We start from the raw sequence: 57,671 nt of genomic DNA on the forward strand, positions 1-57,671 counted from the left end.
AATAGGTGCGCATATGATAAATGTTTTAATGATAGAAGACGATACCGAATTTGCTGAAATTTTGAGTGAATATTTAGCAAAATATAATATCAAAATAACCAATTATGAAGATCCTTATCTAGGATTGAGTGCGGGTATTAAAAAGTATGACCTTTTGATACTAGATCTCACACTTCCAGGGATTGATGGATTGGAAGTGTGTAAAGAAGTGGTTGAAAAATATGATATTCCTATCATCATCTCTTCAGCACGCAGTGATATTAGTGATAAAGTCATCGGTTTGCAAATTGGGGCTGATGATTACTTGCCTAAACCTTATGACCCAAAAGAGATGTATGCACGAATCCAAAGTTTGATTCGCCGGTACAAAAAATCAACCAATACGACTGAATCTGCCACAGCCAATCCCGATAGTGATTTTAGAGTCGATGAAAAACGCCATCAAATCTTCTTAAAAGAGGCGCCATTGAATCTGACTCCGGCAGAATATGAAATCCTCTCTTATATGATTAAACAAAATGGATTTTCAATTTCAAGAGAACAACTTGTGTACAATTGTAGCTCTCTTAAAGACAAAGGGAGTAAGAGTCTGGATGTGATTATGGGACGACTGAGAAGCAAGATAGGAGACAGCTCCAAAAATCCGACATACATACATTCTGTCAGAGGGATTGGATATAAGTTAGTCGGATGAGAGAACAATCACTGAGTTCAAAGATTACGATTATTTTCGTATTTTCTCTCATACTGCTGGGGATGTTTTTTGTTTTGTTGCTAAAATACCAAGAAGAGAAAAATATCGAACATATGAAACAACGACAGTTTCAATCGATTAACTATCTTTTTACGCTCTATCGCAACAATTACACACCTCGCAATATCGAAGAGTATTTTCACACGTTTGATCTCAAAAAGGTTGAAAATCCCTCTTTAAAGCAAGCGGTATTGGATCAAGGTACGATTATTTATAGAAAATCTATCAACCTCAATCGTTTTACCTCAATCGAATATAATGATAAATATTATCTATTTATTGAAAGTATCATGACCAATGTTTTATTGGAGAGTAACAGTACGGTTAAAAACAGTGACAAACAGCTCTGGATAGGCTTTGCGATTGCCTTGATTATTTTTATTTCCATGTATATTTCGATTATCAGGAGCATCTCTCCTTTGAAAGAGTTGAGTTTAAAAATCCGTGAATTTGCCAGTGGTAATATGAATATTGACTGTAAAAGTGATCAAGACGATGAGATTGCTGAGGTGGCCAATGAGTTTGATCGTGCCGTCAAAAAAATATCTGCTTTGATGGCGTCACGCCAGTTGTTTTTGCGTACGATTATGCATGAGCTGAAAACCCCGATTGGCAAAGGTCGAATCGTCTCTGAGATGCTTGAGGATGACAAAGCTAAAAACCGTTTGATTACGATTTTTGAGCGATTGGATATTTTGATTAGTGAATTTGCTAAGATAGAGCAACTGGTCTCACAAAGCTATACTCCAAATTTCAAAAATTATAACTTAATCTACGTCCTTGATCATGCGACGGATCTTTTGATGTTGGAGAATGACACCCAAGCGGAGCATGTTAAAGTGGATATTGTAGAAGAACTCATCTTGCGTGCGGATTTTGAGTTGCTCGCTTTAGCGATGAAAAATCTCATGGATAATGCTATCAAACATAGCGTTGACCATGTTGTTCATGTACGCAGTGACCATGGTGCCATCATCTTTGAAAACAGTGGAGAGAAATTGCCTTTGGGAATTGAAGAGTATCTTAAACCCTTTATTTCAGGCAATATCAAACAAGGTTTGGGCTTAGGACTTTATATTGTGAAAAATATAGTAGAATTACATGATTTTTCTTTGGAGTATTACTATTTTGAAGAGAAAAAAATACATCAATTTAAGATAATAACATGAAACAATTAGAAAAATTTAATGACCTCGTTGAGGCTTTTCAAGCTATCCCGACTGTTGGTAAAAAATCAGCGCTTCGATTTGCTTATCATTTGGTGCTAAATGATACATTTTTGGCGATGAAATTGGCAAATTCAATCGAAACAGCGGTCAAATCGATCAAAAAATGTCAAAATTGTGGGGCGCTTAGTGAAAATGAAATCTGTGAGATTTGTTTGGATGAACAGCGAGACCAGAGCAAAATCTGCCTAGTAGAAAATGCCAAAGATATTTTGATTTTAGAAGAAAACCATATTTACAATGGGAAATATTTTGTACTTGAAAATATAGAACCTGACAATATAGAAAAACTAAAAGATTTGGTTAAGACGGAGGTAAAAGAGGTGATTTTTGCACTCACGCCCTCTCTCTCCAATGATGTTGTGATTATGTTCATAGAGGATTCTCTCAAAGAGTACTCCTTATCCTTTACAAAAATTGCACAAGGAGTTCCTACTGGAGTGCATTTGGAAAATGTCGATATATTGTCTTTATCCAAAGCGATGGATTTACGAGTGAAGATTTAGATTAAATCTTAGGATGAATCTCTATCTTTTTTGGATCAAATAATTCCTGCGCCTTTTGCATAAAGGGATTGCTGAGGATCTCTTTGGCATCGATTTCTTCCTTGCCTCTCATCATCTCTCCCGCAACACAACTACCCGAATTTTGATCATATTGCTCTTTTTTCTCTACTGAGGGTATCTCCTCTTGAGGTGTGGGTGTATTTTGCAAAGGGGCATCTTGTGGCGGAATGGCAGCAGGCTCAGATGGCGTATCCTTTTGTGCTGGTTTAGTCTGAAGCATTTTAATAACGGTGTTGATACCGTAAACTTCTTGAACAAAATGTTTGATGATACTCGTGGCATGTCGGAGTTTTTTACGACATGAATCGGGTGCATTAGAACTGAGGGTTAGGGCTTGTCCATCAAAAGATATAAAAGAGACCGATTGTTCAAAACAGGTTCCTGTCTCAAGATTGCGATCTTTTAACAAAGCGATTAGTTTTGCAAAATCATCTTGTGCTTTTTGAGCCGGTTGTGCGGGTGGCTCAGGTTGAGGCGGTGTTGATGGTATTGATGGAGTATCATGATGGCGTTGTACGCTAGGGGCAGACTCCTGCATCCCTGGATGTCTGAATTTTTCACTCTCTAATTCATCAATCATATCATCAACCGTTTTGATATTCATCGCTTCAATCATTTTGAAAAAGACTAATGACAAAACAAAAGTGTTATCAGCATTAAGATAAAGCAAATTTTTTGCTTCTGATAAAATTCTAAAAAATCGTTCATTTAAAAGAAGGGTAAAGCGACTATCCTGCTCAAAGAATGCGCGTTTGAGATAGGCAATGAGCTCATCTAAGACGACTTCACATTCATAAGTCTCTAACTCTTTTAAAATGACTAAGATTTTTTCTTTATCCTTAGACAAAATAGCCGCAAAGATGCTTTCCAATTGTTTTGGATCTAACAATCCGAGCATGGAAGCGAGATTTTGTGCAGTGATATTTGATTGTGAAAAGATGATGGCTTGATCCAGTAGGGTGAGGGTATCTCTAAGAGAGCCATTACCCGCGCGACTGAGCATATGCAGAGCCTCGATTTCATACGTGACATTTTCTAGATTGAGTATGTGTGCGAGATGATTGACCACATCTTGCTCTGAAATTTGTTTAAATCGAAAGTGTTGCGTTCGTGATAAAATCGTCGGTGGCAATTTCATCGGATCAGTGGTGGCAAGTATAAATTTGATATAAGGCGGTGGCTCTTCAAGTGTCTTTAGCAGCGCATTAAACGCCTCTTTGGTGAGCATGTGCACTTCATCGATGATAAAAATTTTATATCGTGCGATACTGGGTTTATATTTGGTATGTTCGATGAGTTCGCGAATATCATCAATCTTTCTGCTACTTGCAGCATCCATCTCTACGATATCGATGTGGCGATTTTCATTGGCCATTTTACAATTTTCACACGTTTCACATGGTGTGGCATTGGGACCTTGATCGCAAATCAATGCTTTGGCGAAAATTCTCGCTGTCGAAGTTTTTCCGCTTCCCCTCAAGCCTGAAAAAAGGTAGGCATGAGAGAGACGGTCTTGATTGAGTGCCAAAGAGAGTGTTTGTGTGACAGAGCGCTGGCCTATGAGTTGATCAAATGACTTAGGACGATATTTTAGTGCGAGTACTTGTGACAATTTCAAACCCCTCTTTAATAGATATCCATAGTATAGCTGAAAAAAATTATAACAAAATAATACTAGCCATCATTGATGGTTGAGAGCAACTCTTCATTATCTTGTGTTTTGAGCATTTTAGAGTATAAAAATTTGAGTGCTTCGATATCTTCCATTTGAGAAATGGCAGATCGAATCGCCCAGATTTTTTGTAAGGTTTCAGGTTCCACGAGAATTTCTTCTTTTCGAGTGGCTGATTTCATGATATTGATAGCCGGATAAATTCTACGATCAGAGATGTTACGATCCAAGACAATCTCACTGTTACCGGTTCCTTTAAACTCTTCAAAAATAACTTCATCCATACGACTACCGGTCTCAATCAGTGCGGTTGAGATGATGGTTAAACTGCCGCCAAATTCAATATTTCTGGCCGCTCCGAAAAATCGTTTTGGTTTGTGTAGTGCATTGGCATCCACACCACCGCTCAGGATTTTCCCACTTGATGGGGTGACTGTATTATAAGCGCGTGCAAGTCGTGTGATGGAGTCTAATAAAATCACAACGTCTTTGCCCATTTCGACGCGTCTTTTTGCTTTTTCGATGACAAGATTAGCCACTCTGACATGATTAGACGCTGGCATATCAAAGGTAGAGCTATAAACTTCACCATTGACGCTACGTTGCATATCGGTTACTTCCTCAGGGCGCTCATCGACAAGAAGTACAATGAGTTCAATCTCAGGATGATTAAAAGAGATGCCATTGGCGAGCTCTTTCATCAATTCGGTTTTACCGCTTCTTGGAGGAGCAACAATCAAACCCCGTTGTCCTTTTCCGATTGGAGTGAAAAGGTCCAACACTCTACCGGTGATTTTCATGCTGTTGTATTCCATTTTGATGCGTTCTGTTGGATAGACGGGCGTTAAATTTTCAAACAGTGGTCTTTTTCTGCTATCTTGCATCGGTAGATAATTAATCGCTTCTATTTTTAAAAGTGCATAATAGCGTTCTTGATCTTTAGGTTGTCTCACTTGTCCGGTCACGATGTCACCATTACGCAGGGCGAATTTTTTGACTTGTGTAGCACTCACATAGGCATCATTGGCACTGTCGCTAAAATTTGTATCGGTGGTTCGTAAAAAGCCATATCCTTCATGAGTGATTTCTAAGATTCCTGTAAAAAGGATAAAGCCCCCTTGGTTGACTTGAGATTTCAAAATCTCAAACATTAAATCTTGTCGTTTGAGTTCATTGGGGTTTTCAACCTTGAGTTCGGTTGCAATTTCTACGAGCTTATCCAGTTGCATACTTCTTAAATTTTCTATCTTATATCCCTCTACTGGTACATGAGTTCTTGATTTGCGATAATTGCCTTTTGGTTTCTGGTTATCTGAGGAAGAATTCGTATTCATTTTGCCTTCTTTTTGTAGTTTAGTGGTTTTTTGAAGCAGCATTATCCCGATAGTAAGTGTACTAGTATTGAGAAAATATCGTTGCTTTTTTGTAGTTGGTTTATTTGCAAGGATTAAAGTGTCCCTGCGAATTCAATCGTAATTTTATAATAAAGAAGATTTTTTGTCAAGAAGCCTTTAGATTTAGAAAGTCACGATATAATTACATTTAAAGTTTCTGCTAAGAGGGTGTCATTTTATGCAAAAAAGACGTTGTGATCATTGTCATCTTGAATTTGATGAACGGGTGTTGTTTCAAGATAAAAGTTTTGAAGAAGGTACAAAATATTTTTGTTGTAAAGGATGCCAGGGTGTTTACCATCTTTTGCGAAGCGAAGGCTTAGATGATTTTTACCAAAAAATGGGCGATACTGAGTTAGAACCACCAAAGGATGATTTAGGAGATATTAGTCGCTTTGATTTGGAGGGCTTTAACAAAAAATATATCAAAAGCAAAGATGGATTTGATGAGATTTATCTGATTATCGAAGGCATTCACTGCTCGGCTTGCGTGTGGCTGAATGAAAAAGTACTGCATCAAAAAGAGGGCATCGTCGAAGCGAGTATCAATCAAACCAATAATAAAGCAAAAATTGTTTGGGACCCTGATACCATTAAACTCTCAGAAATCATACTCACCATTAGAAGTATCGGGTACAATGCGTATCCTTATGACCCTAGCATGCAAGAAGTGCAAGCCAATAGTATCAGACGCGATTATTACGCGCGATTGTTGGTGGGCGTCTTTACGACGATGAATATCATGTGGATTGCCATCGCCCAATATGCAGGTTATTTTACGGGTATGAAAACAGAAGTGAAAAATATCTTAAATTTTGCAGAATTCGTACTGGCAACGCCGACACTTTTTTATACCGGATGGGTCTATTTCAAAGGGGCGTATTATGGCATCAAAAATCACTATGTTAATATGGATATTTTGGTGGCTACAGGGGCAAGTTCTGCTTACATTTACTCTCTCTATGCGATGTTTACACAAAAAGGAGAGGTCTATTTTGATTCGGTGACGATGATTGTCACCTTTGTGTTTGCTGGTAAATATCTGGAAGTACTCTCTAAGAAAAAAGCAGTTGATCGTTTGGATGGTTTTAATAGTAGCGTGCCGACTGAAGTGCTTATTATTAAAAATGATGAAAAAATTCTTTTGGGTGTAGAAGAGGTCAAAAGTGGCGATATTATCGAAGTAAAAGCCGGAGAAAAGATTGTCATCGATGGTATCATGATGCAAGGGGGAAGCTCGTTTGATACGTCTAGTTTAACAGGGGAATCAACACCGGTGTATCTTAAAGAAGGGGATAAAATTTTAAGTGGTTATATCGCTTTGGATACCGTATTTCGCTATCAGGCTATCTGTGATGTTAATTCTAGCGTATTGAGCAAAATCACCTCTTTGCTTGAAGATTCGATGAATAAAAAACCAAAAATTGAAAAACTTGCCAATTTAGTGTCAGGATATTTTTCAACCATTATTTTACTGTTCTCAGTGGGGACTTTGCTGTTTTGGTATTTTGGAGGGGCTTCGTTTGAGCACTCTTTGATTGTTGCCATTTCCGTGATTGTTATCGCCTGTCCATGCGCACTTGGATTGGCGACTCCTGTATCAACATTGGTCGGACTTGGTTTAGCGGCAAAAAAGGGTATTTTATTCAAAGAATCCTCCTTTTTGGAAACGATGGCAAAGTGTGATGTGTTGATGTTAGATAAAACCGGTACGATTACATCAGGGCAGCCCAAAATTGTCAAAAAAATCTATCTGAAAGAATTTGATGCATCGCTTCTTTATGCGCTCAGCAGTCACTCAACACATCCTATCAGTAAAGCAATCGCTGAATATTTTGAAGAAGAAAAAGTCAATACCAAAACCTTAGAAGAGATTAAAAGTATCGAAGCAAAAGGGATTAAAGCGCGTCATGATACGCACATGCTCTATGGTGGAAGCCGAAGTTTACTTGAAGAAAATGGAATTACTTGTCAACAAGAATTTCACAATTATAGTGAATATTATTTTGCGATTGATGATGAGGTCGTGGCAATTTTCGCACTTGAAGATGTCCCAAGAATTGATGCTAAAGAGAGTATCGAAGGGATTAAAAAATTGGGCATTGATGTCGTGATGCTAACAGGTGACAATAAAGAAGTCGCTCAAAAGGTATCAAACCTTGTCGGAATTGACACATTTCATGCTTCACTTTTACCTCAAGATAAAGCTAAAATAGTGGAAGAAGCCAGAAATGAAGGCAAACGTGTGGTGATGACCGGAGATGGGATTAATGATGCATTGGCTCTTTCAAAAAGTGAGATTGCTATTACATTAGGAAGTGGTGCGGATATTGCTTTGAATGTGAGTGATGTGGTATTGATTAATAATTCGTTTGATTCACTCTATAGTGCTTTTTTGATTTCTAAAAAAACTTATCGAACGATTCAAGAAAATCTATTGTTATCCTTTTTATATAATTCCATTACGATTCCCCTCGCGATGGCCGGTCATGTTATCCCGCTGTTTGCTGCACTTTCGATGTCGCTTAGCTCTTTGATTGTGGTAGGAAATTCGATGCGGATTAATTTGCTCAAATGGCCAAAGAAAAAATAAGCCATTGATTGAGAGGAACACATAGTGGAAAAAAGGATACAATGGATGGAAAAGTTTTCTCGAAAACTACAAATTACAAGGAGATATAACTATGAGTAGTTGGGTGATTGCGATGATGCTAGGTGCTTCTATTACGTTGGGTGCATTTGGACTCTGGGCTCTCATCTGGGGCTTGAGAACGGGACAATTTGAAGATCAAAACAAATTTTTAGATGGGGCTTTGTATGATAATGAAGAGTCGTTGCAAGATGCTGTGATGTTAGAAGAGCGAAAGAAAAATATCAAAAAACAAAAAGAGAAAAAGAGAGCGAAAGAGAAGGGATATCGTCCTCCGGATTAATAGAATATTATTTTAGCGTGGAAATGTATTCGGCGACGGCTTTGATATCTGCATCACTGAGTTTTTCTACTTGTTTACTCATGACTTTGGCAAATTTGTCGACGTTTGACATATGTTTGAAGATTTGCAATATAGCAATCGTCTGTTTGGCTTTTGCCCCTGCGATTCGTGAAGATTTTCCAAAGGCTTTGTGCTTCCCGTGAATACCATGACATTTTGCACATTTTTGGTATATGAGTGCCCCATTTGCAGCCATCAAACTGGAAGTCGCACAAATCAATAGCAACCCTATAATTTTTTTCATGACCACATCCTTATGAGTAATATAAAAATAAGTTGACGGGTTAGTCGGCAGGATTTCCTGCCGTTTGACAAATTATTTACCGATAGTTTTTGAAAATGCTTCAAGTTCCGCGTCAGTATATTTTGCTACTTGACCTTTCATGATACCTTTCATCGCACCACCGAAAGTACCAGCTTTATAGCCTTTAAGTCCTTCTGCAATTTGTGCATGTGTTAAATCTTTAACAATGACAGATTTACCAAGAGCGTGTTTTTCCCAGTTTTGTCCGTGACATGCTTTACATGCTGCGGCATTAACACCTGCCATTAATGCAGTGCTTGCGCCAAGAGCGACAACGGAAGCTAAAATAACTTTTTTCATACTTTTCTTTCCTTATTTTGAATTTGGATACTAATTCTATCACATGTAGCTTTAAATTTTCTTGTAAAACTTTGTTTTTTCTTAGAAGTGTTTCCAGATGGGTAATTATTTGTAATTTTTAATTTTATTTAAGATAACATCATGATTATATTTCAAAAGGCAGGAACATATTGTGTTAAAGGGCTATGTTGTCGGGTTATTACTCCCTATATTATTATATGCTAATCAATATACTATCTGTACTATCAAACGATTTGATGCTGCTATTGCAACAAAGCAAATAGAAAAAATATTGGATAAAGAGCCCGAAAATGTTACCTGTTTGATACAATTAGCAAATATATACCTCAAAAAAGGGAAACTTGCCAAAGGATTTCAAATTTTGACAGATGCTTATGGGATTGATTCTAGTATCGTCAAAAATAGTGAAATTGCCAAAATCATACCTTTTGCATTGCAAGTCACAAAGCTCAGAGATGCTGCTATGAAGACCAATAATTTTCTGTACTGGAACCAACTCGCTGATGGATACAATGAATTGAGTATTTTGGATGAGGCGATTATCGGGTATGAAAAAAGTCTAAAAATTAATCCAATTCAAAATACAATAAGATTAAAATTAGCATTTGCTTATAGAAAAAACGGACGTATTTATAGTTGTATTCATGAACTCAAAACAGTGCTCTCTCATGATAAAAATAATTTTTATGCTACCTATTATTTAGGGAGGATATTGAAAGAAGATTTGAAAAATTCTCAAGAAGCTTTAAAATATTTTAAAAGAGCCGATGCACTGCTTGATGCATATAAAAAAGATATGAAACCAGACAATTATCTACGTTTTAAGCATAATATTTCAAAGGAATTGCAATGAATAAAGCGATTTTTTTAGACCGTGATGGCATTATCAACATTGATAAAGCTTATGTCGTAAAAATTGAAGATTTTGAATTTTCTCCACATATTTTTGAGGTATTAGCCTATTTACAACATTTAGATTATAAGCTCATTATCGTGACCAATCAATCGGGTATAGGCAGAGGATATTATAGTGAAAAAGACTTTGAAACACTGACAAAGTGGATGGTGAAACAATGTGCCCAAAACGGTATCATGATAGAGGCAGTTTATCATTGCCCCCATACGCCAGAAGATCACTGTGACTGTCGCAAACCCAGACCAAAAATGCTCGAAGATGCGATGAAGGATTATGATATTGACCCCCAAAATTCGTGGATGATTGGGGATAAAGCCAGTGATATTGAAGCGGGTATGAATGCCGGTATTTCTCAGACGATTTTTGTCAATAACACCCGATGTGACAAGGCTAAATATAATGCTAAAACAATTTTTGATATAATCTCTATCATTAAAGAATAAGGACAATTGTGATTTATAGTAACAGTGATTTTAATAATAAAACCATTCTCATAACAGGAGGAGCCGGGTTTATTGGCAGTAATTTGGCTTTTTATTTTCAAAAACATTACCCCAATGCTACGATTGTGGTGTTTGATAAATTTCGGAATGAAGAAACCTTTGCCAATGGCAATCTCAAGAGTTTTGGGCATTTTAAAAACCTACTTGGCTTTAAGGGGTTGGTTATTAGTGGCGATTTGAACGACCCAGAAGATCTCAAAAAATTAGAAGATTTCAACTTTGATTATATCTTTCATGAAGCCGCCATCAGTGACACCACGGTCAGCGATCAAAAGATCATGATGGATACGAATGTTTATGCTTTTAAAAAGCTCCTTGATATGGCAGAGCGTATGAACGCTTCGATGATTTATGCCTCAAGTGCCGCAACGTATGGCGATAGTGCGCGTTTTAGTATCGGTTATGAAAGCCCCAATAATGTCTATGGCTTTAGTAAGCTCATGATGGACAATCTCGCGGCTACTTATATGAAAAAAGAGAAGATATCCATCGTCGGATTGCGCTATTTTAATGTCTATGGTGAGCGAGAGTTTCACAAGAATAAAACCGCATCGATGGTCTTGCAGTTTGGCTTGCAATTGTTGCGAGGAGATAATGCAAAGCTCTTTGTAAAAAGTGATATTATCAAAAGAGATTTTATCTATATAGAAGATGTAATCCAAGCCAATATAAAAGCATGCAACCCTCTAAAGAGTGGTGTGTATAATGTAGGGACGGGCATGGCTCGCAGTTTTCAAGATATCGTAGATGGATTAAAAGGTGCTTTGAATATTCAAAGAGAAGATATTTATATCCCAAATCCTTATGAAAAACAGTACCAATTTTTCACAGAAGCTGATATCCATTTGAGTCGTGAATTTTTAAATTATGAGCCTAAGTATTCACTGGAAAAAGGAATCGAAGCCTATCTTCCTGAAATTCAACGCATTTATGATCATGAAATAGCCCATGGATAATTTACGAGAACACAAGCCCCATATCTTGGTGGTGGGCGATTTGATGTTGGATCATTATTTGTGGGGGAAATGCGAGCGAATTTCGCCTGAAGCTCCCGTGCAAGTGGTTGATATCAATAAGGAGACGACGGTTTTAGGTGGCGCGGGTAATGTGATTAATAACTTACTCACCTTAGGGGCCAATGTGAGTGTCATGAGTGTTTTAGGACGCGATAGTGCCGGAGATGAAATCTTGGAAATGTTAGAGCAATCCGGTGCGAATTTTGATAATGTCATACGACAAAATGGTCGAAAAACGAGCAAAAAAAGTCGCGTGATTGCCTCCCATCAACAAATCATTCGTTATGATCTTGAATCTAAAGATGATATTAACGTGAGCAGTGAAGCAGAACTTTACAAGCGTTTTCAACTTCAAATCAATCAGTACGAAGCCATCTTGTTGTCTGATTATGGCAAAGGGGTATTAAGTGAGACTTTGACGCGCAAAATCATCGCTTGTGCTAAGGCTGCCAATAAAATGGTGTTGGTGGATCCAAAAGGGAGTGATTATAGCAAATATACCGGTGCGACGCTCATCACCCCAAACAAAAAAGAGGCCTCCATCGCTACTAAGATTGCTATTGCAGATGATGAGAACTTGCAACAAGCAGGGCAATGGCTCAAAGAGAGACTGGATTTAAAATATGCCATCATCACACTCTCAGAAGATGGTATGGCAATCTTTGGAGATACTATCACGAAGATTCCAACCGTGGCAAGAGAAGTCTATGATGTCACCGGTGCGGGCGATACGGTCTTGGCTTCGCTTGGTTTTGCACTCACCGCAGGATTTAATATCAAAAAATCAGCCAATTTTGCCACCAGTGCCGCAGCAGTCGTGGTAGGCAAACTCGGAAGTGCAACGGTGAGTTTGGATGAGATTGATTTGTATGAACAAAGCCTCAGAAGCGCAAAAGCTGGCAGTAAAATCAAAACCAAAGAGGATTTGGTGGCGCTATTGGAAAATTTTAGAGATAAAAAGATTGTCTTTACTAATGGCTGTTTTGATATTTTGCATGTGGGGCATGTCAAATATCTCGAAATAGCAAAAAGTTTCGGTGACATGCTCATCGTAGGGCTCAATTCCGATGCATCCGTGACACGGCTTAAAGGTCCTGCGCGTCCGATTAATAATCAGCTAGACCGCGCTTATGTTTTGAGTGCACTAGAATCGGTGAGTTTTGTCGTAGAATTTGCAGAAGATACACCCTATGAACTCATCCGTGCTATTAAGCCAGATGTGTTGGTAAAAGGTGGCGATTATAAAGATAAAGTTGTCGTGGGAAGTGATTTGGTAGAAGAAGTAAAACTAGTGGATTTTGTAGATGGAAAAAGTACGACGAAGATAATAGAAAAGGCACGATTATGATGGAAATGATACAGCGCGAATTACAAGCGCATAAAGAGACGATTGAAAAGACAATTGAAGAGTTACAAACACATATCTATACCGCTTGCATTATCGCCAGTGAGACGATTAATAATGGTGGTAAAATCTTGTTGTTCGGAAACGGTGGTAGTGCGGCAGATGCACAGCACATCGCAGCGGAACTCAGTGGCCGCTATAAAAAAGAGCGCAGAGGTTTGCCGGGACTCGCTTTGACGACCGATACTTCAGTTTTGACCGCAGTCGGCAATGATTATGGCTATGATAGAGTGTTTGATAGACAGGTGGAAGCCTTGGCACAAGAGGGAGATTTGTTGATTGGTATCTCGACCAGCGGTAATAGCAAAAATGTCCTCAGGGCTTTAAGCTTAGGACGAAATATGGGCTGTAAAACCATCGGACTGAGCGGAAGAGACGGTGGTGCGATGGATGAATTTTGTGATATCAATATCGTCGTTCCTAGTGAGGATACTCCCAGAATCCAAGAGATGCATATCCTCATCGGCCATACGATTTGTCAAGCAATCGATGATTTTTTAAAAGAGGAAAAGGCATAAAGATCATGATAAAAGAACCAGTAGAAAAAACCTATAAAATTGCCATTGCAGGGACGGGTTATGTCGGACTTTCCAATGGCATTTTGCTTTCACTTCATCATGAAGTCATTGCGCTTGATATTGTTCCTGAGAAAGTCGCGATGATTAACAATGGAGTGTCTCCTATTGAAGATAAAGAAATCAGTGAATATTTACCTCAGGTTACGAAAAAAACAAAGCCACATTTTCTTAAAGCTACTTTGGATAAAGTAGAAGCCTATACGGATGCAGACTACGTCATCATCGCAACACCAACGGATTATGATCCTGAAACGAATTATTTTAATACCTCACTAGTGGAGATGATTATCAAAGATGTTTTAGATATCAATCCTAATGCCACGATGATTATTAAATCAACCGTTCCCGTTGGCTACACTGCTAGTATTCGTGAACAGTTCCAGACACAAAATATCATCTTTTCACCTGAATTTTTGAGAGAGGGTAAGGCCCTTTATGACAATCTTTATCCGAGTAGGATTATCGTAGGTGAAAAAAGTGAACGGGCACAAGTCTTTGCCAATCTTTTAGCGCAAGGAGCCAAAAAAGAAGATATAGAAATATTACTAACCGATTCAACCGAAGCAGAAGCTGTGAAGCTCTTCTCAAATACCTACTTAGCACTTCGTGTCTCTTACTTCAATGAGCTCGATTCGTATGCGCAAGTTCATAATCTCAATACCAAAGACATCATCACAGGGGTAGGATTAGACCCAAGAATTGGGATGCATTATAACAATCCAAGCTTTGGCTATGGTGGCTATTGTTTGCCCAAAGATACCAAACAATTGTTAGCAAATTATAAAAATGTACCGAGTAATATTATTCGTGCTATTGTTGATGCAAATTCAACACGGAAAGATTTTGTAGCCGATACGATTATTGCAAAACAGCCAAAAATCGTTGGTGTTTATAGACTCATCATGAAAAGTGGCAGTGATAATTTTAGAGCCTCATCAATTCAAGGGGTCATGAAACGTATCAAGGCAAAAGGGATTGAGGTGGTGGTTTATGAACCGGTCATCGAGGAAGACGAATTTTTTCGCTCACGAGTGATTAAAGATTTGGATGAATTTAAAAAGATGAGTGATGTCATCGTCGCCAATCGCTTAAGCAAAGATTTATTGGATGTGAAAGATAAAGTCTACACGCGTGATATATTTAACAGTGACAGTTAGGGAAAAATGAAAATATTAATAACAGGAACAGCAGGATTTATCGGGTTTTATTTGGCCAAAAAGCTATTAGAACGGGGTGATGAAGTCATAGGCATTGATAATATCAATGATTATTATGATGTCAATCTAAAATATGCAAGATTAAAAGAGCTTGGCATCGACAAAGAAGCGATAAAAGAGGGCGTACTTACGCAAAGTAGCACCTATGCAAAACATCAATTTATCAAAGCCAATCTTGAAAATACAGAGATTATCAATCAGCTTTTTAAAGAAGAAAAGTTTGATGCTGTATGCAATCTCGCAGCACAAGCGGGTGTGCGCTACTCTTTGGAAAATCCTCATGCCTACATACAAAGTAATGTCGTAGGATTAATGAATATATTAGAAGCGTGTCGTAATTTTGATGTCAATAATCTCGCATATGCGAGTAGTTCCTCTGTTTATGGGCTCAATAAATCACAACCCTTTAAGACTAGTGATCATACCGACCATCCGGTGAGCCTTTATGCCGCTACGAAAAAATCAAGTGAAATGATGGCGCATGCTTACAGTCATCTTTATGGGATTCGTACAACAGGACTTAGGTTTTTTACTGTTTATGGTCCTTGGGGTAGACCCGATATGGCACCGATGCTTTTTGCTGATGCGATATTACATGATAGAGCGATAAACGTATTTAATCACGGCAATATGAGTCGAGATTTTACCTATATTGATGATATCGTGGATGGCGTTGTTAAGGTGATTGATAACCCTGCAAAAATCAATGAAGATTTTGATCCTCTAAATCCAGATCCTTCAATCTCTTCAGCACCTTATAAAATCTATAATATCGGTAATAACGAACCAGTGAGTTTGATGGAGTTTATCGAAACCATCGAATCTTCACTTGGTAAAAAAGCAGAAAAAAACTTCATGGATATGCAAGATGGCGATGTTGTCTCCACTTATGCTGATGTGAGTGGATTGATTGAAGATTTTGGATACAAACCTGATACTAAATTATCAGAAGGTATAGAAAAATTTATCCGTTGGTATCAAGATTTTTATAAAAATTAGATGACTTTTTGAGTCTTTAGGTGGGCATTGATGCGCGTGATCACTTCAGCAGCTTTGATGCCCTTCATGCACTCATGTGTGTGAATTGGGCACACTCTTTTCATACAAGGGGCACACGCTAAATCGTGTGAAATTATAAAACTATTGGGATTTTGCCATGGTGCGGTTTCATCATAACGCGTGGGACCAAAAAGTGCCACCGTTGGGACTTGATATGCCGCTGCGATGTGCATCGGGCCACTGTCGTTGCTCACAAAAAGACTAAGACCTGCAATCTGTTGGATGAGCGATTGTATTGAAGTCTTCCCTGCCAGATTGGTAACGTTTTGTGCTCGTATGTGCTCTGCTACTTCATTGGCGATTTTGATCTCGCCTGGGCCTCCAAAAATCACAATATCAAAATCTTTTGCAAAATAATCAGCTACTTTGGCAAACTCATCAGGATACCATCTCTTGGCACTACCATAAGTAGCTCCGGGATTGATACCAAGTGTAGGACGTGTGAAGTGGTGCGGTTTTTGATAGAGTTTGAGTGCTTTAGGGCTGGATTGGATTTGTAAAGATGTCGCGATAAAGTGTGAATACTTTTCGACTTGATGTCCACGGAAATGGTTCTTTTTGTATTGAAATTTTTGCTTGGCATCAACAAAATACAAAAGGGCTTTTGTGCTAAAAGAACTTCTGAAACTAATGGCAAGATCAAAGGTTCCTAAAGATTTTGCAGTTTTATAAAGCCACAAAAAGCGCGATTTTGATTTTTTGCTTTCATCTAAGATGATATGGGAGCAGTTTGGGTGAGTCTTGAGCGCCTCAGTGGATACATAAGAGCCAAAAAATGAGATTTTAGCATCAGGATAGATTTCTAAAATCTCTTCAATCGCTGGTGTTGTCATGATGGCATCACCCAACCATGTCGGAAGCTCAATGAAGATATTCATAGATAATCCTCATCGTCTCTTTGGCGTTTTTCTCAATCGTGAAGTTTTGGACGATTTGATAATTTTCTTCTTTGACTTTTGCTAGTTTTATGGGGTCAGCTAAAAGCGCATCGATTTTATCCACGATGGAGTTATCTTGAGGTGTTTTCATGATGTAATTTTGATCGAGTATTTCGCCTCCACCGCAAAATTTTGTTGTGATGACAGCATTGGAAAAACTCATGGCCTCTAAAATGACATTGCCAAAAGGTTCATATTTTGTGGGAAACAAAAAAATGTCACTTATTGTATAAAAATCATTCACATCACTTCGTGGACCTGTAAAAATCACCTGTTTGGATAAGTTGAGCTGTTTTGCTATATCTTTGTAGTGCTGTATTTTATTCTCTTTTCCCACTATGAATGCCTTAAAATTCCGATATTTTAAGCGTGATAATATCTCTAAAAATTCTTGTACACCTTTTCTCTTGTATCCGCTACCCACATATAAAAAAATTTTTTCATCAGATGAAATCTGAAACTCTTTTGATAGTCTTTTGAAAGAAGCATCAAAATCAGATGGTATGATTTTGATACCATTATAAACTACTGCAATTTTTTCTGCAGGGATATTATAAGTTTTTATAATATCATTTTTTACCATATTAGAGATTGCAATAATTTTTTTGCAGTTTGAAAACATTCGCTTTTCAATATATAAATATACGATATTGAGTAGACGGAATGGGGATTTATTCTCAATCTGCATAAATACCTTATGGACGCCATCTCCTGCTCGGTAAATATCTGGACACGTGATTCTCTCTAGTGAAAAATAGAATTTATCTTTTTTAAGAGCACAGACATACAGATTAAATAAAACTGCACGGAACCAAGACATCAGAAAATTTGGAAAAATGGAATTGATGACTTGTGTATGAATGTTTTGTTTATTTAATTCATCTACTAATCTTTGAAGATAAATTTCTGCTCCACCAAATTTTGTTTTATTTGATCTTACAAAATAAATAGCTTTATTTTTCATGTGTTGTTTCTTGCTGATTGAAAAATATTGCAGTACCAATACCAAGTCCCATTAGAAAAAAGAAAACTTTCAAACTGTGATTCATAAAAGTCATATCTATAATTCCTCGGGTATTGTATGCAAAAATAAAAAAAATAGTAAAAATTTGAGAAAAACTTGGGGATAATTTGAGTAGGAGATATAATAAAGATAAGGTAAAAGCGACATAGAGTATAAAACCTGGTATTCCAATGCCAATAATTAAGTTTAATACACCACTATGTGGGAAATTAAATCCTCCTTCTTGATTGTTATACTTCTCATCCATCATATTTTTGTAGGCATAACGTGAATATCCTATTCCTAGAGGATAATCCAACAACGTTTTATATCCATGGACCTGTTGCGCAAGACGAATATAATTTGACATATTAACACATTGTCCATTTGATAGCTTTGGGCAAGGAAATTTTGTGGGGTTTAACCAATATAAGGATGGACTATATAAAGAAATATTGATAGTTTCTGATATACTATCCCATCTTTTGTCAGATTTTAGATTCCCTAAAACTAAAGCTATAAGAAATATAGTTGTAATTGAAAACAAAACAAATTTTTGAAATTTTGGATGGTGTGATGTCAAAAGGTAAAAGAGGATAAATGTGATTGTCGTTAATGAAAAGGTGACAACACCCCATCGCATTCCCTCAAGATAAATTGCAATTACAAAGGTCAGAAAAATAAAAGGAATAGCAAAATTTGAGAGATATAAATATTTTTGATTGTATTTAAATCTCGTATATATTTCTGCAAGGAACATTGAATAGATTAAGTTTGTTAGATAACTGATTTCATCAACTGGCAAAATATAAACTTTTCTAATAGGTATTACGCCTGACTGCAGAAAATGGTACCCTGCCATTGTGAGAAGAATAATAAGATGACTAAAACCGACAAAAAAGACAATATTGATTATAATTTTTTGTGACCTTTTAGGCAAGAGAATTGCAATACACATACCTACAAAAAGATATATTAATGGTGAAAAAAATTGATTTGATATTTCTGTTAGATGATATCCTCTAGACGTGATAATAGGCTGAAGAAGAATCCAACTAGAGAGTAAAAACAAAAAAATCATGCTAATTTTTATTTTTGAAAAAAACATAGCATATCTATGATATTTTTCTTTTTTTGCAATAAAAACCAATGTTAATATCATAAAGAATAAAATAAAATATTGCAAAGATATTGTATGTTTGATATAAATAGTAAAAATAAAAAGCGCTGTTAAAAAATAGAAAGCCAAGTATCTTTGATTAATTTTTTGTTTTAGTCTACTCATATAATTAATACTTAAACTTAAAATTTTTTATCATGATAGGGTGTATATACATGATTATCGGAGAGAATTTTTGTTTTTTGCTTGTCATTTACCTTCCTTATGTTCTAATTACCTCAACTGTTGAATAATACTTGAATTTTACTGTAAAATCTTTTTAATTTCAAAAAATATTTGATATTTTGAAATTTATGAATTTCCCTTTGCACACAATTGCAAATATTGTTCAATTGAGTAGGATGCTTTAAATTTTTCTATATATTTGTCTTCTATCTTTGGATAGGATTCGAGTGCTTTTTGGATATTGTTGGCTAATCCTTCGATATCGCCAACAGGTGATAGAAATTCTTTTAATTCATCAACTAAGACTTCACTTGGTCCCGTAGGACAATCGGTACTGACAATTTTTGTTCCTAAAACGAGTGCTTCAACTAAAACTAAAGGCAATCCTTCACTATTTGAGGACATCACAAAAAGTTCTGCATTTTTAATCCACGGATAAGGATTTTTCTGAAAACCAGGGAAAATGATTTTATCTTCGATACCGAGCTCTTTAATAAGATCTTTTAACTCTTTCAAATATTGTTTATCTGATGAGGTATGCGTGTTTCCGATCAATACCAAGGGCAAGGGTGTATTTGCTTTTTTGTATGCTTTTACTAACAATTTTTGATTTTTTCTGTTTTCAAATTTTGCCGCATAGATAATATATTTTTCTTTAGGGATATTCAAATTTTCTTCTTCTGCTCTTTTGCGAATGGTCTCGAAGTCAAAAGGGTTGTAAATACATTGAATCATACGAGGTTTAATGTTCATTTGTTTTGTAATATCATCAACCAGTGCTTTAGAAACTGTTATGATATTCTGATTGTCATATCTACTTTTGAATTGTAATTTAAATTTCAATTTTCTTCGTAATCTCTTAAATCCACTCGTGTGCTCAAATTTGCTTTTATAATAGACAAACATTGAATTTCTATAGCGAATATAAAAGTTTTTTAATTTTGCTTTTTTTGCAAGCAAATCCATATCTTCTGCATTTGAAATAAAAAGATCAAAAGGCTTTGCATTAGTTTCTATGGTTGCTACAACTTTTTTGAGTCTTTGCGCTAATAAAATTTTATTGATAAATTTATATTTAGAAAGTTCTCCATCATGGCTCAAGGTATGAATTGTATATAAAGTAGGGTTGATTTCATGTTCTATGACATCTTTGATTAAAATGATGTGCACTTCATGCCCAAATTTTGCAAATGTTTCTGCAAAATTAAGAACGATTCGTTCTGCGCCACCACCTATGAGTGTGTCAATTAATAGACCTATTTTTTTCATTTAATTTCCTAATTCTAAGTATTGTTTTGTGATGGCGTCAATCTGATATTTTTCAAGATTTATTGATGCCAGAGTCTTTTTGATGTTACTTTTTTCACTAAGAGCCATTTTAATTTTTTCCCCTAGCATGATGGGATCATTACAGGATGATAAATATTTGTTTAAGGAACCTTCTAGAATCTCGCGTGGTCCAGATGGACAATCGGTACTAACTATTGGAGTTTGGAGAATTAATGCCTCAATTAGCACTGTTGGTAGTCCCTCATAATCACTTGATAAAACAAAAGCTTCCGCATTTTTGATAAAAGGATAGGGGTTTTTCTGAAAATCAAGCATGATGACTTTGTTTTCAAGATGCAATTTTTGAATAATATTTAAAATCTTTGATTTATCTTGCCCTTTTCCTATGATAACAAGTTTTTCTTTTATATTGGCATGTTGATAGGCCTCAAGCAATAAATCTTGTCTTTTGTGTTCTATTAAAAATCTACCAATATGAACAATATAAGGTTCTTTAGGAACAAGCGGATTAAATTCCGATGCTTTTTCTATAATCCCATTGATGTCAAAAGGGTTATAAATCGTAGTAATAAATTTTGGCTTTATATGCAAAGTTGTTAATAAATCTTTTTGTACACCGTGCGAAACGGTTATGAGATTTTGGTGATGATATAATCTCTTGAATTTCAAAATTTCTCTCAAATACTTGATTTTATGAATCAAAGATGCATTTGAATATCTTTTTTTGAGTTTCTGACTGATTGTATTATGAATCACAAAATAAGTATTGGGAAACTTTAAGAGTCTAACCATTTTATCGGTTGATTCCAAATTTGATAAAATAAGATCAAAAGGACCGTCTTTTATTAAAACTTTTTTTAAAAGAAGGGCATAGTCTTTTCTTCTCATTTTTTGCTGCGTTTTAATATCTTCTAAACAGAACAAATTGAGATTGTCAGGAATGAGATGTTCAATATGATTTTTTCGAATGTAAAAATTGACTTTAGCATTTTGTGAAAGAAAACCGCTGGCTATCTCAAGCATGACTTTTTCAGCGCCACCACCCGCTAAAGAATCGATGATAATTGCAACTTTTTTCATTTTATATGCTCGCTTGCACGTTGTATTTGTTCTGTGATTGTCTGTGGCAATATATTGTCAGCAATTTTACTTTTATCTTGAATAACCAAATCTTTATAACCCCAAGGATACCATTTCTTCATATTGGTTGCACCGCTTATCGCTATAGTTTTGACACCAAGAGCTGGAGCTATATGCATGGCACCGCCATCTAGTGTGACAAAAAGCGCTACATTTTTGATGACACCAGAGAGGTCTTCAAGCGAAGATGTTTTGATAAAGACTGCCTTGGTGTGTTCGCTAAGCCATTGTGCTTTTGCAAAGTCAGCCGGTTCGGCACTCAATAGTATTGTATCGTTTTGTAAATTTGCTATGATTGTTTTAAATTTTTCTTTACTATAGCGATTCTCTACTTTTCGTGAAGAGATGTGAAATAGGATAAATCCTTGAAATTGAGAATATTTAGTGCTAAGAGACTTTGGTACATAAAATAGTGTCTTTTCATCATGATATTTGACACCAAATTCTTTAAGACAATCAAAACAAAATTCCACCTCGTGTTTTGTATCATCAACGGGGATATGAATATTGAAATGATCCTTCCCTTTTGGATTTTTCACACCGACTTTATAGGTGGCTGTTGTGATGTTCGAAAAAAGTTCTGCTGATTTGGAGTAATCACTTCTAAAGACAACAACAGCATCATATTTTTCTCTTCGAATGGCTAATAAAATTTTGAGTTTTCCCCATCCTGCTTTGAGCTTATCCAAAAGACTTTTTTTATGTTTTGGTTTCGTGTAGCAGTAGATTTTATCGACAAAAGGATTGTGATCGATGGCGCTATAGTTATAGCTATTGACGACAATATCGATTTGGCTATTTGGATATTTTTTTCGCAAAGCTTCGATTGCAGGGGTAGTGCAGATCAAATCACCAATATTGTCATTTCGTACAAGTAGGATTTTTTTGTTTGTTAAATCAATCATTCTTTAGTAACCTTCTTTCAAGTAGAGCTATCACTTCAGCAACGCTTATAAGATCCATTCCTTTATTTGTTCGTTGTTTTTTTGGAACGCTATTGACAAAAAAACCATCTTTTTGAATAATGTCATGTAATTTTTCATCTTGATAAGGTCCATACATCTTTGAATCGGTTGGTCCAAATAAGGAAATAGTAGGAGTTTGTAAGGCAACTGCCAAATGCATAGTTCCAGTATCATTGGTTATTAATAAATCTAATTCTTTTGTAATATAGGCTAATTCTGTAAGACTTGATTTTCCACATTTATTAATAATATGGGTAGGATCTTCTAATGCCTGGGATAAATGCCTCGTTAATTTTTGTTCTAAAGCAGTAGCACCCAATAGAACAAGTTTACACGAATAAGTATCTAATAGATGACGGGATAATTCGATAAATTTATCAATAGGCCACATTTTATAACTATCTTGTGCTCCTATTTGTAGGCCGATGTATCGATAATTTTTTTCTTTTTGCAATATGCCTTTTTTAAGGGTGAATTTTTTCGATATTTCCATTTTTGTATCGATAATTTTAGGTTTGAAAACTCTGATAAGATCAAGTTTTTCTTCTATAATATGTTGTTTTTTACTTGTTAATGTATTTAAAAATATATGTTGATACTCATGATTTTTATTGCTTGTCATTTTGAGAATGTTGCAAGCTCCGCTTAAAATAGAGAAAAAAATATCTTCGGGGCCATTAGAATGCAGTAGAAAAATTGTATCGATTTTTTTCTTTCTTAACTGTTTTACTAAAGTAATTTGATTGATGATGCCTCTTGAGTAAAACAAAAAATCATCCACATATTCAAAATTCTCAAATAAAGGATAAATATTTTTGTGTATTAAAAAAGTAATATGGATATCTTTAAAATTTTTTCTCAATGTTTTTATTGCAGGTGTTGCTAGGATTGTATCACCAAGTCCTGTATTAGATACTACAAGAATATTATGAAATATTTTTTTATCACTTCTTTTTTTGAATAAAGGTAATAGTTTATCTACATAGTTCAAAATTTTCATAATGGTACGGCTTTCTCAGCGCAAAGTTGCTTATAAACTTCAATGATATTTTTAGCCATAACATTTTTTGAAAAGTGATCAATGATAATATTTCTTTGTAAATTTAATTGATTTGGATTTTTCAAAAGTGATTCGATAGCTTGAATAATAGCTTGTAAATCATTTGTCTTGATTAGTAAAAAATTGTTCTCATGGTATAAATCTTTTGTACTTCCTGCATTTGTTGCGATGACTTTTTTGTGCATCAAGAGTGCTTGCATGACAGATTGTGGGACACCTTCATTAGAATCAGATGTTAAAACAAAAATATCTAGTGCAGCCAAAATCTTAGCGGGCTCTTTGACATGTCCTAAAAATCGTATATGATTTTCTAAATTCAATGTTTTAACTAATTGATGTAATTCATCGTTTTTCGGTCCATCTCCAGCTATAAAAAATTTGAGATTATTGTGTTTTTTTATTAATTGTTTTGCCGCTTTTATAAAAAGATCGTGTCTTTTGAATTTTCTTAAAACTGCGATAATCCCTATGGCTATTTCATCTTTTTCTATTCCAAGAATTTCTCTTTCTTTAACTGCATCATATTTTTTAGGATCAAAAATTCTCTCATCTATTCCTGTGGGGATAGATAAAATCTTCTCAGGTTTGATACGATTGTTTTGAATCATAGCAGTTTTGACACTCTCTCCCGTGGTAAAGATAAAATCTGCCAATTCATTGATAAAGTTTAATCGTGAAGGATTGATTCTATTAGAAAGGTGTCTGGTTCGGATAAACTTGACATGTGCTAGTTTTGCAGCAAGTCCTCCAGTCCAAGTATCTTTGCCACTGTGTGTGTTGATAATATCAATATGATGTTTTTTGATAATTTTGTAAAGTTTCCAAATCGTTTGCAAATCATAACTACCATTAAAAGGTAGGATAAACGTTTGAATATTGTGTTCTTGTGCTTTTTCTTTGATTTTAGCGTGATCTCGACATGCGAGAAATACTTCGATACCTTTTTCTCTGATTGCCAACATTTCGTTGATAATACGAATTTCTTGTCCACCCCAGCCATCAGACCATTCGGTATGGAGTACTCGGATTGATTTCTTCATGATAACATCTTTTTAATAGTTTTTTGAATGGTATTAAGATCTAAATGCATCAAACAATCACTCACTTTAGTTCCGTTACAACCATCTTTGCCACAAGGAACACAGTCCCAATCTTCTTGGATGACGGTATGTTTTCCCATCGTTCTGATTCCCTTGCGTGTGGTATAGCCGCTTTGCATTAGTTCATTATCCCAAGGTCCCCAATGGTCGGCACCACTTGGTCCAAAAAATGCAAGTACCGGCGTATCATTAGCTGCGCTCATATGCATAATCGCTGTGTCTACTCCGATAAACATTTTGGCTTTTTTGTTGAGTGCTGCTGTTTGTTTGAGTGTCAATTTCCCTGCAAAATTGAGAGGGTTACTGGTGCATTGTGCCAAAATAGCTTCGATTTTTTGAATTTCAAAAGGATCATTTGAAGCGGTTAAAATGACCTCTTGATTCAAGGTATTTTTACAAAAATCGATAATTTCTGCCATGGTTGTGTCGTTGATACATTTAAAAAGCCATCTTGAAACAGGATGAATATGGATAAAATCTTGTTTGACAAGCATGCTATCGATAATATCTTCATCCTCTTTTGCCCAATAGATGGCAACTTTTTTTTCTTTAACCGGAAGATTTAAAACTCTTAATGCATCAAGATTGCACTCGATAGTATGGCGAAATTCTTGTGGTGGTAGTAAATGGGTAAAGACATTTTGTAGTAATTTATTTTTGTTTGGTTTGTATCCGATTTTTATCTTAGCACCACTAAAAAGTGCGAGTTGTGCCCCTCGATCACCCTCTGTTGTATTGATGACAATATCATATTTTTTCTCTCTAATTGAGTAGGCAAAGGCTATCTCTTTATAAATTCTTTTAAAAAAACCTAAAGATTTGATTTGTGCTCTATCGTAGATTCTGATAGTATCAACATAGGGGTTGAGACGGATCATCTCTTGTGTTCCTTCATTTAAGGCCACGTCGATGATGGCATCAGGAAAGGCAAGTTTTAGGTTCTCTAATAGAGGAGTGATAAGTAACACATCTCCAATATTTCTAAACTTCATTACCAAGATTTTTTTCATTTAATATATTTCCAAAAGGTGTATTGTGCATATAATTTTGCGATAATATAACCTGCTTTTCCCTCAAGAAAGCCAAGTCTCAAGATATAAATTTTAAAAAATGTCCAATAAGGGCTCGCTATGGCTTTGAATAGGTTGCTTTTTTTATTTAAACTTGAATATCGATTTTGTTTGTTTATAAATTCTTCGATGTTGCTATATGCCAGATGCAACATATGATGTGTTAGTTTACCGACTTTTTCATTAGTAATAACTTTTTCGTGGACGTCATCTTCACTAAATTTGGCAAATCTTTTATCAAAAAGTCGCAACGTTGCATCAGGATAAAGGCCACATCTTTTGATGGGCTTTCCAAAAAAATAATTCAGTCTTGGTACCGTGTAGGCCTTGTGTTTTGGTTTTTTACACGTGGCAATAATTTCATCTTTTAACTTTTCTGTTATGATTTCATCACTGTCTAAGACAAAGACCCAATCATTGAGACTTGCCTCGACACCTGCTTGTTTTTGTTTGCCAAAGCCCAACCACGTTTGTGTGACAATCTTGACGTTTGGAAAAGTTTTGGCGATATTTAGCGTCTCATCCGTAGAACCAGAATCAAGTAAGAGTACTTCATCAGCAAAGAGGGCAGATTGCAAAACATCATGAAGATATTTTTGGGAGTTAAATGTCAAAATTACAATTGATAGATTCATTTATATAACTCCTCATATTGGTTTTTCCAACGCCTATGTAGCCAAAACCACTCATCGGGTTTTTGCTCAATCGCCTTTTGTGTAACATCTGCTTGTGCTTGGACACTTTGTTTGATATCGGTATCATGATGTTCACTTCGATGCGTCACAATTGGCTCATAAAAGGTGATATCATAGGTTTGATAATCCTGGGTTGTGATGAATGTTGGTATGATGACAGCACCCGTTTTTCGTGCCATCAATGCGGCTGAGGGCGTGTGTCTGGCACGTTTACCAAAAAAGTCAATCAAGATTCCATCTTTTTCTGTGGTATTTTGATCCACCAAAAGACCGACATTGTCGCCATCTTTGAGACCTCTTAATAATCCTCTTATAGCGCCTTGTTTTTCAAGCATATGAACATTAAATTGCTCACGGTTTTTTTGTAAAATTTGATTCATCCTCGGAGAATCCAAGTTGCGCCCCACTCCCCACAATTTACCGTATAATGCTCCAATTGCGAGGGGTAAAAGTTCCCAATTTCCATAATGAGCAGTTTGAAAGATGATAGCATGTCCACTTTTCTTGACGTGATCATAAATATCTTGATTGTGGATGCGAATTTTACCTAATAATTTTTCAGTGCTGATACCTTGATTTTCCACAAAATCTCTAAGATTATAGAGGAGGTTTTTATAGCATTTTTTGATGATACGTTTTTTTTCTTCATCACTCATCCTCTCTTCATAGGCTAAATCAAGATTAACGCGTGCAATTTTTCGATGTTTTTTATCTAGCGTATAGGCCATAAATGCAAGAAAATCTAAGATGCAATTTGTCACAACTCTTGGCGTATATTTGACAATAAAGACAAATATTTTAAAGATAGTAAGATAGAAAAAATCTAGCATGCTAAAAGCTCCTTTGCCAACGTAATGATCTCTTCTGGGTCAATATTTTTGATGCAAAAATCTTCTTTGTTTAACGCTCTAGCATGAATCGTTTTCTTGCAATCGACGGTTTTGTTGATGGGGGTTTGTAGCGTATTTCTACGACTAGGAGTCGGACCAAATATAGTGATGCTAGCTCGATTCTGCGCCCATGCCATGTGGGTGGGGCCACTGTCTGCCCCGATGGTTAAATCACTATTGGATACAACCGCTTTGAGTTCATCTAAGCTCAGTCTTGGCAATAATGTGGCAGGAGTATGATGACAGATAAACGAGGCCGTATCTCGCTCTTTTTCATTTCCCCATGAGATGTAAGTTCTCACATTAAGCGCATTGATGATCTTGATAAAATGCTCTTTGGGATAGATTTTACTCTCCCAAGATGAGCCCACCACAATCAAAAGTCGGGGTTTGATTTTCGATGTGCTTGAGGCAAATAAAAAAGACTCTTTTTGCAAGATATCTGGCATCTTAAAACTTAGCGCTTGTGAGACAAGGGTCATATTGCGAAAGATGACATTCTCTTCATAGGCGATGGTGATTTTTTTGGTATACAAAAATGCCGCAAGCGATTCACGCAGTGAGTGCTTGTCAAATCCGATGACATTGCGACCAATAAGCCGAGCGACGATGGCAGATTTAATCAAGCCTTGCATATCGATGATAAGATCATAAGGATGTTGTTTGACAAATTTTTTGAGTTTTTGATACTCCTCAAAAAGATGTAATTTATTGTTTTTTAGTCGGAGTGTATAGATATTTTCAATATGAGGATTATATCTCAAAACATCGCCAAAGCGCTCTTCTACAAACCAATCAATATGAGCATTTTCTAAATTCTTATGGATGTATTGCAAAATAATCATGGCATGGATGATATCCCCAAGAGCTGAGAGTTTTACGATGGCTATTCTCATATAAGTTTGATTCCTTTTTTAATAAGATATAATTGTACAAAAATAAAGATAAAGAGGTACTAAATGATATGCGTTTTTGATATTGAAACAATTCCCGATGCTGATTTGATTCGTGATACGTTGCATTTAGAAGGCGAAGATATTGATGTTTCCCTCAGTGCCATGGATGAGCAAGAAGCCAAAAGCGGCAGTAGTTTCTTGCCCTTGCCTTATCATAAAATCATCACGATTAGTGCTGTGATTGCTGATGATTATGGGACTTTTAAAAAGGTAAGCTCCATCGAAGGTGCGAATGAAAAAGAGATGATTAAAAACTTTCTAGTTTTTATTGACCGACAGAATCCAAAACTCATTAGCTTTAATGGCAGAAGTTTTGATATGCCACTTTTGATGATACGTGCGATGAAATATTCTCTCTCCTGTCCGGCTTATTTTGAAGTTGACAATAACATGCTAAATAAAAACAAATGGGATAATTATCGCTACCGCTTTTCCAACAGATTTCATATTGATTTGATGGATCATATCTCAGAATTTGGCGCCGCACGAGGTCTAAAACTCGATGTCTTGTGTACGATGATAGGAGCTCCTGGCAAATATGATGTCAAAGGCGATCAAGTGATGGAGCTCTATTATGCTGATGAACTTGAAAAAATCCAAGAGTATTGCGAGAGCGATGTTTTAAATACCTATTGGCTCTTTTTAAAATATGAATTGCTAAAAGGTAATGTGACAATAGAGGATTTTAAAAGAAGCTTAGCTATAATGGGCACAAAATTAAATGCCGATAAATCTTATACCGAGGTTTTTAACGCATCAATACAAAGGGAACTAGAGGGTGAATAGTATCTTTAGAGAGTATGACATACGGGGGATTTTTGAGAAGGAACTCAACGAACAAACGACCAAACTTATCGGTTATTTTTTAGGATTAAAATTCAAGCCACTTGGTGGTGTTGTCGCGATTGGCTATGATGCACGTAGTCATTCACCGATTTTGTGTGAGTATTTAACTAGTGGTTTAAATCAAGCAGGCTGCCAAGTCCTATGCATGGGGCTTGTCGCAACACCGGTGAATTATTTTAGCAATTATCAAGAGTTTGATGGCCTCACGCCAAATGCGAGTATCATGATCACCGGCTCACACAATCCAAGTGAGTATAATGGTTTTAAAATCACAATCGATAAAAAGCCGTTTTTTGGGGCAGATATTTATGCTCTTGGGGATCAAGTCATTAAAAATATTGATGTAAAAATCGAAGATAACACCGCGTGCAAAAAAATCGATGCCAAAACGCTTTATATTGATTTTATGGTACGTGAATTTGCCCATCTCAAAGGCTTTGATACTCCTGTGGTACTAGATTGTGGCAATGGCGTGGCGGGAGTGGTCATTTTAGATATTTTTGATCGCTTGGGCTTTCATTACAAAGCGCTCTATGCCAATCCTGATGGTGCATTTCCAAATCACCATCCTGACCCAACGATTGAAGAGAATTTGATAGATATCAAAAAAGAGTTAGCCGGTGATTTTCAGTATGGTTTTGCTTATGATGGAGATGCCGATCGCTTGGCATTTTTGACCAAAAAGCACAATGTCAAAGGTGATATTATGGCGATTTTGTACTCTGAAGCGATGCAAAACCCTACCGTGATTGGTGAAGTGAAGTGTTCCCAAGTGATGTATGATACAATCAATGCCTATGGCAAAGCCATCATATACAAAACCGGACACAGTAATCTCAAAGTAAAAATTGCCACACTTCAAGCAGATTTTGCCGCTGAGGTGAGTGGGCATCTTTTCTTTAATGATCGTTATTTTGGTTATGATGATGCGATTTATGCGACACTTCGGATGATTGAGCTAATCAAAAACGGTCTCAATGTCAATCAACGCATCGAGGCGTTGCCAAGAGTATATTCCACCGAAGAGATTAAAGTACAGACTACAGAATCAGAGAAATTTGCCCTCATCGAGCAGATAAAAACGCTACTGAAAAATCCGCCGAAGGGATTTCCGCGGATCAAAGATATCATCGATGTCGATGGTGTGCGGGTGATTTTTGATGCAGGATGGGGATTGGTGCGTGCGAGCAATACCACTCCGGTATTGGTGACACGATTTGAATCCACCGATGCGCAAAAAGCAAAAGAGTATGAGACGCAGATGAATGCCCTCATCCAAACAGCCAAGGAGATACTCAAATGATAGCTGTTGTTGATTATAATATGGGAAATCTCAGAAGCGTTTATAATGCCTTTGAGAAGATTGGCTCAAAAGTTGATATTGTGCAAGATCACACCAAATTGCAAGCATATGATAAGATTATTTTGCCCGGTGTTGGAGCCTTTGGTGATGCGATGGCAAGCTTAGAGAGCACAGGGATGAAAGAGGCTGTTCAAGCATTTGCCCAGAGTGGCAAACCACTCCTTGGAATCTGTCTGGGGATGCAACTTTTGTTTGAAAGTAGTTGTGAATTTGGCACGACGCAAGGGCTTGGTCTGATTGAAGGCGAAGTCGTAGCCTTTGATAAAACACGATTTTCTTCCAAGCTCAAAGTGCCGCATATGGGATGGAATGAAATTTTTATCCAACAAGATTCCCCTCTTTTAAAGGGACTTCAAAAAGAGGTCTATCTCTATTTTGTGCATAGTTTTCATGTCGTATGTGATGATGCGGTGACGATTGGGAAGACAAAATATGGATATGAATTTGCCAGCGTCGTTCAAAAAGAGAATGTGTTTGGCTTTCAGCCCCATCCTGAAAAGTCTCATGATAATGGACTGAAAATATTGAAAAATTTTGTGGAGTTATAGATGGATATTTTACCGGCTATTGATTTGAAAGACGGGAGAGCGGTGAGGCTGACAAAAGGCTTGATGCATAGTGCGAAGATTTACTCAAATGAACCTTGGGTATTAGCAAAAAGTTTTGAAGATATGGGGTCAAAATGGCTTCATCTTGTCGATTTAAACGGTGCGTTTGCGGGAGAACCTAAAAATCTCGAACAAATCGAAAAGATACGACGACATTGCAATCTCTCTTTGGAGTTGGGTGGGGGTATTCGTGATGAAGCAACGATTAAGCGCTATATTGATTTGGGGATTGACCGTATTATTTTAGGCTCGATTGCCCTCAAAGACCCCGATTTTGTCAAAGCTATGACAAAAAAATACCGTATTGTCGTAGGCATTGACGCGATTGATGGTTTTGTCGCTGTTGAGGGATGGGCTGAGAAATCAACCATGAGAGCGACGGATTTGGCGCGAGAATTTGCCGATGCGGGAGTAGAAGCCATCATCTGTACCGATGTTGGCAAAGATGGCACATTGAGTGGGGTCAATGTTGATTTTACATTGCAAATTGCCCAAGCCTCAGGAGTAGATACTATTGCTAGTGGTGGGGTCAAAGATTTATCGGATATTATTGCATTACAAGAGACCAACAAAGTCTCAGGCGCCATTATCGGAAAAGCCTTCTATGAGGGGACGATTGACCTAAGAGAAGCTTTTAAAGTAACTTCAAAGTAAATTAGGTTAGAATAATATGAATTATTTATATAAAGTTTATAAACTTAAAGTAAAAATCACAAAGGATTCGAGTGAAATTGTTAGTGGTAGATGACAGCTCAACGATGCGACGTATTATCAAAAATACATTGGCCCGATTGGGATATACTGATGTATTAGAAGCAGAGCATGGAGTGGATGCATGGCAGGTCATGGAGAAAAATAGTGATATTGATATGTTGATTACAGATTGGAATATGCCTGAGATGAATGGCTTAGAACTTGTCCGAAAGGTACGAGCAGATGCTAAATATCAAGAATTGCCGATTATCATGGTGACGACTGAAGGGGGCAAATCTGAAGTGATTACTGCACTGAAAGCAGGGGTGAACAATTACATCGTAAAACCTTTTACTCCACAGGTTTTAAAAGAAAAATTAGAGGACGTTTTAGGCTAACATATGGAACAAACCTATCATGAACTCTATCTGCGTGTTGATTCAAATTATGCTGATTTTATAGATTTTATTTTTACATTGGGTTATGAAGCCATTGAAGAAAAAGATGGAGATATCATCGTAAGAAGCAATGATGATATGGAAATGCTGCGTTTTGCCTTAAACGAATTTGCGACGAAGATGTCGCTTGCAACGCAACATGAGATTCAAATCAAAACAGATATTAAAGTGAAAAAAAACGAAGATTGGATCAAAAAATATCAAGAATCTATCAAGCCAATTAGCGTCGGTAACTTTTATATTCGACCAGATTGGGAAGCACCGGATGATGAAAAACAAAATATCATCATCAATCCCGCACTTGCTTTTGGCTCAGGACATCATGAGAGCACTTATGGCTGTATCTTACAATTGCAAAATTATTTACAAAAAGATGATACACTTCTAGATGTCGGTTGTGGCAGCGGTATTTTATCGATTGTTGCGGCGAAATTGGGTGCTGTTGTTGATTTGTGTGATACCGATGAACAAGCGATAGAGAGTGCGCAAGAGAATTTCAAACTCAACCATGTCAATTATCATGAGGCTTGGGTGGGTTCGGTGAATTTTAGCCACAATACTTATGATGTTGTTGTCGCAAATATCATCGCAGATGTATTGGTGATGTTGAGCCAAGATTTGATAAAACACGTAAAACCAGGTGGAGTATTGATACTCTCAGGAATATTAGATAAATATGTAGATAAAGTACACACGAAGTTTCAGCAAATGGAGCTTGTCGAAAAATATAAAAGAAACGAATGGTACACACTAGTTTTAAAAAGGTAATAGATGGCACAAAATAATAATAACAATAATAACAATCAAAACAAAAAAGGGAACAATTTTTTTAATCAAAACCCTTTGTTGGTTTTTGCAATTTTTTCGATTATAGTAATCGTCATTTTCAAAAATTTTATAACTCCAAATGATGGAATGATTAATAATTCAGTGGGATCAACTGCCAATGCAGTGACCAAAAATATCAATTATTATCAATTTAAAGAGATGGTAAAAGAGGGGAAACTCTCCTATGTAGCCATCGGTCAGACCGTGATTCGAGCATACATGCAAAATGGTCCCGTCAAAGATGTTTTTATCGTGAAAAAAGTTGAAGGAGACAACAATCTCATCTCTCAACTAGAAGCGAAGAAGATCCCATACGGTGGATTTAACGAAAGCAATGTCTTTTCTGAAATTCTCTTCTCTTGGGTATTGCCTATTTTTATATTTTTTGGTATTTGGATGCTTTTGGCAAACCGCATGCAAAAAAATATGGGTGGCGGCATCTTAGGGATGGGGAGCAGTAAAAAGCTAGTCAATTCAGAAAAACCAAAAGTCACGTTTAGCGATGTGGCCGGTGTCGAAGAAGCCAAAGAAGAGGTGAAAGAGATTGTTGATTTCTTGAAGCATCCAAGTCGTTATATCAATCTGGGTGCAAAGATACCCAAAGGGGTCCTTTTAGTAGGCCCTCCAGGTACTGGTAAAACACTTCTTGCCAAAGCCGTAGCGGGGGAAGCGGATGTACCGTTTTTCTCTGTTTCAGGTTCAAGCTTTATTGAAATGTTTGTCGGTGTGGGAGCGAGTCGTGTGCGAGATTTGTTTGAAAATGCAAAAAAAGAGGCTCCTGCGATTGTCTTCATCGATGAAATTGATGCCATTGGTAAGAGTAGGGCGGCCAATGGACAGATGGGCGGTAATGATGAGCGTGAACAAACCCTCAACCAACTTCTAGCAGAGATGGATGGTTTTAGCTCTGATAAATCTCCTGTTATTGTTTTAGCCGCGACCAATAGACCTGAAGTTTTAGATGCGGCACTGTTGCGACCGGGACGATTTGACCGACAAGTTTTGGTTGACAAGCCAGATTTTAAAGGACGGGTTGATATTTTAAAAGTCCATGTTACGGATATCAAATTATCAAAAGATATTAAGATTGAAGAAATTGCAAGAATGACAGCGGGACTAGCGGGTGCAGATCTTGCCAATATTATCAATGAAGCGGCACTTTTGGCCGGTAGAAAAAGTAAAGAATTTGTAGAACAAAAAGATATGATTGAAGCGGTCGAGCGAGCCATTGCAGGGTTAGAGAAAAAGAGCAGACGCATTAATCCTGAAGAGAAGAAAATTGTCTCTTATCATGAGAGTGGTCATGCCCTCATCGCTGAGACAACAAAAGGGGCGAAAAGCGTCTCTAAAGTCTCTATTATTCCAAGAGGATTGGCAGCACTTGGTTATACGCTTAACACGCCAGAAGAAAATAAATTTTTAATGCAAAAACATGAACTTGTTGCAGAAATTGACGTCCTATTGGGAGGTCGTGCCGCAGAAGAGGTATTCTTGGGTGAAATCTCAACAGGGGCGGGCAATGACTTAGAACGCGCGACAGACATCGTCAAGTCCATGGTCGGTATCTACGGTATGAGTGATGTAGCTGGCTTAATGGTCCTAGAGAAACAGAGAAATACTTTCTTGATGGGTGGCAGCACCAAAGAATACAGTGAAAAAATGGCTGAAAATTTAGATCAACATATTAAAACCATGTTGAATGAACGTTATGAAATTGTCAAAGGTCGATTAGAAGAGTATCGTGAGTGTATTGAACGTATCGTTGATAAACTCAAAGAAGATGAAACGATTGATGGTGACATGTTGCGATCGATTATCTCGACTTTTGAGAAGGAGAACAATATGCCAACCAAAATGCATGCAAGGACTGAAACTAGCAGTATTGATGACAAAGAAGACCAAAACGATGCTTAGATCTCATACGACCACACAACTGATCGCAAAAGAGGGGTGGTCGTATGTTGGATTTTTTTTCGTATTGTTCCTGTTCTCTTATTTTTTTGAGTGTTGGAGTTGGTTATTTTTATTTTTATTTCTCTTATCTGCTTTTGTATTTAGAAATTTTGAACGCATTCCAGCCGAAGATGACAAGATGTCGGTTTTGGCTCCGATTGATGGAAAGATTACCAATATATCCAAAGTCGTTCTCAAAGATAAGACAGAATTTTTAAAAGTGGAGATTCGTAAAAACATCTTGGATGCGTCCATCTTGAGGTCACCCGCATCGGTCTCTTTTAACAAAACACGAATGATACATGGATTGTTTGTTGATGTGGATCATCATATTTCAAAAAAACTAAATGAACGGGCCATTTTGTCTTTTACTTCAAGTTTTGGGATGATTATCATGATTGTCAATAGTGGCTTTTTTGCTAGAAAAATTGACTTGTTTAAAACTATTGGACGATTAAAATTCGCTGAACGATTAGGCGTTTTGATTGATGGCAAGGTGGAATTATTATTGCCATTGAGTGTGAGAATAAAAGTAAATTTAGGAGATAAAGTGAAAGCAGGTGAGAGTGTTTTGGGTTATTTTTCATCCAAGGTTGCATCACATGAGTGAGACTGAGAGCACCAATAATAATCAAAATAAAATACAACTAATATATATATTTCCCAATCTTTTTACTGCGGCGAGTATTTTCGTCGGAGTTATTAGTGTGCTGGCTTCTGCTAAGGGTGATTTTGATAAAGCCGCTCTTTATATTTTACTCTCTTTGATATTTGATGGACTTGATGGGCGTGTTGCCCGTCTTACCAATACCTCAAGTAAATTTGGTGCTGAGTTTGACTCGCTAGCCGATATTGTGGCTTTTGGTGTCGCACCTGCGATGTTGTTTTATTATAGCATCGGGATTCATTATGGTAAAGTTGGCTCTTTACTGACCGCGATGTTTGTAGTCTTTGGCGCAATTCGTCTGGCGCGATTTAATGTCATGATAGGAATCAATGAGCCTTCGGTCTTTATCGGTGTTCCGATTCCAACTGCGGCTGTTGTGCTGACTATGTGGATTTTAGTGCATGAAAAATATGTTTTTTTCAAGGATTACAATATCGCTATTTTGGTGGGCATTGCGATGCTTGCCCTGTTGATGGTGAGTAATTTTCGATATCCAAGCTTTAAGAAAATCAATCTGAGAAAACCCAATTTTATCAAAGTGCTGGTCTATCTTGTGATGGTGTTTTCGTTGGTTTATATTTATCCAGTCGAAAGTATTACGATTATTGTTACCGCTTATCTCTTTTATGGGGTGGTACGAGCGATTTATAATTTTACAATTGCAAAATATAGAAAAAATTAGTATAATGAATGACAAATTTAATTTAAAGGAGACAGAGTGAACGGTGTAGACATCGGAATTACAAAATCATTAAAATTTTTACCAAAGATAGAAATCAAAAACGCCCTCCTGCAAAACCTCCTCAGCCTCTAATTATTACTTTACTTTACAACCCATAACCAACAAAAAAATTAAGGAAAATTAAAATGAAAGATATAATAATATTTGATACAACATTACGAGATGGTGAACAAAGCCCCGGTGCTTCTATGAATACAGAAGAGAAGATTCAAATTGCATTGCAATTAGAAAAATTGGGTGTTGATGTCATCGAAGCAGGTTTTGCAGCAGCGAGTCCTGGCGATTTTGGTGCGATTAAAAGAATCAGTGAACAAGTGAAAAATTCGACTGTTTGCTCATTAGCAAGAGCCTTAGATGGTGATATAAAAGCAGCCGCTCATGCCATTGCAAATGCGAACAAGCAAAGGATTCATACCTTTATCGCAACCAGTCCAATTCATATGGAATACAAATTAAAAATGACACCCCAAGAGGTCATCAAAAGAGCAGTGGATTCTGTGCGTTATGCCAAAACATTCTGTGATGATGTCGAATTTAGCTGTGAAGATGCCGGACGGAGTGATATTGGCTTTTTGAAAGAGATATTAGATGCTGTGATTGAAGCCGGAGCGACGACATTAAATATCCCAGATACCGTTGGATATCGATTGCCTCAAGAGATGGGCGCTATCATCAAAACATTACAAGAGAGTGTAAAAGAGCGTGCCATTCTTTCGGTGCATTGTCATAATGATTTGGGTTTGGCGGTGGCTAACTCTATTGAATCCATCGAAAATGGTGCAAGACAGATTGAGTGTACTATCAATGGACTTGGTGAGCGTGCCGGAAATGCGGCTTTGGAAGAGATTGTGATGACATTAAAAACAAGAAAAGATGTTTTTTCTGATTATCATACCAATATCAATATTAAAGAGATTTATCCATCAAGTAAGTTGGTGTCAACGATTACGGGTATTGAGCCACAACCAAATAAGGCAATTGTCGGTAAAAATGCTTTTGCTCATGAGAGTGGTATCCATCAAGATGGCGTCTTGAAATATGCACAAACGTATGAAATTATGAATGCCAAAGATATCGGTTTGGATAACAATTCACTTGTCATGGGTAAACACTCAGGACGTCACGCCTTTAAAGATAAATTGTGCAGTTTAGGCTATAGTTTAAGCGATGAAGAGGTCAATATCGCTTTTGATAAATTTAAAGTATTAGCAGATTCAAAAAAAGAGATTTTTGATGATGATATTCGAGCATTGGTATCGGCTGAGATTATTAAAATCTCTGAAGTATTTGAATTGGTTACCTTGCAACTTTCTGATTGTAACCCAGGAGGTGTACCTAGTGCTGCTGTGACGATTCGACATGATGGCAAAGAGATTACCGATGCTGCGATTGGTAATGGTACGATGGATGCCATATTTAAAGTCATTGACCGCGTTTGTGGAGCTGAGGGACGCTTGAAAGAGTATAAAGTTGATTCTGTTACGCAAGGCAAGGATGCGCTTGCCAGAGTGATTGTGAAGGTCGTATTTGAGGAAGGAAAACCTGCCATCTTAGGTCATGGATTAAGCGTTGATACGATGCAAGCAACGGCGAAAGCTTATATTGGTGCCTTAAATAGTTATATTTCTATGAAAGAAGATTTGAGATCTCTTACTAAAGGGATTTAATTTTTTGTGATCTTGCATGTCCTGTGCAAGATCACGAAATTGTTTTAATCAATGCGATTAATGCTTCTCGTGTCTTTGGCTCTGAGTAGAAATAACCTTGTCCCTCATCCACTCCGAGATTTCTCAATATATCTTCTTGTGCTTTAGTCTCAATTCCCTCCGCGACTGTTTTATATCCCAAACTTCTAGAAATCGCAATGGTCGCTTTGACGATATTAATGTCACTGGCATCAATAGAAATATTATCAACAAAAGTTTTATCTATTTTCAATACTTCAATCGGCAAATTTTTGAGATAAGCCATCGAGGCGTATCCCGTACCAAAATCATCGAGGACAATTTGGAATCCTTCCTCTCTCATTTGTTGTAACGAGGTGATATTTTCATCAATATCATACATAATGTGCGTCTCTGTTACTTCGATACCGATGTCGGTTGCCTTCACATGGCATGCGTCCATGATAGATTGAAAATCCCGCAAAAGAGTTTTATTGACCAGTTGTGAGGCCGATACGTTGACGGATATATTTTCTAAATAGGGGTACTGTTGCTTGATAATAGTAAAGTCTTCACATGCTTTGCGAAACACAAAGTTTCCAATTTCATGGATGAGACTCAAATCTTCTGCAATGGGTATAAAATAATCCGGAGGGATTTGTCCTAATTTTGGATGATTCCACCGAATCAACGCCTCAAGTGAGATGAGTTTTTTGCTTTTGAGGTTGTATTTTGGTTGATACACGACATAAAATTCGTGATTTTTCAGTGCGGTTGCTAGGGCTTGTTCAATTTGCCATTTTTGTTGTATTCTATCTGAAAGTTCTTTGTTGAAGACCATATAAGAATTTTTCCCATGTTCTTTGACTTGGTTGAGTGCAATATCTGCTTGTTTGATTAAAGTAGCGGTATCTTTGCGCCCATCGACACACGTGGCAATTCCGATGCTAATACTGATGCGCGATTTGAAGTTGTCGATAATAATCAAATCTTTAAAGAGATTCAAAATATCATGAGCGATGCGAATACTCTCATCGTCTTTATCCAAAGATAAAATTGCAAACTCATCTCCTCCGATACGAAAGACACTATTGTCTTTTTTGGTATAGGCGCATAACATGTGGGCGATTTTCTTCAAAATCTCATCACCCGTTTCATGACCAATCGCATCATTAATCGTCTTAAATCCATCAATATCGATAAAAAGTAGCGATAGAATGTTGTGATTGAGGTCATTTTTCATATTAAATAACATATTTTTAAGGCACAAACGATTAGGCAAGGCGGTGAGACTATCATGATAGGCTAAGTATTCCATTTTCTCTTTTTGGTGCACATAATCAGTAACATCGAGTTTGATAGCTAAGTATCCGGTTAGTTTGTTATTGGTCATCATTGGCGTAATGGAGGATTTTTCGTAATATATTTCACCATTTTTTTTCTTATTGATAAATTCTCCTGACCATTTTCTACCGCTGGCTAATACCCGATTGATTTCATCATAAAAATCTTGAGAGAGTTGTTCGGAGCGTAATATATTTGGATTTTTTCCAATCACCTCGTCGTAACGGTATCCAGATGTCTTGACAGAGGCATCATTAACATAAGTGATGAGGCGGTCTTTGTCTGTGATGACGATAGAATCATCACTATTTTCAACGGCATATTTAAAAGCGAGCAATTCTTTTTTAATTTGTAGCGTTCTAATATAGGTAAAAAATAGCAATAAAATAAGAAAAACAGAGAGTGTAAAAATAATATATAAAATCCTATTTTGATGATACACAAGCCTATTATGCTCTTGATTAAATTTTGTATTTAGCGTCGTAATGTCATTCTCTAGCGGAATCAAAGCTGCTTTTTTTCTCAATCCATCGACATAGGTAATTTTTTCCAATGTTGTTTTCATTTGTTCCAATAATTGAATCGCATTTGGATGGGGTATGTCTCTATCTTTTAACATCGCAAGGCTTTGATCAATCTGGTTTTTATTGATATCTAGATTTAAATACGTTTCGATTAAACTATACAAGGATGCATCAATGTGTGTATGAATCTGTTTGATTTCACTAAGCGTACCTTTGGTGCGCGCTTTTATATCTCGTGTATTATTGATGATATAAAGCAGGGTATATAAACTAAAAGCACTATAAGATTTGTATTTTTCGATGATTTCCTTTTTGGTGGAAAAGTCTGTTTTGATTTTCTCAAGATAGGGATCGTATCCTCTTTTCTTGAGGGCATTTTTCAAGAATTGGAGATTGTGTGTAAAATCAGAAATTTTTGTTTCTATTTTGTCATAATTAATAACAATTTTACGATTCAGAAAAAAGTTGTCAAAATCTTTATTGATGAGCTCCAAACTGTGGATGGAATTGCTAATACTTATATAGCTCTTCTCTTTTTTATCAATCGCATTAATTTCATAAAAAATATATAAAGAGAGACCGATGAGTGCGAGAATGATTAAGATAATTTGATCTGCATAATGCCTCAGATTTTTGAATTTTAAAGATATATTATTGGACATCATGAGGCACTTCCCCATCAAGAGCATGTAAAAAATCTACGATATCATCGATATCTTGACGATTTCCGTATGCATCAAGTTGGTATTGGAGCATAAATTGCACCACGTCTCTTAAACTATAAAACCGCCCATCGTGCATATAAGGCGCTGTTTTTGATATATTTCTAAGCGTGGGTACTTTGTAAAAATATTTATCATGAGGGTCTTTTGTGATGTTGTATCGGCCAAGATAATCACTTAAAAGTGGTTTTATTTCACCAAATTTAGCAAATAAATTGCCCCCTAAATTCACCCCATTATGACAAATAATACAGCCTTTGGATTGAAACAGAAAATATCCTCTTTTTTGAGAAGCACTCAAAGCCGTATCATCACCACGCAAATATTTATCAAAAGGGGCATTGGGGGTGTTGAGTGTTTTGATGTATGCGGCGATGGCATTGCTGATATATTTGGGTTTGACGCGATCATGATAGATGGCTTCAAAGCGTTTTTTGTAGGCGGTATGATTGAGCTTTTTAGCCAAATCTGAGATATTACTTTGCATGGTATCATTCTGTTCTATCATGAGGGTGATGGCCTCTTCAAGTGTCGATGCGCGTCCATCATAAAATTGTGTAAAATTGTACTTTGAATTGTAAAGTGTCGGCGTGTTGATTGGGTTGGTCTTATTGTCTGAGTAGGGAGAATTTCTGCGATTGTCTGCTGTGGCATATTGATGTCGATGACAACTAGCACAAGAAATTTGATTATTTTTTGATAGACTTTGGTCAAAAAAAAGTTGTTTTCCTAAGCGTATTTTTTGTGCATTATCGATGGTGTTATTTCGTGGTATTGGCGTAATTGGTTGTGCTAAAAGCACCAGGTTGAAACATGTAAAATATATCAAAATGACAACGTAATTCATAACATTTCCTTCAATATAATCTCATTATATCACAATCTGTGAAAAAATAACTTGGGAACAAAAGTGTTGCTGACATGTTAGTTATTTTTGATTTTAAAACTAAAATATTTTGATGTGAATCCAGAGTCTCCGATTTTAATATATTGTATGGAGGCTCCTGCAAAGTTATTGACTTCTTGATAGAGCAATCCCAACGCATAGCGACTTTCAAAATTTTCAGGGTCGATAAGCTTTGAAAGTTCCAAAAGTGCAATCGCATTGGCCGTATGTCCCGCACCGATTGCGGCGACTGCTGCGAGGAAGATTGTTTTTGAATCTTTTTGATTATAATCATCAATGAGTTTGTTGTATAAAACATAAGATTCCTCAAAGTTGTGGGTAAAGATATCAAGGTATGCTAAGGTGTAGATGAGGGCTTGCCTGTCATACGTTTCAAGTGGAATTTTTGCTTTTAGTGCATCACGCTCATAAAATAAAAGTCCTGAAATTTGTAGTAGTTTGGTGAATTGTTCGCGTGCAATACTCGGACCATAATAAAAACTATTGAGATTTAAATGATTGTTTTTAAATCGAATTTGGAAAGCTTTTGCATACTCTTTGATAGGTTTGTGACTGTTTTTCATATGAAAAAAGATGATATTACTCATCAAATCTTTAGGCAAGAGTGCTTGCAATGCTTGAACGTTTTGTCGAAATAAATTAGCATTGGAGACTTTGTGTGCGATGATAATATCGAATATAAGATTGAGTGGATCTGTTTTTTTACTCTCTTCCAGCCATCTTGACATTGCAAATTTGTTATTTTGGCTTAAACTGATGAGCGACATGTATCGATTGACATCCTTTAGAGTATGATCCAAGGCGATGCTAGATTTGACATCATCTGTCAATTTTGTAGCATTTTTTTTGATTAGATTAGAACAATAAATTGCAAAGATTCCAGCAAGATAATTGGTATTATCAAGGTGGTAGCTTGTGGAAAAATGTCGATATGCTAAGGTATAATTTCCTATTTGTGCATAAGTTAGAGCCAAATCATAATGCAAAATAGCATGTTCGGGATACGATTTGATTAAGGATTTAAAGGTTTGATTGGCTTTGAAAATATGGTTAGATAATGCCTCTTTTATGCCTTTGGATATGCTCAGATTAATCCGGGACAATGTAGAACTGGCTTTGAGATACGTTTGCGCTGAACTGAGTTTGTCAAGGTAAATATTCATACTCCCTTTTCGCGTGTACTCAATGCCCTGAGAGGCATTAAAAATTTTGTAGGGAGCAAAATAAAAAATTAAAGCATACGTGCTTTCTTGATTGGCAAAAAGTTGCTTTTCAAAATCTTTTTGTGCCAAATTGACATCAAAGAGTGACTCTCTTAATGTGACATGAATTGCATAGGTGCTTAATGTCTTGTTTTTGTTGAGTTTCAATGAGTCATTCATCAAGTCTGCGGCTGTTTTTAATTCGCCCAACTTATTCTCAACCAATGCGCGTGCCATTTGAACTCGGATAGGATCATTAGTGTGTTGTTGTGCTTTTTTTAAGTAGCGTTGAGCGATTTTGTACTCTCCATTACGTGCATATAACAGTCCCAAAGGAAGGTTGTTGTGGGGTGAATTACTACTTAAAAGAGCATCGATGGCATCTTTATCATGATGGAAATATGCAAAGATTTTTGATGTGAGATATTTTTGCTCATAGTGATAAAATTTACTATTAGGATGTTTGAGCGTGGAGAGTGCCTCATAATAAAAATTACGGTAATAATTAATCAAACTCATCTCATAAGAGTATATCGGGGCGTTCGCATCTTCAGGCAAATAAGCACTAGCAAGATCAAGATAATAAGTAAAAAGTTTTTGATCTCCAAGATGTAGGGCGCTGATGGCGGCATTGATGGCACTAATGCACTTTTGCTCACGATTTTGGATGGCCTTTTTGAAGGCTTGTATGGCCTCTTTGTAATTTTTTTCTTTCATTTTGACGACGCCCATGTTATAAAATGATAGGGCTTCATTGAAGTTTGAAATTTTCTCATAGATTTTGAGTGCTTTATGCTTTTCACCGGTTTCATACAGAATGTTCGCTTTTTGTATCATGCTTTCTATCCGAGAGGGTGAAAATTGACTCGAATTCTCTTTTTTTATGAGTTTTTGTGCGATTTTATGGGTGTCGATATTGGCAACTTTTTTCGTTTGTGACTGGTTAAAAATGAGAAAAGTTGCCACAAGTAATAGCAAAAGAAGTGTGATAATGGCAATGATGATAAGGAGTATTTTTCTCTTCTTCTTATCCTGATTGTCCGAGGCTTCGATGGTTTCATCTTGGCGTTCTTCATCCTGTGATTCTAACTCCGATATTCCATCGTCGGCTTCAAGGATGACGATCTCTTCTTCTGCCATATTGTGATACCTTTACATATATTTTTGTAACACATCCGGTATGGTGATAGTACCGTCTGCATTTTGATAATTTTCCATAATAGCGATTAAAGTACGTCCAACCGCTAAAGAAGACCCATTGAGTGTGTGTACTAAAATATTTTTCTTCCCTTCTTTATATCGGATTTTTGCACGTCTGGCTTGAAAATCTCTTGTATTTGAAATGGAGCTGATTTCTCTGTATCTATTTTGTCCGGGAAACCAAACTTCCAAATCCACGGTTTTTGCAGCACTAAAGCCAAGATCGCCACCACACAACATGAGATGACGGTGTGCGAGACCCAATGAGGTCAATAAATCACTAGCGCAAGAGACCATCTCATCAAAGATGGCATCACTCTCTTCGGGTTTACTGATGCACACCAGTTCTACTTTATCAAATTGATGTTGACGTATCATCCCTCGGGTGTCTCGTCCGGCACTACCGGCTTCTTTTCTAAAACACGCGGTATAAGAGGTCATTTTGATAGGAAGTTCTTCTGCGCTTAGAATTTCATCTTGGAAGAGATTAGTAAGTGGCACTTCTGCTGTGGGAATCAAAAAGAGGTCTTCTCCCTCTATTTTGAAGAGGTCATCTTCAAATTTTGGTAATTGACCGGTACCTTCAAGTGTCGTACGATTTACGATATAAGGCACACCTACTTCTGTAAAACCTCGTGATGTATTGAAATCTAACATATAATTAATCAAGGCACGCTCGAGCTTTGCTGCTTGATTTTTCAAAACGGAAAATCTACTTTTAGAGAGTTTAACCCCTCGCTCAAAGTCAATCCACTCTTGTTTTGAATCCAAGTCCCAATGCTCTTTTGGTGTGAAATCAAACACGGGAGGCGTGAGGACTTTCTTGATTTCGACGTTGTCATCTTCATCTAATCCCTCTGGCACCCCATCATCGGGTAAATTTGGGATGGTTTTAGCCAAAGCACCGAGCGCTTCCTCTAGGGCTTTGACATTTTTATTTAATACATTTATCTTCTCTTTATTTTCGGTGAGCGTGGCTCTAAGCTCACTGACATCACGCTTCTCTCTTGCATAAACGCCGAGCAGTTTACTCTTGGCATTTTGGTCTGCTTGGAGAGGCTCTAGCGCTGCTTTTTGAGCTTTTAACTCTAGTGATTTTACCCTTAAATCTTCTATGAGTGATTCATCGACTCTTTTTTTTCTAAGTTTTTCACAAACCGTCTCAAAATCATTTTGTATCATTTTTATATCTAACATCTTATTTACCTTATAATCCCAACTATATCTTGAATTTTTTCTATTTTTTCTTGTGCGATGACTCTGGCTTTTTGCGCTCCATAGTGCAAAATATCTCGTACTTCATCTTTGTGTTCGAGGTAGTAAGCTCTTTTTTCACGAGCCTCAGCAAAATAATCCCAAATCAACTCTTTGAGATACATTTTAAAATGCCCATAACCCTCACCACCTTTTTGATAGCGTGCTTGCAATGCTTGTTCTCCTTGCTCATCCAAAAAGAGACGACACAATGCATAAACATTGCAGGTTGTAAAATCTTTAGGCTCTTCCATCGGCGTGGAGTCAGTCACAATCTTTCCGACAGTTTTTTTGAGCTGTTTTTCATCACAAAAGATTTCTATAGTATTGCCATAACTTTTGCTCATCTTCGCCCCATCTAATCCTGGAACCGTAGCTACTTTATCATCAATTCTAAATTCTGGTAATGTTAAAATATCGCCAAATTCATTATTGAATTTCACAGCAATATCTCTGGCAATCTCAACATGTTGAATTTGATCTTTGCCCACAGGCACAATATCGGCATCATACAGTAAAATATCAGCGGCCATTAAGACCGGATAGGAAAAGAGTGAATGATTGGCAGGAATGCCTTTGGCTACTTTATCTTTGTAGCTGTGGGCACGCTCTAAAAGCCCCATGGGTGTGTAACCAGAGAGAATCCAATAGAGTTCTAATACTTCTTTGACATCAGATTGCACATAAAATGTCGATTTTTGTGGATCCACACCTAAGGCTAAGAAATTAATCGCTGCATCGATGGTATTGGTTTTTAAAGCTTGTGGATCTTTGAGTGATGTGAGCGCATGATAGTTGGGGATAAAGATAAATAAATCACTTGTATCTTGTAAATCTATCATTTGTTTTATAGCACCAAAATAGTTTCCTATATGTAGTGCACCGGATGGCTGAATACCTGTTAATACTCTCATTATAACCTCTAAAATTTATTATTTTATAGAGATTATATCTAAATCAATTTTAATATATCTTTTGCTATTTGTTGCGGTGTTTTATCTTCTACTGTAATCGTGAGATTTGCGCAAGCTTCATATGCTTTGACACGAAGTAAAAAGAGTTTTTTAGCCTGTTCTAAATCTTGTAGTAAGGGTCTTTTTGCAAATTTCTTTTCAGCTTGAGGATGGTGTTGGATTCTTTCAATAATTTTTTCAAAACGGGATTCAAGATAGATGATGGTACCAATTTTGTTGAGGTTAGAGACCTTGTAAAATCCGCCGCCTGTAGAGATGATACTTTTTTTGACAGATTTTTCTAACCACTTTGCTGTTTTCTTCTCAAGTGCTCTGAAGTAATCCTCTCCCTCATCTTTGAAGATTTCTTTGATTTTTTTATTTTCCAAACTCTCTATCAAATCATCAGTATCAATAGCAAAGAGACCACTTTGACGTGCGAGTTCTCTAGCAATCGTGCCTTTGCCTACACCCATGAAGCCAATTAAAATCAGATTATTGGCCATGCTCTTCACCTATGATAGCCTCATCTTTTTCACCTCGATTTCGAGGATAAAGCAATACGGGCGTCCCTTCTAAATCAAAGGCTTCGCGGAGTTTATTCAAAAGATATCTTTTGTAGCTAAAATGCAATGCTTTGGGACGATTCATCACCAATACGATTTTGGGTGGTTTGACATCATATTGGGTTGCGAAGTAGATTTTGACACGTTTTGTCTTGTCTGCTGGCAGTTGATGTCTGACGGTAGCCACTTTTAACAGTTCATTGATTTTTGATGTTGAGATACGGCGCGAATAATTAGCATACACGCTCAAAATCAAATCTTTGATTTTAAATACACGTTTTTTTGATAGTGCAGATACCGTGATAACCGGAGCCCATGAGAGAAATTTGAATCGGTCTCTGATTTCATCTACGGTCTCTTTGTAATCTTCTAAGGCCTTGTCCCATTTGTTCAAAACGATAATAACGCCCAAATGATTTTTATCTGCAAGGTTCGCAATACGTTCATCCAACTCTTTAAACGGTTCACTAGCATCCAAAACGAGTAGGGCAATATCGGCTTTTTCTAACATTTCATTGGTTCTTAGAAGCGCAAATTTTTCAATGCCTTCGATTCTACTTCTTTTACGGACACCGGCAGTATCGACGAAATTGATGATTTTATCTTCATACTCGATGCTATCATCAACCGGATCAATTGTCGTGCCTTCGACAGAACTCACTACAGCTCGTTCCTCTCCTACTAAGGCATTGAGAAGTGAACTTTTGCCCACATTTACTCGTCCGATGATGGCAACATTGATTTCATTGGTTTCAGGAGTTTCTTCTTCATCTTGAAGTGCCTCTTCTTCAAAGTCATCCAGATCAAAAGCATCGTCATCTTCAATCACATCAATGGGTGCTTCTACTTCTGGTAAAAAGGAGGCAATCCAGGTAAAAAGATTGGTAACACCACGATTGTGCGATACTGAAATAGGAAAGACATTCTCCGCACCAAATTCATCAAATTCCCAAGCGCGTTCGAGTTCTTTGTCATTGTCGATTTTATTGATGACCAAAGCGATGGGTTTTTGTTGCGCTTGCAAGGCATAAAAAATCTTTTTATCTTCATCACTAGGTAACATCTTGCCATCTACCATCATGATAATCATATCTGCTTTTTGACTCGCTTCTATGGATTTGAGTCTGACATTTTCAAAGAGTTCATTAGAGCTGTCTAATCCCCCAGTATCAAGGATTTTGCAGGGTTTATCTAAAATTTCTACTGTGTGTTCTTTGATGTCTCTTGTGGTACCACTGAAATCTGATGTGATAGCGATTCTTTGTTTTGCGATTCTATTAAATAGAGAACTTTTGCCAACATTTGGCTTGCCGATAATTGCGATTTTTTTCATGAGTTAAATCCGTAAAAATGTGGGAATAAAACAACTGAGATAAGTAGCAATATCTGTAAAAGAATAAAAGGAAGCACACCTTTATAGATATCTGTCGTTAAGACACTCGGAGGTGTAACCCCTTTGAGATAAAAGAGGGAAAAACCAAACGGCGGTGTTAAAAAAGATGTTTGAAGGTTTAATGCTATTAAAATAGCAAACCATGTTGGGTCCAATCCAATCTGATGGGCAATAGGGATCAAAATTGGAAGTACGATGTAGGAGATTTCGATAAAATCGATGAAAAATCCCAAAAACATAATAGCTAACATAGAGAGAATTAAAAATCCCCATTTATCTCCTGGTAAATTCATCATGAAGTTAGCCGTAATATCATCAGCGCCACTGTAAACAAATACCATAGAAAAAGCGGTAGCTCCGATTAAGATGGCAAACACCATAGCGGTAATCTTCATCGTAGCAACGGATGCTTGTCGAATCATATCAATGCTGAGTTGTTTATAACTCCATGCCAATAAAATAGCGCCAATAGAGCCCACAGCAGCGGATTCTGTCGGAGTGGCAATACCTGCAAAGATAGAGCCTAATACCATAATAATCAAAATAAGTGGCGGGATAATGGCAATCAATGCTTTTTTGACATTTTGTGCTTTAGAGAAGTTTTCATCATACTCAATAGCCGGTGCGATATCTTTTTTGAAATACGAAACAATTAAGATATAGCTGACATACAACCCTACCAATGTAATACCTGGGAAAAATGCCAATCTAAAGAGGTCACCCACAGGTAACTGAAACACATCTCCTAAGACAATCAAAACGATTGAAGGTGGAATAATTTGTCCTAACGTTCCTGCTGCGCAGATGGTACCGGTACTGAGTTGTTTGGAATAGCCATATTTTAACATGACCGGCAATGAGATGATTCCCATCGCCACAACGCTCGCTCCAACGACTCCCGTGGAGGCAGCAAGCAGAGCGCCTATGAGTACCGTACTGACAGCAAGACCTCCCCGTACGCGTCCAAATAAAACGCCCATAGACTCTAATAATCTTGATGCTAGCTCAGACTTTTGCAAGACGATACCCATGAAGATAAATAAAGGCACTGCAATCAAAATCTTATTGGTCATGATAGAAAAAATTCGAAAAGGCATCATGGAAAACATTTGTAAAAATTCATCCATAAAATCTACCATCGTGCCCCCATCTGGTATGACTTGAAAATAAGCAGAAAGTGCTCCAAAAAACATCGAAACCGCACCAAAAGTAAAGGCAACAGGATAGCCTACAACCAACAGCAATAAAGCTGTAAAAAACATGGCAAGACCAATCAAGACAATGCTCCTTGCGGATCAACTTTTTTGGGTTTTTCTAACTCTCTGTAAATATTGATATTTTGGATAATATAGACAATTCCCTCAATAAAGAGTAAAATAAACGAGATAGGTATCATTGCTTTGATTGCCCAAAGATATTTAAGCCCTCCTGGGTCGCCTGATGTCTCACCGATACTATAGGAATCCATAAAAAAGGTATAAGAACCATAGATGATGAGCAAGGTAAAAGGAAGGAGGAAAAATATGGTGCCCACAATATTGATGATCGCTTGGGTTTTGGTACTAAATTTATCATATAAAAAGTCAACGCGTACATGAGCATTTTCTTTGAGAGAATAGGAGGTACCAAAGAGAATAATAATCGAGAAAAAATGCCATTCTAACTCTTGCATTGCAATGGAACTATCGTGAAAGGCATATCTCATGACAACATCATAAAAAACATTTAAAATCATGAGCAATAACATGACGATTAAAATATTTCCTATAAAGTCCATAAATTTATTGAATTTTTTTTCTATTTTTATTAGCATTTTTTAATTGTCTTTTTTTGAGTTTTTCGGTCGACTTCTGCCGACCGAAATTGTTTTATTTCACTTCTTGTGAAGCTTTTAAGTAGTGGTATTCTGACATCATTGACCATTCTCTTGCTTTTTTCATAAAAGCTTTTTGGTCATCCCAGATTTTCTTAAACATAGGATTTTTAGCGGCATAGCTGCTTAAAAGTTCATCGGTTGCTTTTTTCATGGCCTTTAGAACTGGCACTGGGAATGTTTTAACTTTGATGTTTGGATTTTCTTTTTTCATTTTTGCCCAACCATTGGCATTATCATTAAACATCGCAGTAGTAACATCAGCTGTTGCTGCTTGCATTGCTGTGACTAACATCACTTGATATTTTTTAGGCAATTTTTCAAAAGCTTTTTTATTCACAACATAATTCATTTCAGATGCTGGTTCATGCCAACCGGTATAGTAATAAGGTGCTACTTTATAAAAGCCCATTCTAACATCCATACCCGGTCCTACCCATTCCAATGCATCGATGGTTCCTCTATCCAAAGAGGTGTACAATTCGCCTCCTGGAATATTGACAACACTAACACCGAGTTTGGCCATAACTTTTCCTGCAAATCCAGGAATTCGCATCTTGAGACCTTTTAAATCATCGACAGTTTTAATCTCTTTTCTAAACCATCCGCCCATTTGAACGCCAGTATTTCCGCAAGGAAAAGAAAGCATGCCGTATTTGCCATAAACTTCTTGCATCAATTTCATACCATTGCCATAGTAAAACCATGCATATTGTTCATCTTTTGTCATACCCCATGGCACAGTGGTAAACCACATAGCGTTGATATCTTTACCAAGATAATAATACGAAGCCGTTGAACCCATTTGAAAGGCGCCGCCACGAACCATATCAAAGACACCCAGTGGAGATTTGGTTTTTTCTGAACCTTCGACTTTAATAATGAATTTTCCGCCACTCATCTCTTTGACAAGTTTCGCAACCTTGAAAGAGGCATCTGCAAGAGGACTCAGTGTAGAGGGCCAACTCATTGCAAGTTTCCACCTTACGGTTTTTTCAAAAGCAAAAGCATGACTACTTAAAAGCAGTAATGCGACAACTATGCCCGTTAGTTTAAATGACTTCTTCATTATTATCCTTTAATTAAGTTTTAAGTTTCTGCATTGTAGTAAAAATGTACTGAAAATATGATTAAAACGCTAATGCTTCTCTCATATATTTTTCTATTATTTTATTATCAAAGCGTTGATTATAAAAGAGATTAAATGCTAAAATACCTTGATATAAAAGCATATCGCGTCCATCTTTATAAATCAAATCATGAGCGCTTGCTAATTTCAAAAATGGTGTCATTTTTCCGTAAATCACATCAAAGGCATAATGCGCAGATTGCATAAGTTTTGCAAGAGATTCTGTTTCAAAAGGTAACGTGTCGTCTTTGAGTCCCGCTGGGGTTGTATTGATAATGATATCGTATTGGTCAATGCTAAAATCTTTCCAACTGAAGGTGCTAAAATCATGATCTGAAAAGAATTTTAATCGCGCCTCTGATCGGTTTAGAACACTCACGTCAATGTGATGGCTTCGCAGTATAAATGCGATGGCTTTTGCTGTGCCTCCTGCGCCAATGATGAGTGCTTTTTGGATGTTTTTGAATGCATTGAGTGATTGATAAAATCCCGGCGCATCAGTGTTGTAGCCGATGATTTTACCCTTTTCTTGTACTAAAGTGTTGATGGCTTTAATCTCGTTGGCAATGCCTCGAACTTCATCGCAGAGGCGATAAGCGGCCTCTTTATGTGGAACGGTCACATTGGCACCGGTTAATTTTAGTGCTTTAAATGTCTTTATAATATCTTCTTGATTGGTGATAAGCTTTCGTGTGTAGCAGGCATCAAGATTGAGATGCTGGATGACATTATTATGGAGTCTCGGTGAGATTGAGTGAGAGATTGGGTTTCCAAAAATTGCAAATAATTTCATCAAGTCCTCACATTAAACTTCGCTCAAATCTTTTAACGAAGAGGTCATCGCGGCGAGTTTGTTTGAAACCTCATGATATTCAAATTCTGGCGTGCTATCTGCTACAATACCGGCTCCGGCTTGAAAGATTATCTTTTCATCATCCAAATAAGCCGTGCGAATTAAAATTGCACTATCAAGATTGCCATCAAAACCAAAATAGCCCACAGCACCGCTATAAAAACTTCGCTTTAAGCCTTCAAATTCACTAATGAGCTCCATCGCCCGAATTTTTGGTGTTCCTGTCATGGTACCGGCTGTAAATGTTGCAGCAAATAGATCAAACATATCATATTTTTGATCCAATAAAGCTTCAATGTCTGTGACCAAATGCATCACATGAGAATAGCGTTCGACACGCATCATTTCTTTGACGTTGACACTACCCACCTTGGCTACTTTCCCGACATCGTTGCGACCTAAATCAATCAGCATCAAATGCTCGGCACGCTCTTTTTCATCTTGTTGCAATTCATCTGCTAGTGCTAAATCCATCTCATAGTTTGTCCCTCGTTTTCTTGTTCCTGCGATGGGTCTGAGCATGATATGGCCATTTTTCAATCCGACCATGACTTCAGGGGAACTTCCTATGATAGAAAATTTTCCATAATCTAAATTAAACATATAAGGAGAGGGATTTTTATTTCTTAATACTCTATAAAAACTAAGACGGTCGATTTTTGCTCTCATTGTGAAACGATTGGACATGAGGATTTGAAATACATCACCGCTCTTAATCATCTCTTTTGAAGCCCTCACCATCTCAAAGAATTTCTCTTTTGAAAAAGCAAAACTGCCATTATCTGGCATTTTGGTCTTGTGAATTGGGATATTATGATGCGGTTTTTTGAGCAGTTCAATAATAGCATCAAGTTTTTTTGCAATATGTGGCAAGAACGTCATCAGGGTGAGTGTATTAGATTTGTGCGAAAATGCACAGATTAATTTGGGGCGAATCAAGTCAAGATCTGGTATTTGTAATTCATCATGCAATTGATTCATGTGTTTTTGCAAAACCGGTTCAAATGTTTTGACACAATCATAGCCAACATAGCCGATAAATCCATCCACAAATCCGATGTTAAGTTCGTGTGCAAGACGTTTGTAATAGTTCATATCAATCTCTTGATATCTCTTTTTAAGAAAATCAAAGGGATTGTCTTCGACTTGTATCTTTTCGTTGTTTTCATTAATATAAAAACTTTGAGAGTTTTCGTGAATCACACGCTCTCTCGCACCGATAAAAAGAAAACTATAGTTTCCAGCCTCTGAATTGATGGCACTCTCAAAGAGGAAAGACAACTCATCTTCAAAAAAATCTTGGAGTTTCTTGAAGATGGTGATGGGTGTCAGTTGGTCAAATAATATGGTTCTTTTTTCTAACATCATTTTATTCTATATATAAATGCATTTTTATTGATTGATTTTTTGATGGCAGTCAAATTATTTTTTGCCTCTTGGTTGCTTTTATAAGGCCCAATTAATACTTTTGTTACTTTTTTACCATTCACGCTGGTTTGATATAAGATATATGCGTATTTTTTACTCTGAATAAGTCGTAAAAATTTTTGGTTCGGAGACGTTTTTGCGATAGCACCTACTTGCACAAAAATACCCTTATGTGATTTTGTTGCTTTAGGTGTGACTTTCTTGGCTGTTTTTTTGACCGTCTTCACCGGTGCTTTTTTGAGTGGTTCTACCACCGTAGAGACAGGTTTTTCTTTTTTCTTTGGCGTGAGGATAGGTGCAGTTGTTGTATTTTGTTCCATACTTTTTGTTTTTTGAATCTCTTTTTCTTTTAAATTTTTAACCACTTTTTCAAAATCATCTTGTTTGGTAGTGTTTTCTTCTACAATAGGCACTTGTTTAAATAGAGACTCATCTTTTGGTTGGGCCATAGTTGATTTTGGCTCTGGCGGGAGAATAAGCTTTGGAGTCGCATTTCGCGTTGGCTTGTTGACGAGTTTCATAGTTACAAGAACCCCTAAAAAAACAATAATGAGCAACGCTATGATAATCAAGATTCGTTTGATTTTGAGCGTTTTACTGTTATCTTTTTCCAAAACTATATCACTTAATTCGTTTTTATTTTCCATATTGTCTCCAATTTTTTGTTACAAAATTTAAATTGTTCTACGCTTATTTTAACATATATTCTCATGCTTTCATCAAAATATACTACAGATGTTTTGACCAGGCAGAACCGCGCTCTTTTTGATACACTTTATAAGGCAAGGTAAGAATATTAAACTCTTTTGGAATGCTATTGTTTGGAAAAATCTTCCATTCTCTTGGCATCTTTTGTGCGAGTTTCATAGAAAGCAATGATGCTATCTGATATCCTTCTTGCAAGGCAGTGTGTCCTTTGTGTATGTAAAGATGCAAATGCCCAGGAGTCTTACTCTCATAGGCAGTAAAATTGATATATCCCTCTTCTCTAAGCAATAATTGTGCCCGATGCCAAAATCGTTCTGTATTAGTGCCGTTGTAATCTATGACAATGTTTTCTACATAATCTAAAGTATGAATCAACGAGTGCGCGACGGTGAGCTCCCCATTGAGGTGCTCTTGCATGATCTGGCGCGTCAAGCGGCTATCATGTCTCTCAAATTTATCAAAAAAGGTTCGTCCGCCGTATGATATCTTTTGCACAATATGGTCTTGTTTGACCCAATAATGTGATGTATCCATCTTGATGAGTGCGGTATCGATATCATACATTGGCGCATCCCTTTAATATGTTGATTGCTCGTAGATAACAAACTGGCTAGCTAAGACTTTCATCTCTTCTTTGATTTTTGCTTGTAAGTCGGTATCTTGGATATCATCAAGTACGTCGGCAATTTTATTGGCAATAATGTCAAATTCTTTGGTACCCATACCTCGGGCAGTAAGCGCCGCACTTCCGATTCTCACACCGCTAGTCACAAAAGGACTGCGCGTTTCATTAGGTACGGTGTTTTTGTTGACTGTAATACCCGCGTTTCCAAGAGCGATGTCTGCATCTTTTCCACTGAAATTTTTGTTTAGAAATGAAACCAGCACGAGATGGTTGTCCGTACCGCCACTGACGATGTCATAACCTCTTTTGATGAGGACATCTGAGAGTACTTGCATGTTGGCTTTCACTTGTTTGGCATAAGTTTTCCATTCTGGTTTGAGATTATACGCAAAACCCACCGCTTTGGCTGCGATAACATGCACCAGTGGACCACCTTGGATTCCAGGGAAAATGGCACTATTTATTTTTTTAGCCAACTCTTCATCATCAGTCATGATGAGTCCCCCTCTTGGACCTCTTAGTGTTTTATGGGTTGTTGTTGAGACAACATGACAATGAGGAAAAGGACTTGGATGTTCTCCCGCGGCTACAAGACCGGCAATGTGGGCAATGTCTGCAAAAAGGTAGGCTCCCACTTCGTCCGCAATTTCACGGAATTTAGCAAAATCGATTACGCGTGGATACGCACTAGCACCACAAACGATAATCTTTGGTTTTACAATGTGTGCGATCTCTCTCACTTTTTCATAATCGATGCGACCGTTTTCATCAACACCATAAAAGAAACTTGAGTACGTTTTACCCGAACTGCTCACTTTTGAGCCGTGTGTTAGATGTCCACCTTGACTCAAATCCATACCCAAAATTTTGTCATACGGTTTTAAAAGTGCTTGATAGACTCCCTGATTGGCTTGACTACCAGAGTTTGGTTGTACATTGGCAAATTTACATCCGAATAATTCACAAGCTCTATCAATCGCAAGTTGTTCTACTTTGTCAGCAAACTCACAACCTCCATAGTATCTTTTGTTTGGATAACCTTCGGCATACTTATTCGTAAAAACGCTTCCCATGGCTTCCATGACAGCTGGAAAGGTAAAGTTTTCACTAGCAATCATCTCAAGGTGTTCGGTTTGTCTTTTTAACTCTAATTCTACCAAATCATATACTGCAGGGTCTTCTGTTTTTAATATACTCATTATTTATTCCTTACTATTTTCATTTTCATCTGTTGTTGGGTCTAAAAGGGGTTTCATGGCCGGAAACAATATGACATCTCTAATAGAATGTTGGTTGGCTAAGAGCATGACAAGTCGGTCAATACCCAAACCTTCACCGGCAGTTGGAGGGAGACCGTATCCGAGAGCTTGTACATAATCTTCATCCATCTCATGTGCTTCATCATCTCCTTCATTTTTTGCTTCAATTTGTTTTTTAAATCTTTCATATTGATCAATCGGGTCATTTAATTCATTAAATCCATTGGCGATTTCTCGCCCTGCAATAAAGAGTTCAAAGCGCTCTGCAATATTTTTATTTTCTTCATTTCTTCGTGCCAATGGGCTGATTTCGATTGGATAATCGATGATATAAGTCGGGTCGATGAGTTTTTCTTCCACAAAGAGATCAAACATCTCTTCGTACAACTTTCCGATGTTCATTTTCGTATCAACTTCAAGATTATTTTCTTTGAAAAATTCTAAAATTTTCTCTTTGCTATCTAGGATGTCTTCTGGAACGTTACCGATTTGAATGAGTGAATCTCTAAAAGAGATTTTTCTAAATTCTTTTGAAAAATCAATAACAACATCACCAAATGGCAACTTTTTAGGTAAATTCAATTTATCTAAGAGATAGGTAAACAAATCTTCAGTTAAATGCATAAGATCATGATAATTGTGATAGGCCCAATAAAATTCTACCATTGTAAATTCAGGATTGTGCGTCAGATCCATCCCTTCATTTCTAAAGTTTCTATTGATTTCAAACACAGATTCAAAACCTCCGACAACGAGTCTTTTGAGATAAAGCTCTGGGGCAATCCTGAGGTATCGATTGACGCCTAGTGCATTGTGATAGGTCACAAAAGGTTTGGCATTGGCACCTCCTGCAATCGGATGCATCATCGGTGTTTCGACTTCTAAGAAGTTTTTGGATTCAAAAAAATGTCGGATTCGGCTGACAATCAAACTGCGTAATCTAAATGTTTTTTTGACATCTTGATTCATAATCATATCAAGATAACGTTTTCGGTATCGTAATTCGATGTCTTGTAATCCGTGAAATTTTTCTGGTAGAGGCGTGATAGATTTGGTGGCCAACTCAAGTGTTTGCGCGTGAAGCGATAATTCTCCCGTTTTTGTGACAAAAGGAAATCCTTTGACAAAAACAATATCACCCACTTCAATGAGTTTTTTAGCCTCTTTAAACCACGCTTCGCCAATACTGTCTCGACTGAAATATATTTGCAATACATCTTGTTCGTCTTCAATCTTCGCAAAGGCAGCTTTTCCCATATGTCTCAAAAATTTGATACGTCCTGAAATCGTATGCAGTTTGTTTTCATCCCGCTTTTCTTCGGTATCTTTGATATATTCATAGGTCGTTTTAAATTCAAGAGTCGTGCAATCTTTCTTAACATTGTGCCTATAAGGATTTTTTCCTAAATTTTTTAAATCTTGTGATTTTTGTATTCTTTGTTGTTCGTACTGATTTTCAAATACCAATTTATTCCCTTTTTTATTTGTTTTCTGATTGTAATTTTTGTTGACATTTTTCGCAAATACCATAGA

55 protein-coding genes (1 of these 55 only partly in view) are annotated in these 57,671 nt (G+C 36.8%); 22 read left to right on the forward strand and 33 right to left on the reverse strand.

Features of this window, described 5'->3' with window-relative positions:
• Positions 1 to 13: 13 nt before the first annotated feature.
• The 3 genes from SFB89_RS03770 to recR are packed head-to-tail and all read left to right on the forward strand — an operon-like array spanning position 14 to position 2,486.
• Positions 14 to 694, forward strand: a complete 681-nt coding sequence (locus SFB89_RS03770; RefSeq protein ID WP_331775610.1) for a response regulator transcription factor — start codon at positions 14 to 16, stop codon at positions 692 to 694.
• Positions 691 to 1,923, forward strand: a complete 1,233-nt coding sequence (locus SFB89_RS03775) for an ArsS family sensor histidine kinase (protein ID WP_331775611.1) — start codon at positions 691 to 693, stop codon at positions 1,921 to 1,923. The genes SFB89_RS03770 and SFB89_RS03775 overlap by 4 nt, the downstream gene beginning before the upstream one ends.
• A complete protein-coding gene (recR, locus tag SFB89_RS03780; protein ID WP_331775612.1) occupies positions 1,920 to 2,486 on the forward strand; it encodes a recombination mediator RecR in 567 nt (188 codons plus the stop codon). Before SFB89_RS03775 ends, recR begins: the two co-directional genes overlap by 4 nt.
• 1 nt (position 2,487) lies before the next feature.
• Here the strand turns inward: recR and SFB89_RS03785 are convergent, their stop codons facing one another.
• Together SFB89_RS03785 and rho are read right to left on the reverse strand one after the other, a co-directional pair.
• Complete coding sequence (locus tag SFB89_RS03785) at positions 2,488 to 4,158, reverse strand: DNA polymerase III subunit gamma/tau (RefSeq protein ID WP_331775613.1); 1,671 nt, start codon at positions 4,156 to 4,158, stop codon at positions 2,488 to 2,490.
• A gap of 62 nt (positions 4,159 to 4,220) precedes the next feature.
• Positions 4,221 to 5,552: a transcription termination factor Rho gene (gene rho, locus SFB89_RS03790; protein ID WP_331775614.1), complete on the reverse strand. Its 1,332-nt coding sequence runs from the start codon at positions 5,550 to 5,552 to the stop codon at positions 4,221 to 4,223.
• 238 nt (positions 5,553 to 5,790) lie between these two features.
• On the opposite strand from rho, the gene SFB89_RS03795 reads away from it, so the two are divergent.
• Together SFB89_RS03795 and ccoS are read left to right on the forward strand one after the other, a co-directional pair.
• A complete protein-coding gene (locus SFB89_RS03795) occupies positions 5,791 to 8,205 on the forward strand; it encodes a heavy metal translocating P-type ATPase (protein WP_331775615.1) in 2,415 nt (804 codons plus the stop codon).
• A gap of 91 nt (positions 8,206 to 8,296) precedes the next feature.
• Positions 8,297 to 8,545, forward strand: coding sequence for a cbb3-type cytochrome oxidase assembly protein CcoS (gene ccoS / locus SFB89_RS03800; protein ID WP_331775616.1), 249 nt, complete (start codon positions 8,297 to 8,299; stop codon positions 8,543 to 8,545).
• 7 nt (positions 8,546 to 8,552) lie between these two features.
• On the opposite strand, the gene SFB89_RS03805 is transcribed toward ccoS, so the two are convergent.
• Together SFB89_RS03805 and SFB89_RS03810 are read right to left on the reverse strand one after the other, a co-directional pair.
• The gene (locus SFB89_RS03805; protein WP_331775617.1) at positions 8,553 to 8,849 is read right to left on the reverse strand and encodes a c-type cytochrome; all 297 of its coding nucleotides are present in this window, start codon (positions 8,847 to 8,849) and stop codon (positions 8,553 to 8,555) included.
• Between the two features lie 72 nt (positions 8,850 to 8,921).
• Positions 8,922 to 9,209, reverse strand: coding sequence for a c-type cytochrome (locus tag SFB89_RS03810; protein WP_331775618.1), 288 nt, complete (start codon positions 9,207 to 9,209; stop codon positions 8,922 to 8,924).
• Between the two features lie 172 nt (positions 9,210 to 9,381).
• Between SFB89_RS03810 and SFB89_RS03815 the strand changes: the two genes are divergently transcribed.
• Genes SFB89_RS03815 through SFB89_RS03845 form a run of 7 tightly spaced genes read left to right on the forward strand, consistent with a single transcriptional unit; the run spans position 9,382 to position 15,864 of the window.
• Positions 9,382 to 10,083 (forward strand): tetratricopeptide repeat protein, encoded by a 702-nt coding sequence (locus SFB89_RS03815; protein WP_331775619.1) that lies wholly within the window; start codon positions 9,382 to 9,384, stop codon positions 10,081 to 10,083.
• Positions 10,080 to 10,589, forward strand: a complete 510-nt coding sequence (gene gmhB, locus SFB89_RS03820; RefSeq protein WP_331775620.1) for a D-glycero-beta-D-manno-heptose 1,7-bisphosphate 7-phosphatase — start codon at positions 10,080 to 10,082, stop codon at positions 10,587 to 10,589. Before SFB89_RS03815 ends, gmhB begins: the two co-directional genes overlap by 4 nt.
• Positions 10,590 to 10,597: 8 nt before the next feature.
• Positions 10,598 to 11,605, forward strand: a complete 1,008-nt coding sequence (gene rfaD / locus SFB89_RS03825) for an ADP-glyceromanno-heptose 6-epimerase (protein WP_331775621.1) — start codon at positions 10,598 to 10,600, stop codon at positions 11,603 to 11,605.
• Positions 11,598 to 13,013, forward strand: coding sequence for a D-glycero-beta-D-manno-heptose-7-phosphate kinase (gene rfaE1 / locus SFB89_RS03830; protein WP_331775622.1), 1,416 nt, complete (start codon positions 11,598 to 11,600; stop codon positions 13,011 to 13,013). The genes rfaD and rfaE1 overlap by 8 nt, the downstream gene beginning before the upstream one ends.
• Complete coding sequence (gene gmhA, locus SFB89_RS03835; protein ID WP_331775623.1) at positions 13,010 to 13,588, forward strand: D-sedoheptulose 7-phosphate isomerase; 579 nt, start codon at positions 13,010 to 13,012, stop codon at positions 13,586 to 13,588. The genes rfaE1 and gmhA overlap by 4 nt, the downstream gene beginning before the upstream one ends.
• A gap of 5 nt (positions 13,589 to 13,593) precedes the next feature.
• Positions 13,594 to 14,805: a nucleotide sugar dehydrogenase gene (locus SFB89_RS03840; RefSeq protein WP_331775624.1), complete on the forward strand. Its 1,212-nt coding sequence runs from the start codon at positions 13,594 to 13,596 to the stop codon at positions 14,803 to 14,805.
• Between the two features lie 6 nt (positions 14,806 to 14,811).
• Positions 14,812 to 15,864: an NAD-dependent epimerase gene (locus tag SFB89_RS03845; RefSeq protein ID WP_331775625.1), complete on the forward strand. Its 1,053-nt coding sequence runs from the start codon at positions 14,812 to 14,814 to the stop codon at positions 15,862 to 15,864.
• Here the strand turns inward: SFB89_RS03845 and SFB89_RS03850 are convergent.
• The 12 genes from SFB89_RS03850 to waaC form a co-directional block, all read right to left on the reverse strand.
• Entirely contained in the window at positions 15,861 to 16,802 is a 942-nt protein-coding gene (locus tag SFB89_RS03850; protein WP_331775626.1) for a glycosyltransferase family 9 protein, read from the reverse strand. The two genes, SFB89_RS03845 and SFB89_RS03850, sit on opposite strands and share 4 nt — an antisense overlap.
• Positions 16,786 to 17,826, reverse strand: a complete 1,041-nt coding sequence (locus SFB89_RS03855; RefSeq protein WP_331775627.1) for a glycosyltransferase family 4 protein — start codon at positions 17,824 to 17,826, stop codon at positions 16,786 to 16,788. Before SFB89_RS03855 ends, SFB89_RS03850 begins: the two co-directional genes overlap by 17 nt.
• Complete coding sequence (locus tag SFB89_RS03860) at positions 17,816 to 19,150, reverse strand: O-antigen ligase family protein (protein WP_331775628.1); 1,335 nt, start codon at positions 19,148 to 19,150, stop codon at positions 17,816 to 17,818. Before SFB89_RS03860 ends, SFB89_RS03855 begins: the two co-directional genes overlap by 11 nt.
• Before the next feature lie 186 nt (positions 19,151 to 19,336).
• Positions 19,337 to 20,479: a glycosyltransferase gene (locus SFB89_RS03865; RefSeq protein WP_331775629.1), complete on the reverse strand. Its 1,143-nt coding sequence runs from the start codon at positions 20,477 to 20,479 to the stop codon at positions 19,337 to 19,339.
• Complete coding sequence (locus tag SFB89_RS03870) at positions 20,480 to 21,580, reverse strand: glycosyltransferase (RefSeq protein WP_331775630.1); 1,101 nt, start codon at positions 21,578 to 21,580, stop codon at positions 20,480 to 20,482.
• Positions 21,577 to 22,545, reverse strand: coding sequence for a glycosyltransferase family 9 protein (locus tag SFB89_RS03875; protein WP_331775631.1), 969 nt, complete (start codon positions 22,543 to 22,545; stop codon positions 21,577 to 21,579). Before SFB89_RS03875 ends, SFB89_RS03870 begins: the two co-directional genes overlap by 4 nt.
• Positions 22,538 to 23,605 (reverse strand): glycosyltransferase family 9 protein, encoded by a 1,068-nt coding sequence (locus tag SFB89_RS03880; protein WP_331775632.1) that lies wholly within the window; start codon positions 23,603 to 23,605, stop codon positions 22,538 to 22,540. Before SFB89_RS03880 ends, SFB89_RS03875 begins: the two co-directional genes overlap by 8 nt.
• The gene (locus tag SFB89_RS03885; protein ID WP_331775633.1) at positions 23,602 to 24,705 is read right to left on the reverse strand and encodes a glycosyltransferase family 4 protein; all 1,104 of its coding nucleotides are present in this window, start codon (positions 24,703 to 24,705) and stop codon (positions 23,602 to 23,604) included. Before SFB89_RS03885 ends, SFB89_RS03880 begins: the two co-directional genes overlap by 4 nt.
• Positions 24,702 to 25,775: a putative lipopolysaccharide heptosyltransferase III gene (rfaQ, locus tag SFB89_RS03890; RefSeq protein ID WP_331775634.1), complete on the reverse strand. Its 1,074-nt coding sequence runs from the start codon at positions 25,773 to 25,775 to the stop codon at positions 24,702 to 24,704. The genes SFB89_RS03885 and rfaQ overlap by 4 nt, the downstream gene beginning before the upstream one ends.
• Complete coding sequence (locus SFB89_RS03895) at positions 25,772 to 26,470, reverse strand: glycosyltransferase family 2 protein (protein ID WP_331775635.1); 699 nt, start codon at positions 26,468 to 26,470, stop codon at positions 25,772 to 25,774. The genes rfaQ and SFB89_RS03895 overlap by 4 nt, the downstream gene beginning before the upstream one ends.
• On the reverse strand, positions 26,467 to 27,360 hold the full coding sequence (locus SFB89_RS03900) for a lipid A biosynthesis lauroyl acyltransferase (RefSeq protein ID WP_331775636.1): 894 nt from the start codon (positions 27,358 to 27,360) through the stop codon (positions 26,467 to 26,469). Before SFB89_RS03900 ends, SFB89_RS03895 begins: the two co-directional genes overlap by 4 nt.
• The gene (gene waaC, locus SFB89_RS03905) at positions 27,354 to 28,316 is read right to left on the reverse strand and encodes a lipopolysaccharide heptosyltransferase I (protein ID WP_331775637.1); all 963 of its coding nucleotides are present in this window, start codon (positions 28,314 to 28,316) and stop codon (positions 27,354 to 27,356) included. The genes SFB89_RS03900 and waaC overlap by 7 nt, the downstream gene beginning before the upstream one ends.
• A 63-nt stretch (positions 28,317 to 28,379) precedes the next feature.
• Here waaC and SFB89_RS03910 point away from each other — a divergent pair, with 63 nt between their 5' ends.
• From SFB89_RS03910 to SFB89_RS03955, 10 genes are all read left to right on the forward strand, one after another.
• Entirely contained in the window at positions 28,380 to 29,162 is a 783-nt protein-coding gene (locus SFB89_RS03910; protein ID WP_331775638.1) for a 3'-5' exonuclease, read from the forward strand.
• Positions 29,155 to 30,525: a phosphomannomutase/phosphoglucomutase gene (locus SFB89_RS03915; RefSeq protein ID WP_331775639.1), complete on the forward strand. Its 1,371-nt coding sequence runs from the start codon at positions 29,155 to 29,157 to the stop codon at positions 30,523 to 30,525. The genes SFB89_RS03910 and SFB89_RS03915 overlap by 8 nt, the downstream gene beginning before the upstream one ends.
• On the forward strand, positions 30,522 to 31,133 hold the full coding sequence (gene hisH / locus SFB89_RS03920; protein WP_331775640.1) for an imidazole glycerol phosphate synthase subunit HisH: 612 nt from the start codon (positions 30,522 to 30,524) through the stop codon (positions 31,131 to 31,133). Before SFB89_RS03915 ends, hisH begins: the two co-directional genes overlap by 4 nt.
• On the forward strand, positions 31,134 to 31,847 hold the full coding sequence (gene hisA, locus SFB89_RS03925; protein ID WP_331775641.1) for a 1-(5-phosphoribosyl)-5-[(5-phosphoribosylamino)methylideneamino]imidazole-4-carboxamide isomerase: 714 nt from the start codon (positions 31,134 to 31,136) through the stop codon (positions 31,845 to 31,847). It abuts the gene before it with no gap.
• 71 nt (positions 31,848 to 31,918) lie between these two features.
• The gene (locus SFB89_RS03930) at positions 31,919 to 32,284 is read left to right on the forward strand and encodes a chemotaxis response regulator CheY (protein WP_331775642.1); all 366 of its coding nucleotides are present in this window, start codon (positions 31,919 to 31,921) and stop codon (positions 32,282 to 32,284) included.
• 3 nt (positions 32,285 to 32,287) lie between these two features.
• A complete protein-coding gene (locus tag SFB89_RS03935; RefSeq protein ID WP_331775643.1) occupies positions 32,288 to 33,112 on the forward strand; it encodes a 50S ribosomal protein L11 methyltransferase in 825 nt (274 codons plus the stop codon).
• 3 nt (positions 33,113 to 33,115) lie between these two features.
• Positions 33,116 to 35,086 (forward strand): ATP-dependent zinc metalloprotease FtsH, encoded by a 1,971-nt coding sequence (gene ftsH / locus SFB89_RS03940; RefSeq protein ID WP_331775644.1) that lies wholly within the window; start codon positions 33,116 to 33,118, stop codon positions 35,084 to 35,086.
• On the forward strand, positions 35,058 to 35,735 hold the full coding sequence (locus tag SFB89_RS03945; RefSeq protein WP_331775645.1) for a phosphatidylserine decarboxylase: 678 nt from the start codon (positions 35,058 to 35,060) through the stop codon (positions 35,733 to 35,735). The genes ftsH and SFB89_RS03945 overlap by 29 nt, the downstream gene beginning before the upstream one ends.
• On the forward strand, positions 35,728 to 36,474 hold the full coding sequence (gene pssA / locus SFB89_RS03950) for a CDP-diacylglycerol--serine O-phosphatidyltransferase (protein WP_331775646.1): 747 nt from the start codon (positions 35,728 to 35,730) through the stop codon (positions 36,472 to 36,474). The genes SFB89_RS03945 and pssA overlap by 8 nt, the downstream gene beginning before the upstream one ends.
• A gap of 185 nt (positions 36,475 to 36,659) precedes the next feature.
• Positions 36,660 to 38,201, forward strand: coding sequence for a 2-isopropylmalate synthase (locus SFB89_RS03955; RefSeq protein ID WP_331775647.1), 1,542 nt, complete (start codon positions 36,660 to 36,662; stop codon positions 38,199 to 38,201).
• A 31-nt stretch (positions 38,202 to 38,232) separates the two neighbouring features.
• On the opposite strand, the gene SFB89_RS03960 is transcribed toward SFB89_RS03955, so the two are convergent.
• The 17 genes from SFB89_RS03960 to SFB89_RS04040 all read right to left on the reverse strand — a co-directional run.
• Positions 38,233 to 40,731 carry an EAL domain-containing protein gene (locus tag SFB89_RS03960; protein ID WP_331775648.1) on the reverse strand — a complete coding sequence of 833 codons (2,499 nt, stop codon included), beginning with the start codon at positions 40,729 to 40,731 and terminating at the stop codon, positions 38,233 to 38,235.
• A complete protein-coding gene (locus tag SFB89_RS03965) occupies positions 40,718 to 41,635 on the reverse strand; it encodes a cytochrome-c peroxidase (RefSeq protein ID WP_331775649.1) in 918 nt (305 codons plus the stop codon). The genes SFB89_RS03960 and SFB89_RS03965 overlap by 14 nt, the downstream gene beginning before the upstream one ends.
• Positions 41,636 to 41,712: 77 nt before the next feature.
• Positions 41,713 to 44,037, reverse strand: a complete 2,325-nt coding sequence (locus SFB89_RS03970; protein ID WP_331775650.1) for a tetratricopeptide repeat protein — start codon at positions 44,035 to 44,037, stop codon at positions 41,713 to 41,715.
• A 12-nt stretch (positions 44,038 to 44,049) separates the two neighbouring features.
• Positions 44,050 to 45,294 carry a serine--tRNA ligase gene (serS, locus tag SFB89_RS03975; protein ID WP_331775651.1) on the reverse strand — a complete coding sequence of 415 codons (1,245 nt, stop codon included), beginning with the start codon at positions 45,292 to 45,294 and terminating at the stop codon, positions 44,050 to 44,052.
• Positions 45,295 to 45,299: 5 nt separating this feature from the next.
• Entirely contained in the window at positions 45,300 to 46,265 is a 966-nt protein-coding gene (gene trpS, locus SFB89_RS03980; RefSeq protein WP_331775652.1) for a tryptophan--tRNA ligase, read from the reverse strand.
• A gap of 38 nt (positions 46,266 to 46,303) precedes the next feature.
• Entirely contained in the window at positions 46,304 to 46,810 is a 507-nt protein-coding gene (locus SFB89_RS03985) for a shikimate kinase (protein WP_331775653.1), read from the reverse strand.
• Positions 46,800 to 48,203, reverse strand: a complete 1,404-nt coding sequence (der, locus tag SFB89_RS03990; protein WP_331775654.1) for a ribosome biogenesis GTPase Der — start codon at positions 48,201 to 48,203, stop codon at positions 46,800 to 46,802. The genes SFB89_RS03985 and der overlap by 11 nt, the downstream gene beginning before the upstream one ends.
• On the reverse strand, positions 48,200 to 49,540 hold the full coding sequence (locus tag SFB89_RS03995; protein ID WP_331775655.1) for a TRAP transporter large permease: 1,341 nt from the start codon (positions 49,538 to 49,540) through the stop codon (positions 48,200 to 48,202). Before SFB89_RS03995 ends, der begins: the two co-directional genes overlap by 4 nt.
• A complete protein-coding gene (locus SFB89_RS04000; protein ID WP_331775656.1) occupies positions 49,537 to 50,076 on the reverse strand; it encodes a TRAP transporter small permease subunit in 540 nt (179 codons plus the stop codon). Before SFB89_RS04000 ends, SFB89_RS03995 begins: the two co-directional genes overlap by 4 nt.
• A gap of 55 nt (positions 50,077 to 50,131) precedes the next feature.
• Positions 50,132 to 51,205 (reverse strand): TRAP transporter substrate-binding protein, encoded by a 1,074-nt coding sequence (locus tag SFB89_RS04005; protein WP_331775657.1) that lies wholly within the window; start codon positions 51,203 to 51,205, stop codon positions 50,132 to 50,134.
• Between the two features lie 61 nt (positions 51,206 to 51,266).
• On the reverse strand, positions 51,267 to 52,058 hold the full coding sequence (locus SFB89_RS04010; RefSeq protein WP_331775658.1) for a shikimate dehydrogenase: 792 nt from the start codon (positions 52,056 to 52,058) through the stop codon (positions 51,267 to 51,269).
• Between the two features lie 12 nt (positions 52,059 to 52,070).
• On the reverse strand, positions 52,071 to 53,483 hold the full coding sequence (locus SFB89_RS04015) for an anthranilate synthase component I family protein (protein ID WP_331776050.1): 1,413 nt from the start codon (positions 53,481 to 53,483) through the stop codon (positions 52,071 to 52,073).
• A complete protein-coding gene (locus tag SFB89_RS04020) occupies positions 53,483 to 54,193 on the reverse strand; it encodes an SPOR domain-containing protein (RefSeq protein WP_331775659.1) in 711 nt (236 codons plus the stop codon). The genes SFB89_RS04015 and SFB89_RS04020 overlap by 1 nt, the downstream gene beginning before the upstream one ends.
• Before the next feature lie 82 nt (positions 54,194 to 54,275).
• The gene (locus SFB89_RS04025; protein ID WP_331775660.1) at positions 54,276 to 54,818 is read right to left on the reverse strand and encodes a DUF1882 domain-containing protein; all 543 of its coding nucleotides are present in this window, start codon (positions 54,816 to 54,818) and stop codon (positions 54,276 to 54,278) included.
• 12 nt (positions 54,819 to 54,830) lie between these two features.
• The gene (locus SFB89_RS04030; RefSeq protein WP_331775661.1) at positions 54,831 to 56,078 is read right to left on the reverse strand and encodes a serine hydroxymethyltransferase; all 1,248 of its coding nucleotides are present in this window, start codon (positions 56,076 to 56,078) and stop codon (positions 54,831 to 54,833) included.
• Positions 56,079 to 56,081: 3 nt separating this feature from the next.
• Positions 56,082 to 57,605, reverse strand: coding sequence for a lysine--tRNA ligase (gene lysS / locus SFB89_RS04035; RefSeq protein ID WP_331775662.1), 1,524 nt, complete (start codon positions 57,603 to 57,605; stop codon positions 56,082 to 56,084).
• 13 nt (positions 57,606 to 57,618) lie between these two features.
• Positions 57,619 to 57,671 carry the 3' portion of a Fur family transcriptional regulator gene (locus tag SFB89_RS04040; RefSeq protein WP_331775663.1) on the reverse strand. Its footprint extends 424 nt past the window's final position, so the window shows 53 of its 477 coding nt (coding positions 425–477); its start codon lies off the right edge, out of view; its stop codon occupies positions 57,619 to 57,621.

The organism is Sulfurospirillum sp. 1612, assembly GCF_036556685.1.
Classification (GTDB): Bacteria; Campylobacterota; Campylobacteria; order Campylobacterales; family Sulfurospirillaceae; genus JAADIZ01.

Bases quoted from the DNA above. Each gene is read 5' to 3' on its own strand.
- SFB89_RS03840 (WP_331775624.1), top strand. From the start codon at position 13,594: ATGATAAAAGAACCAGTAGAAAAAACCTATAAAATTGCCATTGCAGGG.
- SFB89_RS03855 (WP_331775627.1), bottom strand. From the start codon at position 17,826: ATGAAAAATAAAGCTATTTATTTTGTAAGATCAAATAAAACAAAATTT.
- gmhA (WP_331775623.1), top strand. From the start codon at position 13,010: ATGATGGAAATGATACAGCGCGAATTACAAGCGCATAAAGAGACGATT.
- SFB89_RS03945 (WP_331775645.1), top strand. From the start codon at position 35,058: ATGACAAAGAAGACCAAAACGATGCTTAGATCTCATACGACCACACAA.
- SFB89_RS03860 (WP_331775628.1), bottom strand. From the start codon at position 19,150: ATGAGTAGACTAAAACAAAAAATTAATCAAAGATACTTGGCTTTCTAT.
- SFB89_RS04000 (WP_331775656.1), bottom strand. From the start codon at position 50,076: ATGCTAATAAAAATAGAAAAAAAATTCAATAAATTTATGGACTTTATA.
- SFB89_RS03985 (WP_331775653.1), bottom strand. From the start codon at position 46,810: ATGGCCAATAATCTGATTTTAATTGGCTTCATGGGTGTAGGCAAAGGC.
- SFB89_RS03850 (WP_331775626.1), bottom strand. From the start codon at position 16,802: ATGAATATCTTCATTGAGCTTCCGACATGGTTGGGTGATGCCATCATG.
- SFB89_RS03805 (WP_331775617.1), bottom strand. From the start codon at position 8,849: ATGAAAAAAATTATAGGGTTGCTATTGATTTGTGCGACTTCCAGTTTG.
- ccoS (WP_331775616.1), top strand. From the start codon at position 8,297: ATGAGTAGTTGGGTGATTGCGATGATGCTAGGTGCTTCTATTACGTTG.
- SFB89_RS03885 (WP_331775633.1), bottom strand. From the start codon at position 24,705: ATGAAGAAATCAATCCGAGTACTCCATACCGAATGGTCTGATGGCTGG.
- SFB89_RS03875 (WP_331775631.1), bottom strand. From the start codon at position 22,545: ATGATTGATTTAACAAACAAAAAAATCCTACTTGTACGAAATGACAAT.
- SFB89_RS03935 (WP_331775643.1), top strand. From the start codon at position 32,288: ATGGAACAAACCTATCATGAACTCTATCTGCGTGTTGATTCAAATTAT.
- SFB89_RS03865 (WP_331775629.1), bottom strand. From the start codon at position 20,479: ATGAAAAAAATAGGTCTATTAATTGACACACTCATAGGTGGTGGCGCA.
- SFB89_RS04030 (WP_331775661.1), bottom strand. From the start codon at position 56,078: ATGAGTATATTAAAAACAGAAGACCCTGCAGTATATGATTTGGTAGAA.
- SFB89_RS03770 (WP_331775610.1), top strand. From the start codon at position 14: ATGATAAATGTTTTAATGATAGAAGACGATACCGAATTTGCTGAAATT.
- ftsH (WP_331775644.1), top strand. From the start codon at position 33,116: ATGGCACAAAATAATAATAACAATAATAACAATCAAAACAAAAAAGGG.
- SFB89_RS03845 (WP_331775625.1), top strand. From the start codon at position 14,812: ATGAAAATATTAATAACAGGAACAGCAGGATTTATCGGGTTTTATTTG.
- SFB89_RS03970 (WP_331775650.1), bottom strand. From the start codon at position 44,037: ATGGCAGAAGAAGAGATCGTCATCCTTGAAGCCGACGATGGAATATCG.
- SFB89_RS03870 (WP_331775630.1), bottom strand. From the start codon at position 21,580: ATGAAAAAAGTTGCAATTATCATCGATTCTTTAGCGGGTGGTGGCGCT.
- SFB89_RS04015 (WP_331776050.1), bottom strand. From the start codon at position 53,483: ATGTTAGAAAAAAGAACCATATTATTTGACCAACTGACACCCATCACC.
- SFB89_RS04020 (WP_331775659.1), bottom strand. From the start codon at position 54,193: ATGGAAAATAAAAACGAATTAAGTGATATAGTTTTGGAAAAAGATAAC.
- SFB89_RS03910 (WP_331775638.1), top strand. From the start codon at position 28,380: ATGATATGCGTTTTTGATATTGAAACAATTCCCGATGCTGATTTGATT.
- SFB89_RS03900 (WP_331775636.1), bottom strand. From the start codon at position 27,360: ATGCTAGATTTTTTCTATCTTACTATCTTTAAAATATTTGTCTTTATT.
- hisA (WP_331775641.1), top strand. From the start codon at position 31,134: ATGGATATTTTACCGGCTATTGATTTGAAAGACGGGAGAGCGGTGAGG.
- der (WP_331775654.1), bottom strand. From the start codon at position 48,203: ATGAAAAAAATCGCAATTATCGGCAAGCCAAATGTTGGCAAAAGTTCT.
- gmhB (WP_331775620.1), top strand. From the start codon at position 10,080: ATGAATAAAGCGATTTTTTTAGACCGTGATGGCATTATCAACATTGAT.
- SFB89_RS04010 (WP_331775658.1), bottom strand. From the start codon at position 52,058: ATGAAATTATTTGCAATTTTTGGAAACCCAATCTCTCACTCAATCTCA.
- rho (WP_331775614.1), bottom strand. From the start codon at position 5,552: ATGAATACGAATTCTTCCTCAGATAACCAGAAACCAAAAGGCAATTAT.
- SFB89_RS03955 (WP_331775647.1), top strand. From the start codon at position 36,660: ATGAAAGATATAATAATATTTGATACAACATTACGAGATGGTGAACAA.
- waaC (WP_331775637.1), bottom strand. From the start codon at position 28,316: ATGAGAATAGCCATCGTAAAACTCTCAGCTCTTGGGGATATCATCCAT.
- recR (WP_331775612.1), top strand. From the start codon at position 1,920: ATGAAACAATTAGAAAAATTTAATGACCTCGTTGAGGCTTTTCAAGCT.
- trpS (WP_331775652.1), bottom strand. From the start codon at position 46,265: ATGAGAGTATTAACAGGTATTCAGCCATCCGGTGCACTACATATAGGA.
- SFB89_RS03810 (WP_331775618.1), bottom strand. From the start codon at position 9,209: ATGAAAAAAGTTATTTTAGCTTCCGTTGTCGCTCTTGGCGCAAGCACT.
- SFB89_RS03965 (WP_331775649.1), bottom strand. From the start codon at position 41,635: ATGAATTACGTTGTCATTTTGATATATTTTACATGTTTCAACCTGGTG.
- hisH (WP_331775640.1), top strand. From the start codon at position 30,522: ATGATAGCTGTTGTTGATTATAATATGGGAAATCTCAGAAGCGTTTAT.
- SFB89_RS03880 (WP_331775632.1), bottom strand. From the start codon at position 23,605: ATGAAAATTTTGAACTATGTAGATAAACTATTACCTTTATTCAAAAAA.
- rfaQ (WP_331775634.1), bottom strand. From the start codon at position 25,775: ATGAAAAAAATCTTGGTAATGAAGTTTAGAAATATTGGAGATGTGTTA.
- SFB89_RS04005 (WP_331775657.1), bottom strand. From the start codon at position 51,205: ATGAAGAAGTCATTTAAACTAACGGGCATAGTTGTCGCATTACTGCTT.
- SFB89_RS03775 (WP_331775611.1), top strand. From the start codon at position 691: ATGAGAGAACAATCACTGAGTTCAAAGATTACGATTATTTTCGTATTT.
- SFB89_RS04025 (WP_331775660.1), bottom strand. From the start codon at position 54,818: ATGTATGATATCGATACCGCACTCATCAAGATGGATACATCACATTAT.
- SFB89_RS03795 (WP_331775615.1), top strand. From the start codon at position 5,791: ATGCAAAAAAGACGTTGTGATCATTGTCATCTTGAATTTGATGAACGG.
- SFB89_RS03895 (WP_331775635.1), bottom strand. From the start codon at position 26,470: ATGAATCTATCAATTGTAATTTTGACATTTAACTCCCAAAAATATCTT.
- serS (WP_331775651.1), bottom strand. From the start codon at position 45,294: ATGTTAGATATAAAAATGATACAAAATGATTTTGAGACGGTTTGTGAA.
- SFB89_RS03960 (WP_331775648.1), bottom strand. From the start codon at position 40,731: ATGATGTCCAATAATATATCTTTAAAATTCAAAAATCTGAGGCATTAT.
- pssA (WP_331775646.1), top strand. From the start codon at position 35,728: ATGAGTGAGACTGAGAGCACCAATAATAATCAAAATAAAATACAACTA.
- rfaE1 (WP_331775622.1), top strand. From the start codon at position 11,598: ATGGATAATTTACGAGAACACAAGCCCCATATCTTGGTGGTGGGCGAT.